Origin of the sequence: Salmonella sp. NW1250, from assembly GCF_051812965.1 — a bacterium.
Lineage (GTDB): Bacteria > Pseudomonadota > Gammaproteobacteria > Enterobacterales > Enterobacteriaceae > Salmonella > Salmonella enterica.
Window position 1 is genome coordinate 229,069 of the sequence record NZ_JAMNDD010000006.1, and the last position, 57,035, is coordinate 286,103.

Genomic DNA, 57,035 nt, shown 5'->3' on the forward strand with positions numbered 1-57,035 from the left:
TACTGTGGGGTCTGACGTCGCTAGGAGACGGTGAAACACGTTTCATCGCCTCATCACAGGTTACCGAACAGCTCCAGCAGGTATTGCGCCATTTCGATCTGATCGTTGGGACCGAAGAAGAATTCCATATCGCCGGCGGCAGTACCGACACGCTGACCGCCCTGCGGCGCGTCCGTCAGTTGACCCAGGCCGTACTGGTGTGCAAACGCGGCGCGCTGGGCTGCTCAGTCTTTGAAGGCAACATCGCCGATGACTGGTCGCAGGTGAAGATACATAGCGGCGTTCGCGTAGACGTTCTGAACGTGCTGGGCGCGGGCGATGCCTTTATGTCAGGACTGCTGCGGGGATACCTGAACGATGAAAGCTGGGAGCAAGCCTGCCGTTATGCAAACGCCTGCGGCGCGTTAGTGGTATCGCGCCACGGTTGTGCCCCCGCCATGCCAACCAAAAAAGAGCTGGACGACTACCTCGCGCGTGAACAATCCATCACCCGGCCAGACAAAGACCCGCGGCTGAATCACCTTCATCGGGTCACAACCCGTAAACAGCACTGGCCGGAGCTGTGCGTATTCGCCTTCGACCATCGCAAGCAACTGGTGGATATCGCAAATGAAGTCGGCGCGAGTGAATCCGCGATCCCTCCCCTGAAGATGCTACTGCTGGAAGGGGCGCGTCAGGCGGCGCTTGAGGCCGGTTTACAGAATAATAGCGGCATCCTTGCCGATACCACCTTTGGTCAGCAGGCGCTTAACGACGTGACCGGCCAGGGATGGTGGATTGGCCGACCGGTTGAGATGCCCGGTTCGTATCCGCTGAAGCTGGAACATGGCGATATTGGCTCTCAGCTTGTCAGCTGGCCGCAAGAGCACGTCGTGAAATGTCTGGTCTTCTATCATCCACTCGATGCAGAGTCGGTACGTCTTGAACAAGAGGCGCTCATTGACGAAGTTTACCGCGCCTGCTGCCAGTCTGGTCACGATCTGCTGCTGGAAGTCATCTTGCCGCGCGATGCGGCAGACCAAAATGAGCAATACTATCCCCAGATTGTGGAACGTTTTTATCAACTGGGGATCCTGCCGGACTGGTGGAAACTGCCGCCGTTGAGCCCTGATCGTTGGCGAGAAATCAGCCAGCATATTGAGCATTATGACCCTGAATGTCGCGGTATATTGATACTTGGCCTGGACGCACCGGAAAGCGAGTTGAAGTCAGGATTCGCCGCAGCAGCGGATATGCCCTGGGTGAAAGGTTTCGCCGTCGGCCGGACCATCTTTGGCGAACCGTCACGCCAGTGGTTAGGCGGCCAGCTTAACGATGAACAGCTCATCGCAACGGTGAAACAAAAATACCGCATGCTTATCGACTACTGGCGCGAATACCGCCCGGCACGTTAATGCCTGCCTCATCACGCCCCGTGTCTGCATCGGACAAGGGGCGTGTTCAAGGACGATTCCATGCCAGCTCTCACACAACATTCCACATCGATCACGCTGTTTCGCATCAGCGCCGCGATGTTTCTCAACTATCTGACTATTGGCATCCCGTTAGTCATGCTGCCGCTGTACGTTCAGCAGCAGTTGCATCTGAGCGATCTGTTGATCGGTATCGCGGTAGGCAGCCAGTTTATCGCCACCTTGCTTACCCGGGGCGCCGCGGGTCGAAAAGCCGACACGTCAGGCGGACGTCGGACGGTTATCACCGGTCAGTTCTACTGCGCCGCATCAGGTCTGCTGATGCTGGTCAGTCTAATCGCTCACCCGGTTCCGCTGCTCGCATGGGCCATACTGATTGTTGGTCGTGTGCTGCTGGGCATCGGTGAAAGTTTCATTTTGACCGGTAATTTAACCTGGGGGATGTGGCTGGCGGGCTCGACCCACGCGGGTCAGGTTATTTCCTGGAACGGCATGGCGACCTACGGTGCGCTGGCTATCGGCGCGCCGCTGGGGCTGTCGCTTTACGCCAGGGCCGGCCTGGCGCTTCCGGCGCTCCTCGTCGTGCTGTTGCCGATCATCGCCAGCGGAGTCATCTATGGCATTCCGGGGAATATCCCAACAGCCCGTCCCCGCGTGCCAGTGCTACGGGTAGTCGGCCTGGTGTGGCGGCCCGGAACAGGGCTTGTGCTCCAGGGTATTGGTTTTGCCACCCTTAGCGCATTTACCGCCCTCTGGTTCAACGAGCGTCACTGGGATAACACCGGTTTTGCGATGACGCTATTTGGCATTGCGTTTATCGCTGTCCGCTTTTTCTGCGCCAAATTTCCCGACCGTTACGGCGGCGCCACGGTCGCAACCTTTTCACTACTGGTAGAGGGGACCGGACTGGCGGTAATGTGGGCCGCTCCGTCAGCAGGCGCTGCGCTGATTGGCGCGGCGATTACCGGCTGCGGCTGTTCGCTGATGTTCCCATCGCTGGGCGTAGAGGTTGTGCGCAGAGTGCCGCCGGAGATTCGTGGTACGGCCCTCGGCGTCTGGTCAGCGTTTCAGGATCTGGCCTACGGATTTACCGGACCAATAGCGGGCCTGCTGACGCCGTTTATCGGCTATCAGCAGGTCTTTCTTCTGGCCGCGGCCTGCGCGCTGCTGGGCGCGGCGGTTGTCCATCTCCTGCTGCGGCAACATTAAGCTGTTAAGAAGGGGCGAGTCTTTTCCGCCCCTATCGCAAAGACTTCGCTGGCCGCCATCTGCCAGTAGCCAGGGTTAAACAGTTCCAGCGAACAGATCCCCTCATAGCCCTTCTGCACTAGCTCATGCGTGATCTCATGCAGTGGGATCACGCCGTTGCCAGGAAACAGACGATGGCAATGCTCCAGCGTTGCCAGCGGCAGATTATCGGCGTCATCAATATGGTAAACGAAGATCTTTTCCACAGGGATCTGGCGAAGCGTGGTCAGATCCCGCCATTGATCGTGCAGGTAAAGATTAAAGGCATCGACAACCAGCCCGACGTTACTGCGATCGACCGCATCTACGATCTCCATCGCCATGGCAAGACTGCGCACACAGCATCCTGCGGAACCGATCGGCTCAAAGGCCAGCCGCATCTGGCTTTCTTCCGCCACTGCCGCCATCTCGCGCAGACGCTTCACTGAATCTTTCACCGTTTCCCCTGGCGGAAAATTTCCCCCCTGACGAATGGTGGGCACCACAACCAGACAATCACCCCCCACCACTGAGCCAGCATGGCAGGCGAAAGCCAACTGCCGCCGTTTCTCCGCCCAGCTTTCGCTATCACAAAACGTAATGTCTTCCAGCGAATTGTAGCCCCAGGGCTTAAGGTGGCCGACGGCGAAAATGTCTGCCAGCTCGCTTAACGTATGTTTCTGCAACCACTCCTGCAACATATCCAGACGGATTTCGATGTAGTCATAGCCAAAACGTTCCGCCAACACAACATCCTGTGCCAGCGTGGAGTTTCGCATACAGGTCGCTTCATTAAATCCCAGCTTCATCATTCAGATCGACTCCTGCCGCCATAGCAACGTACTGGCGCCTGACGGCGGCAGCGTTAACGCGATCTCTTTATCGCCATCCAGCACCCGACAACGCCTTTCCTGGACATCGCGGTTATACACCACCAGCACACGCTCGCCGTCGGGATTCACAAATCCCACCTCTTCCAGAAGATTATCGTAACTTGAAGAAAGCATGACCCTCGCCCCCGGACGCACATAGCGGCAGAAGTGGCCAATACCATACCAGGAGTGGTTACGCCGCAGCACGTCGTTTTGCGCATCGTATTGAATGGGCGCTTCACACAGATTACCCTGATGATTCGGCCCGCCCTCACTGTTCAGCAGCAGATTCCAGTCGATAAACCCGCTACAACCCGATTTGAAATTACCAATCATGTCATGGAGATAGGTATGCCAGTGGCGAATCTGGCTACCGGCATCGCTCTCCATTGGCACACAGCCTTCGGAAAACAGGAGTTTTTTATCCGGCAGGCACTGGGTCAGATACTGTATTTGCGAAAAATGGTCGCCGGTATACCAGTGGAATGCCAGCCCGTTAATTCCCTTATAATTAGCGTCGTCAGCAAAGGCGAGTTCAGCCCAGTCTACCAGGCCATCTTTATCGTGATCCCAGATATAGATCTCCATCTCATCCATACCCTGCCGGGCGAGGCGCGGACGCAGATACTGCACGGCAAAGGCTGTCTCCTCTTCCACGCTATACAGACAGGAGTCCCAGGTTTTTACCGCCACCGGCTCATTCTGCACGGAAAGCGCCTGCACATTAATGCCGTGGCGGCGGTATTCCAGCAGGTAGTTGATAATGATATCGGCCCAGTCGGCATAGCATTCGCGCCGCAGCTTGCCGCCACCGTTCATATCGTTATTAGTTTTCATAAACGCCGGCGGACTCCACGGCGAAGCCATCAGCTTCATGTGTGGATTTAACCGCAACGCCCCGGAAATCAGCGGTATTAAATGCGCTTCATCGCGGGAAAAGGAGAGTCGTCCCTGTCGCAGGTCAGCGCTGGAATCGACATACGCGTAATTGCCCAGGGAAAAATCACAGCTCTGAATTGGCATCCGCGCCAGAGTGTAATTATGTTCCTGAGCAGAAAAATAAAGGGAAAGAAATTGCGCCTTCGTCTTTTCGCTCATGCTGTTGAATACCACACCCGCACCTTCGGTAAAGCTGCCGCCGAATCCGTCAATCTGCTGTAACGTGTGGCGCGGTAAGACGCTGATTAATTCACTGCAATCACGCTGACGATGCGAAAAAGAGACCGCACGCTCAACAAGGAATTGCTGACGATACGGATCGGAAGAGATGAGTCTGCCTTTCATAGGGAAGTTCCGGATAAAAGAAGATAATAAATTGTGATATGCCGGATAGGACGCTTAAGCATCGCTATCCGGCAGAAGGTTTTAATACGCGGAAGGTTTATTTGTAGAAATCAGGTTTTGAGGGTAATTCAACAATCTCGGTATTCCCTGTTTCCTGAGACTTCACGCAGGCATCAGCGGTAACCGCAGCCAGATAACCATCCCATGACGTTGGGCCTGCCGGCGGCAATCCTGCGTTCAGGCGATCGAAGAAATCCTGGAACTCAATGTCGTAGGCATCAATAAAGCGCTGTTTCCAGTCAACCAGGATATCGGTGCTATACTTCGCCGCTTTCCGTACCGCGGCGCTGGCGACGGTTGGCAGCTCCGCCATTCCTTTCTCGCCGGTAACATCGCAGTGAATGTCATAGCCATACTGGCAGTTCACAAACACTTCAACCACAATATTGATGCCGGAGGTGGTTTCCATTACAACCAGCTGCGGATCACGCAGAGTGGTCACCAGGCTGGACTGACGCGGGAAGTAAACCTTAACGGTTTTATAATCTTCGTTAAGCAGCCAGTGCATAACGTCAATTTCATGAATCAATGTTTCATAGATAGCCTGTGGCGTTTTGTATTCTGGCACCGTGCTGGCATTGTAATGACGTCCATGAACCATTAATGGCTGACCGATTTCGCCGCTGTCGATAATATTTTTCAGCTGAACGTAACCTTTGTCGTAGCGGCGCATAAAACCAATCTGCACCATGCGCTTACCATTTTTCTGCTCTGCTTCAATCACACGCTGACAATCCGCAGCCGTCACCGCTAACGGTTTTTCGCAGAAAACATATTTGTTAGCATTTAGCGCGGCAACGGCCACATCGGCATGCGCCTCATTTGATGCGGTAATGATGACCACTTCAACGTCTTTATCATTAATCAGATCGTGATAGTCATTATAATCTTTGGCTTCGATCGCATACTTATCCAGCGCCGCCTGCGCCCTACCCGCGACGATATCACATACGGCAACAACCTCTACACCCGACACGGTGTTGGCCAGACGTCTTAAGTGATCGGAGCCGATCATGCCGATACCTACAATACCTGCTTTTAAAGTCATTTTCTGTTTCCTTTTCAATTAAAGATAATTTTTCAGTAACTCATCAATATGCTTTTTACCTTTTTGCGCATATTCCAATGGGTTATATTTCTTAGGATCCTGCTCGGCCTCAACAACAATCCAGCCAGAATATTGATGCCCGACCAGATAAGCTAATACGGATTTAAAATCAATATTTCCATCGCCGGGGACGGTAAACACACCATCAAGGAAAGAATTGAGGAATGATTTCTTCGCGAGGCGACATGCTTTGAGTTTTTCATTACGCACATCTTTAAAATGAACGTGTTTAATACGATCAAAATGTTTACTCAGTAGCGGCATGACATCGCCGTCAGAAACATATATATGCCCGGTATCAAACAGCAGATGTACAAATTGCGGATCGGTATTCTCCATGAGTCGATCCACTTCTGGCAGAGTCTGCACACCGGTGCCCATATGATGATGGAAAGCGAGCTTCAGCCCGTGCGCATTGGCAATCTTCCCAAGCGCATTAAGTCCTTCGCATAAAAGCTGCCATTCGCTGTCGCTGAAGTTAGGCTTCTCTGTATAAACGCACTTATCGATAATACCTTGAATACTATAAGTTTGTTCAGAAACAACGGCGACATATGCATGTATTGCCTGCAAATAAGCACAATGCTGTTCAAAAGCATTCATCGCAGATGCAATACCATCGCGAATAATAAAGGAAGAAAACCACTGGCCTGGTATTTCCAGTCCGCGAAGCATTAACTCTTTATTTAACTCAGCAGGATCCTGCGGATAACAACCGCCAACTTCCGTCCCGGAAAAACCGGTGAGCGCGGCATCACTAAGTATTTGTTTATATGTATTTTCTTTACCAATCTCAGGAATATCATCATTGCGCCAACCGATAGGCGCAATCCCCAACTTAATGCTCTTTTTTACATTGTACATGTTGCTGGCTCCCACTTAATGAAACGCTTTTACTGCATACCGCGATGCAAATTAACCTTTGATGGACAACATATTACTTTTTGTAGCCTGAAAAACTTTATCTATCCTGGTTGAAGAAGTGGGATAAATGCGTCAGGTATCACAAAAAAATCATCACTCTTTAATGATATTGCCAGACTTTTCGCGCTATAGATAAACGCATAAAATATACCGACAAATAAAAATGGCCGCAGTATTGCGACCATTCTCATGACGATTAAATTTTAGCAAGCATTAATATTCAAATAATAAATAATTAGCTTTACGATAGTCCTTTCGATATTGACCGGGCGTTTTCCCCACTTTATTTTTGAAGTAATTCTGAAAATGACTAAGGTTGCTAAAGCCAACACGATAGGCAATAGAGGTGATCTTTTCGCGCCCGCCTTCATCCGTGGTTAGTAACGATTGAGCCTCCCCCAGCCTACGTTTTATCAGGTAATCCATCGGTGAATAACCATAGCGGCGTTTAAATTCATGGGAAACATAATAAGGACTGACATTAAATTTCGTCGCCAGCGTATCCAGCCGAATTGGCTCATAGAAATTGCGATCAATATAGGATTTTATTGAATCAAGTAAATTTTCATGGCGCTGTATGGCATCGTTACCTGTGCGTAATAAGACATTTCCCTCAATGTATTTGAGTACTACCTGGGTCAATAGCTGCGCCATTGCTGGCCCTTCTACCGCATGCTGATTAATAACGGTAAACACGGAGCTCATCAGTTTTTCCACCGTCGCATAATGGTGATACAGTGGAATAACCGGCACAATATCATCCGGTATTAGCGCATTCTCACGTAGACCCGGACACGAAATATTGTTAATCCCACAACAAATAGTGCCAATTGGTCGCCCGCTTTCCAGATACTCATCATGCACCACCTGGCTGTTATAAATGACCAGGTCGCCTTTACGAACCGGGTAGATGCGATCGCCAATGAAATACTCCCCGTCTCCTTCGGTGATAAGAATCAGTTCAACGGTCTGTGGGTGCATATGCATGAACCGGACAAACGGACCATTGCTCTCACTGACCTGACTCACATACGCCAACTGGGGCTGAGCCTTATTCTCTCGTTCTGAAGGACAGAAGCACAAGCGCATGATTTACCCTCCAATATCCGAAACTGTGGTGCCGAAACACCCCTGAAATTTGAATTTTTATACCACACCAAATGAAACAAAAATGCTATATAGATCATAATTTTTTCCAAATCTTTCCTCGTCACAACAGACAACCATTGATACCACACCAAATAAAAACAATAAAAATCAATAAGTTAATTAGATTTTTGATTTCTTACTGCACATACTCCCGTATAAAAATCAGCCGTCAAATTTTCAAAATAAAATTTCATAAAAATAAATTTGAAATTTTTAATCCTAAAATTTACATTGAATACGGTATGCGTTTTAGGCTGAAGATAACCAGGTTTTCCTGTGACCGCTCAGTCAGAACGTCGTCAACATCGGTTTAAGAGGATAAAAAAGAGATGGAAACAGTCGGCAATTTTATTCATGGTAAAACGACACTGAGCAGCAGCGGCGAGACGCTACCGGTGACTAATCCGGCCACCGGTAAAGTAATTCGTCAGGTCACCCAGAGCACCCGAGAGGAGATGCTGGCGGCAATTCAAAGCGCACATGAGGCTTTTCCGGCATGGAGTAAAATGACTCCGCTACGCCGGGCACGTATCCTTTTTGAATTCAAAGTATTACTGGAAAATCATCGGGACGAACTGGCGGCGCTGATCGTCAGCGAGCATGGCAAGGTCTGGTCAGATGCGCTTGGCGAACTGACGCGCGGCATAGAGGTTGTCGAATTTGCCTGCGGGATCCCGCACCTCAGCAAAGGAGAGTACTCCTTTAACGTCGGCTCAGGCGTTGACAGCTTTTCATTAATGCAGCCGCTTGGGGTTGTGGCAGGCATCACACCGTTTAACTTCCCGGCAATGGTGCCTATGTGGATGTTCCCGGTTGCTCTGGCTTGCGGCAATACCTTCGTCCTGAAGCCGCCCGCACTGGTGCCGTCCGCATCGTTACGTATGGCGCAGCTTCTGCAGGAGGCTGGCCTGCCGGACGGCGTGTTTAACGTTGTTCACTGTGGCAATGAGGCGGCTAGCCTGTTGACCAGCGACCCTCGCGTACAGGCCGTCAGCTTTGTCGGTTCCTCCGCCGTCGCGGAACATATCTATACCACCGCCAGCGCCCATGGCAAACGCGTACAGGCCTTCGGGGCCGCCAAAAATCACGCAATCGTCATGCCGGATGCAGACCTGGACGCCACCGTCAACGCCATTATGGGCGGAGCATTTGGTTCCGCGGGCGAACGCTGTATGGCGCTGCCGGTAGTGGTCGCGGTGGGCGATGAAACGGCGGACCGTCTGATCGAACGCCTGAAACCGCTGATTGCGGCGCTACGTATCGGCCCGGGAGAGCTGCGCGGCAAAGATGAAAATGAAATGGGCCCGGTTGTTTCACGTGCTCATCAACAGAAAGTGTTGGGTTACATCGACAAAGGAGTTAGCGAGGGAGCAACTCTGGTCATGGATGGCCGCAACTATAGCGTGGCGGGATATCCTGAAGGCTTTTATGTCGGCGGCACTCTGTTTGATAACGTCACGCCTGAGATGACCATCTGGCGTGAAGAAATTTTTGGCCCGGTTCTCGGAATTGTGCGCGTCCCGGATTATGCCACCGCCATTAGCACGGTAAACTCCCATGAATTCGGCAACGGCAGCGTGATTTTCACCACCAACGGTCACTATGCGCGCGAATTCGCCCAGTCGGTTGAAGCCGGGATGGTCGGTATTAATATTCCAGTTCCGGTTCCGATGGCATTTCACTCTTTTGGCGGCTGGAAGCGCTCGGTGTTTGGCGCCCTGAACGTCCATGGGCCGGATGGCGTGCGCTTCTATACCCGGATGAAAACCGTTACCTCGCGTTGGCCGAACGGACAGCAGATCGTATCGGAGTTCAGTATGCCGACTCTCGGTTAATACGCTTTCAGGAAGGAGAAGATTATGGCCAACTTGCTGAGTACCTGTACCTCTGAGTCGGGAAATATCCAACACATTTCCCCTCAAAATGCAGGCTGGGAGTATGTCGGTTTTGATGTCTGGCAGTTGAAGGCTGGAGAGTCGATAACCCTGCCGTCCGATGAGCGTGAACGCTGTCTGGTGCTGGTTGCCGGGCTGGCCAGCGTTAAGGCCGCCGACAGTTTTTTCTATCGGATTGGTCAGCGCATGAGTCCGTTTGAACGCATTCCGGCTTATTCGGTTTACCTCCCCCATCATACGGAGGCGAAAGTGACAGCCGAAACCGACCTTGAGCTAGCCGTATGCAGCGCGCCGGGATTCGGAGAGCTTCCGGTACGTCTGATCTCGCCACAAGAGGTCGGGGTAGAGCATCGGGGAAAAGGGCGCAATCAGCGCCTGGTGCATAACATCCTTCCTGATAGCCAGCTCGCCGACAGCCTGCTAGTCGTTGAAGTGTACACTAATGAAGGCGATACCAGCTCCTGGCCCGCGCACAAGCACGATACGGCAGTTGAAGGCCAGGAGACCTATCTGGAAGAGACGTACTATCACCGTTTCAATCCACCTCAGGGATTCTGCTTACAGCGCGTCTACACCGACGATCGCAGCCTGGATGAATGTATGGCGGTCTATAACCGGGATGTAGTGAAAGTACCTAAAGGCTACCACCCGGTTGCCACCATCGCGGGTTACGATAACTACTATCTGAACGTGATGGCCGGCCCGCTACGAAAATGGCGTTTCACCTGGGAAGAGAACCACGCGTGGATTAACTCACCAGACTACCCGCGATAACACTTCGTTGAGTGGTACTTTGCCAGCCGTCCTCTGCGGCTGGCTTTTTTATTCAACTCTGCGCCACACACGCTCATAAGATCGCTATCCGCCTGCTCTTAAATTATTTCCCTGTTTTGTATATAGCGTATTTACGGCACGGCCCCCACCAGGCATACGCAATAAAATAATGATGCAGAAGAAGACTTACCCTATTTGCCGATATTATTATGGATCAAGTAGTTACGTAGAGGTGGTAAACACTGGGGAGGTTTCAACAGGGTATATCCTGTGCGCACTCGCTGGAGGGAGTAAAGGTTGTGTAACCAGCGGAGAATATCTCTGGATATTCTCCGCTAATATTGGAGAGGTATCAGGCTATTACATCGCGACGTTTCCCCTGAATTTCACGCAGCTTGTTCTCGGCCAGCCGTTCAATTTCTGTTAGCGGCACCCCTTTTGTTTCCGGCACATAACGAGAAATAAAGACATAGCAGACCAAATTAAAGACGACAAAAATCCACATCGAGAAAGCGCCGCCGAAGGTCTCCTGCAGCCAGGCGTTATCATTTATGACCGGGAACAACAGTGAGATGAGGAAGTTGGCTATCCACATCAGGCTCACCGCCAGCCCCATCCCAAAACCTTTTATTTTTTCAGGGAAAACCTCAGAAATCAGTACCCATGCGCCAACGCTCCAGCTGACGGCAAACAGCAGCATAAAAAACAGGATGCCAAAGATGGTAATGTAGCCTGTATCGTGGGTGTACAAACCGTATGACGCGATCAACAGGCCGACAATTGAGCCGATGGTACCAATTTTCATAATCGGTATACGGCCATAGCGGTCGAACAGGATCATGCCGATAAAACTGCCCACCACATTACATACCGCGATAAAAATGGTCTGGAACATAACCACTTCGGTACTGCTGTTCTGCAACACCAGCGGCGCATAATAGTTCATTACGTTAACGCCTGTGAACTGTTGCAAAACGGCGATACAGCATCCAACCAACAGAATATAGCGGAGCACCGGCGAGCTTTTCAGGTTGGTGCGTTCTCCCCCGGCGACGTTGTCCTGTGGACGTACGGTTTCTTTCATGCTGTCAAAAATAGCGGCCACATCTGTGGCCGTTAATCCACTGTAGATCCGGGTAAGCACCTTTATCGAACGAGCTTCGCTGCGGTTGTTACGGGCGCACCATGCCGGTGATTCGGGTAGGAAAAGCGTAATCGCTAACATCGCAATGGAGGGTACCACTTGGGCAAAAAGCATAGTCTTCCAGCCCTGGGAAACCAGCACATCAGCAGGCATTCCTTTTGCTATCAGATAGTTGACTATAAACACGATAACCTGGCCAGATACCACAGAGATATTGTAAATGCCCAGCGCTTTGCCGCGAATTTCAGCAGGCGCCAGTTCAGACATATACATGGTGGATGCCGTTCCGGCCATCCCAACCGCAAAACCACACACAATGCGGGAAAGGGAGAAGATCATGAACGATTCACTCATCGCCGCCCCTAAGGAAGAAGCGATAAAAATGATCGCAATGATCAGAAGCGCAGGTTTACGCCCCAGTTTATCGGCAATTTTTCCACCGACCAGCGCGCCGATGATACAACCAATCACGATACTGGAAACGGCCCATCCGGTCTCGGTTGGCGTCAGTTGGTAATACTGCTGTAAAGGCAATACCACCCCGGTAATCACCGCCGTTGAATAACCAAACATCAATCCAGCCAGCGCCGCAATACAACACAGGACGTACACATAGGCCGAATTGTACTTACTTCTCTGAGACATAATCCCTCCCTTGCCTGTTGAGGAAACAACACACCAATGAAATTTTTCATTTTATTTTTGCATTCATTAGAAGAAAAATTCCATGCAAAAGATCACGAAATGGAGATGTTCCAGGAAAGAACAAAAAGTACGGCCCCTGACAAATTGAGTTCAGGCATTGTCACGAAAGCAATAAAATCAAGTAAATTCATCAATATATATGAGAGCACTGCGCAAAACGCAGCATCTTAACGATAAAAAACGCCAGGATTATGAAATTCGAAATGTGATACCCATAACAAAACATAAGTTTCATTATTGATCGTTTTGAAATTAAAACATAGGTTGTGAAACGAGAGTTCTCAATAGCTATAAGATCGTCGGCAGAGCTACGGCAATGACCGACATAAGATGAATTTGTCTATTTGTTCACTAAATTCAAACAGATAGATGAAGTTTATTCTGGAGATAATCTACCTATGTCCACATCAGATAGTTGTTATAATACGGGTTACATATTACGCATCTGCGCGATTGCCGCACTGGGCGGAATATTATTTGGCTACGATACTGCTGTTATTTCAGGTGCGATTGGTTCACTGACCAGCTACTTTCATCTATCTCCTGCTGAGACCGGCTGGGCGGTTTCCTGCGTTGTGGTGGGGTGCGTTATTGGTTCGTTTAGCGCCGGATATTTATCCAAACGTTTTGGACGCAAGAAATCATTGATGGTTTCAGCGCTGTTATTCACTATTTCCGCAGTGGGCACCTCCCTCTCCTACACGTTCACCCATTTTGTGATTTATCGCATTATCGGTGGACTGGCAGTCGGCCTGGCGGCAACAGTATCACCGATGTATATGTCTGAAGTCTCACCGAAAAACATGCGCGGCAGAGCATTAAGTATGCAGCAGTTCGCTATCGTTTTCGGTCAGATTCTGATCTTCTACGTTAACTACAAAATAGCATCAATTGCAGCGGATACCTGGCTCATTGAACTTGGCTGGCGCTATATGTTTGCTGCGGGTATTATTCCCTGCATTTTGTTCTGTATTTTAGTCTTTTTAATCCCGGAATCTCCCCGCTGGATGATGATGATTGGTCGCGAGGAGGAGACGCTAAAAATACTGACCAAAATATCCAACGAAGAACATGCCAGACATCTTCTTGCCGATATAAAAACCTCACTGCAAAACGACCAACTAAACGCCCATCAAAAACTCAATTACCGCGACGGGAACGTGCGTTTCATCCTGATTCTGGGCTGCATGATCGCTATGCTGCAACAGGTAACAGGGGTTAACGTCATGATGTATTACGCGCCAATCGTCCTTAAGGATGTGACCGGTAGCGCCCAGGAGGCCCTGTTCCAGACAATCTGGATCGGCGTGATTCAGCTTATCGGTTCCATTATTGGCGCAATGATTATGGATAAGATGGGGCGTTTGTCGCTGATGCGTAAAGGCACTATTGGCAGCATCATCGGCTTGTTGCTCACCTCATGGGCGCTGTACAGCCAGGCAACCGGTTATTTCGCGCTATTCGGTATGCTGTTCTTTATGATTTTCTACGCGCTTTCCTGGGGCGTGGGCGCATGGGTGCTTATTTCTGAAATATTCCCTAACCGGATGAGGTCGCAGGGAATGAGTATTTCGGTCGGATTTATGTGGATGGCAAACTTTTTAGTTTCGCAATTCTTCCCGATGATTAATGAAAACCCGTATTTACTTTCGCATTTCCACGGCGCATTTCCAATGTGGATATTCGCCATCTGCTGCATCTTCAGTTACTTCTTTATCTGCCGTTACCTGCCGGAAACAAAAGGCATTTCGCTGGAGAAAATGGAGAGCGTAGTGTTAGCAAAACGCAGAAAAAAACTGCAGCCAATTCAAACCGAACGTTATTCTGATTAAGTTTCACCACAATGCCGATGATCGCTAAATACGATCATCGGCTTGTTTTTTTACTCCGTCGCCAGCGCCAGTGAAACCGCTAACGTTTGCGCCAGACACATGGACGCGACCTGAGAACGGAAACCATCGACCTGCGCTTCACGTACCACAAAACAGACTTCACTGAACGCTGCCAGCGGGCTGACCTGGCTATCGGTTATCGCAATATGGTGCGCACCGCGTTTCGCACCAAGCTCGACTAATTCCACCACTTCCTGCGCGTAAGGCGAGTAGCTGATGGCAATAACAACATCGTCAGGGCTGACCATACTTAGCTGTTCAGAGAACATTCCGCCAATACCGTCAATTAAAAATGCCCGTCTCTCCAGATGACGCAATGCGTAGGTTAAATAACTGGCCACGCTAAACGAACGACGTAATCCAATCACATAAATATTGTCGGCTTTCGCTAACAGATTTACCGCCGCATCCAACTGCTCATTTTTAATCTGCACCGGTAATTGTTGTAATACCTGTGCATTCACCATTGAAAATAGCTTCAGAATTTCACCCGGCTTTTCCGGGGTAGGTTCCCCTTCATCCGCATTTTTCTGTCTGAACAGACGCGCCCGCTCGGTATAGCTTACTGTTTCCTCCATCAGGTGCTGGCGAAATACCTGTTTCATTTCATTAAATCCGCTAAAACCAAACGCATTAGCAAAACGAATCAGTGTCGAAGGGGGAACATCGGCATGTTGCGCGATGGAAGCGACCGTGTCAAAAGCAACGCTATTACTGTTATCCAGAATATACTGAGCAACTTGTTTAAGACGTTTGCTAAGGCTGTCATAGCGACTGCGGATATCATCCTGCAGTAAGGAAAGTTGAGTTTGATGTTTAGACATGCATGATACTCTAATAGAACGAAAATTTCGTAAATAACCATATTAGCACAAATGAACTGAACATACAGTTAACAACATTCAAATTGCGCTGTGGTTACCTTCAGTACAGAATTTGCTGGCGGGCTGGGTTCTGAGCAATCTGAATCTGACCGCATAAATGCGACAGGATCAGCATTGTTATGACTGGACGATGCCCGCAGCCAGGCGGCATCGCAAACGTTGAAAGGCAGAAGATGACGTTTATAAATCACGAAACCTTCATCTGTTATTGCGAACTGGCTCTTTTCGTCCCGCATACGGCAACCGGCGGAACACTCTTAGTGTATTACACTGATTACTTTAAGGATATGCGTCTACTCTTTTTCAATACTGAGCGGCAAATGATTTTTCAGTATTGCTTTAACGTCTCCCGGCGAGCGGAATGCGCTTTCGATGGCAAGATGCCCCATATAAAACAGCCAGCCACAAGGCTGGCTGACCGCATAGTCATTTAATACGCTGTTACGTTCTGAGCTTTTTTCGCCAGCCCATCCAGCAATTTCTGATGGATGCCGCCGAAACCGCCGTTGCTCATCACCAGGATGTGATCGCCAGGCTGTGCGGTTTTCACCACCATTTCCGCCAGCGTATCGACATCGCCACTCCAGTGAGCAGGCTGTACGCAGGCTTCGGCGACTTCCGCCACTTGCCACGGAATATGCGGCGGCTGCAGCAGGAACACTTCATCCGCACGCCCTAACGACGGCGCCAGGTCATCCTTGCATAACCCCATCTTCATCGTGTTAGAGCGCGGCTCCAGCACTGCGATAATGCGCGCGGTGCCGCCCACTTTACCGCGCAGCGCCGCCAGCGTGGCCAGAATTGCCGTCGGATGGTGAGCAAAATCGTCATACACCGTCACGCCGTTCGCTTCACCGCGTAGCTCCAGACGGCGGCGGGCGTTAATAAATGACCCCAGCGCACTGGCAGCTTCTGCGGGCGCGACGCCCACGTGGCGCGCGGCGGCAATCGCCATCAGACCGTTGTGCATGTTATGTTCGCCGACCAGGCCCCATTTCACATCGCCGACTTTTTCGCCGTCCAGCCACACTTCCCACTCGGAAGCATCCGTAGTCAGCTTCTTCGCCTGCCAGTGTCCCTGCTCGCCCACCAGCTCCTGCTCGCTCCAGCAGCCCAGCGCCATGGTCTGTTTCAGGTTGATGTCGTTTTCCGGCCAGATGATGCGCCCCTGCCCCGGCACGATGCGCACCAGATGGTGGAACTGCTTCTGGATCGCTTTCAGATCGTCGAAGATGTCGGCATGATCAAACTCAAGGTTGTTGAGGATCAGCGTCCGCGGGCAGTAATGCACAAATTTAGAACGTTTATCAAAGAACGCGCAGTCGTACTCATCCGCTTCGATAACAAAGAACGGGCTCTCGCCCAGGCGCGCGGAAACCTCAAAGTTGCCCGGTACGCCGCCAATCACAAAGCCCGGTTTGTACCCGCACGCTTCCAGTATCCAGGTCGCCATGCCTGCGGTCGTGGTTTTGCCGTGGGTACCGGCGACCGCCAGTACCCAGCGATCGCGCAACACAAAGTCGTGCAGCCACTGTGGACCAGACATAAAGGGAATGTTTTTTTCCAGCACCGCTTCCACGCACGGATTCCCGCGCGTCATCGCATTGCCGATAATCACCAGATCCGGCTGCGGATCGAGCTGGCTGGCGTCATAACCCTGGATCAGATCAATGCCTTGCTTCTCAAGTAAGGTACTCATCGGCGGATACACATTGGCGTCCGAACCCGTTACTTCATGACCAAGCGAGCGAGCCAGCATCGCCAGCCCCCCCATGAAAGTGCCACAAATTCCCAAAATATGAATGCGCATACGTCACTATCCTTTTTTTATCTGCGAGCCATTTTACGCACATGTCTGGCAAGTGAGAAACGCATTTCAGGTAAATCTGTACTTTGCTGGCGCGATTCACCTGAGCGCATCATCTGAAATGTTTGTTAAGATTGTTACGGTCGCTTTACTCCAATCAATTGCAGGGAAAGTGTTATGAAAACGTTAGGTGAATTTATTGTCGAAAAGCAGCACGAGTTCTCTCAGGCTACCGGTGAGCTCACTGCTTTGCTGTCGGCAATAAAATTGGGCGCCAAGATCATCCACCGCGATATCAACAAGGCCGGTCTGGTCGATATCCTGGGTGCCAGCGGTGCTGAGAACGTACAGGGCGAGGTTCAGCAGAAACTCGATCTGTTCGCGAACGAGAAACTGAAAGCTGCACTAAAAGCGCGCGATATTGTAGCGGGCATCGCATCGGAAGAAGAGGACGAAATTGTCGTCTTTGAAGGCTGCGAACACGCGAAATATGTGGTGCTGATGGACCCTCTGGATGGCTCTTCTAACATCGACGTTAACGTCTCTGTCGGTACGATTTTCTCGATTTATCGCCGCGTGACGCCTGTCGGCACGCCGGTCACCGAAGAAGATTTCCTGCAACCCGGCAACAAACAGGTCGCTGCGGGATATGTCGTGTATGGCTCGTCCACCATGCTGGTTTACACCACCGGCTGCGGCGTACACGCTTTCACCTACGATCCGTCGTTGGGCGTGTTCTGTCTGTGCCAGGAACGTATGCGTTTCCCGGAAAAGGGTAAAACCTACTCCATTAACGAAGGCAACTACATTAAGTTCCCGAATGGCGTGAAGAAGTACATCAAATTCTGCCAGGAAGAGGATAGTTCAACAAGTCGCCCTTATACCTCACGTTACATTGGCTCTCTGGTGGCCGATTTCCACCGCAACCTGCTGAAAGGCGGCATCTATCTCTACCCCAGCACCGCCAGCCATCCGCAGGGAAAACTGCGTCTGCTGTATGAATGCAACCCGATGGCGTTCCTCGCGGAACAGGCCGGCGGCAAAGCAAGCGATGGTAAAGAACGTATTCTGGATATCATTCCGGAAAGCCTGCACCAGCGCCGCTCGTTCTTCGTCGGCAACCGCCATATGGTTGACGATGTGGAACGCTTTATCCGCGAATACCCGGACGCGTAATCTTTACCACCATGCGGAATAACGCATGAAGCCGCCATTGGGCAATAACATGTCCGATGGCGGCGTTGCCTTATCAGACCCGTGATTTTTCCGGTTCTTAACCTTTGGTGTTCATGCTCCGCAACGACGCGCCAGATGAGGCGGAAACGAAAACAAGCGAAGACTTTCGGCGTGAGTTGGCTATAATACTCGCCACTTGTTTGTCATAAATTCAAAGGAAACAGACATGAGCTTACTCAACGTCCCGGCGGGTAAAGAACTGCCGGAAGATATCTACGTCGTTATCGAGATCCCGGCTAACGCAGATCCGATCAAATACGAAGTTGACAAAGAGAGCGGCGCGCTGTTCGTTGACCGCTTCATGTCCACCGCGATGTTCTATCCGTGCAACTACGGTTACATCAACCATACCCTGTCTCTGGACGGCGACCCGGTAGACGTTCTGGTCCCGACGCCGTACCCGCTGCAGCCAGGCGCCGTCATCCGTTGCCGTCCGGTTGGCGTACTGAAAATGACCGACGAATCCGGTGAAGATGCGAAACTGGTTGCCGTACCGCACACCAAACTGAGCAAAGAGTACGATCACATTAAAGATGTGAACGATCTGCCGGAACTGCTGAAAGCGCAGATCACTCATTTCTTCGAGCATTATAAAGATCTCGAAAAAGGCAAATGGGTGAAAGTTGACGGTTGGGACAACGCCGAAGCGGCTAAAGCGGAAATCGTTGCCTCCTTCGAGCGCGCAGCGAAGAAATAAGTTCGCTTTTACATAAGCGTCAAGATAAAGGCTCTCATAGTAATGAGGGCCTTTTTATTGGCTAATGAATAGAACACAATTTTTATCATTATTAGTTTAACATTCACGGAATGAATAAGACTTTACCTTATTTTTTATTAAAAAGGGTTGAATACGCTCACATTTTCTCTAAAAAGCTTAAGATAATAATTGTTTTGTGAATGCCCGCAGACTCCTCTGGACTTACGCCCTAAATATTAGCAAGCGCCAAATTCTTATTTAGTGCATAGGCCCGATTACCTTTTTAATAAGGTATCCTAAGCTCTCCCTACCAATAACCGTATTTTTAATCCAACATAACATCCGCTCAAAACACACTTTTTAATATATTTTTAAGGGCTGCCATAGTTATTTACTATTTTAAGAGATTATGATGAAAAATGATATATTAATTACCGGTGGACATATCATCGATCCCGCTCGTAATATTAATGAGATTAACAATTTACGCATCATTAACGATATTATCGTTGATGCCGATAAATATCCTGTAACTTCGGAGACCCGGATTATCCATGCCGACGGCATGATCGTCACTCCCGGTCTTATCGATTATCACGCGCATGTTTTTTATGACGCGACGGAAGGCGGCGTCAGGCCTGATATGTACATGCCGCCGAATGGCGTCACCACCGTCGTGGATGCAGGTTCTGCCGGTACGGCAAACTTTGATGCCTTCTACCGAACGGTGATTTGCGCCAGCAAAGTTCGAATCAAAGCGTTTCTGACCGTGTCGCCGCCGGGCCAAACCTGGTCACAAGAAAATTATGATCCTGACAATATTGATGAAAATAAGATCCACGCGCTGTTTCGCCAGTATCGCAACGTTCTTCAGGGATTAAAACTCAAGGTTCAGACTGAGGACATTGCTGAATATGGCTTAAAACCGCTGACTGAATCCCTTCGTATTGCCAACGATTTAAAGTGTCCCGTGGCAATACACTCGACTCATCCCATCGTTCCCATGAAAGAACTTGTCTCCTTGCTACGCCGCGGCGATATTATCGCTCATGCGTTTCACGGCAAAGGTAGCACCATTCTTACTGATGAAGGCGCTGTCTTAGCCGAAGTCCGTCAGGCAAGGGAAAGAGGCGTTATATTTGATGCCGCCAATGGTCGCAGCCATTTTTCAATGAACACGGCACGCCGGGCCATCGCCAATGGCTTTCTTCCGGATATCATCAGTAGCGATCTCTCAACCATCACTAAACTCGCCTGGCCTGTTTACGCCTTACCATGGATTTTATCGAAATACTTAGCACTCGGCGTCGCGCTTACCGATGTCATTAACGCCTGTACCCATACCCCAGCAGTTTTATTGGGCATGGCAGCAGAAATTGGTACGCTGGCCCCTGGGGCATTTGCCGATATCGCCATCTTTAAATTAAAAAACAGGCATGTTGAATTTGCCGATATTCATGGTGAAACGCTCACGGGGACGCATGTGCTGGTACCACAAATGACCATAAAATCCGGTGAGATATTATTTCGTCAAATTGATTTTGGCGCGCGGCCAAACGGAGTTGAAAAATGACCTCAATGCAAAAATGGCTACGGATCGGCGCGACATTAATGTTCGGCCTTTTTGTTGCTTATCTTGACCGTTCTAATCTTTCCGTTACGTTACCTACGATTACACACGACCTGAATATTGATGGCGCAACGGCCAGCATTGTATTAACCATATTTCTTATTGGCTATGCCTTTTCAAATATTTTTGGCGGCGTATTTACCCAGCGATACGATCCGAAAAAAATAGTCATTCTGATGGTGCTAATCTGGTCGATTGCGACCGTTTTTGTCGGATTTACCTCGTCAGTGTATGTTATTTTGATTTGTCGGCTAGTGCTTGGCATTACCGAAGGCATTTATTGGCCGCAGCAGTCCCGCTTCGCCAGCGACTGGTTTTCAGACAAAGAACGGACGCAGGCGAACAGCATTATCCAGTATTATGGACAGTTCCTGGCATTAGGCCTGGGATTTATGATTTTGTCTCCGCTGGATGCTGCCTTCGGTTGGCGAAATGTTTTTATTATCACTGGTGTGATCGGCATTGTTGTTGTGGTTCCACTTTATATAACAATGCTGAAAAAACAGGAAGAAGCGCCTTATTATCGTGCGCCGGCGCCAACAGAGAAAACTAAACTTACCCTGGAATCGCTGGGCGGAACCCCCTTCCTACTCCTTATTTTTACCTACATCACTCAAGGGATGTTGTTCTGGGGAATTACGTTATGGATACCCATGGTTGTCAATTCTCTCGGCTATACCGGATTCAGTAAAGCATTGGTCAGTTCTCTGCCTTATCTGACTGCGGTTATACTGGCAATCCCTATCTCATGGATCAGTGATAAGACACAAAAGCGTGTACTTATTGCTTCACTGGGCCTACTAATCCCCGGCGTGATGTTATTTCTCCTGCCATTTGTCGATGCGCCGGGCTTTAAAATCACGCTCATTACCCTGGCGATGGGTTATTATGCCGCCAGCTTTACCCCCAACATCTGGTCGATTATCCAGTCGAACGTTAAACCCCATGCGATTGGCCCAGCCTCCGGTATTATTAATGGCATCGGAGCCGGCGGCGGCGGTACGCTGGCAGGCCTAATGGTCGGCTATTTTTACCGGACAACCGGCAGCTATATGCAGGGATTTATGGTTCTCGGATGCATTGTTATCCTGGGCGGCGCGTCATTATTGATCTACGGCAGAATAAGAGCTCACCATGCCCGGCGCTAGCGCCATCAGCCAGAATGTAAAAAACAACGCCACCCGAGGGTGGCGTGTTCAGTTCAGGGCTGGTTTCTGTCTAACCAGTCACCGCTTTCAATCAGAGTTAACCCATCAACAGGACGTTGATATACATACATCCATGCGCTGCCGTAAGGCGTCTGGATTAACTGGCGTGCGTATTCACCGCCCCTGGTGCGCAAAGCATCAAGTTCGGCCAGCGTGGCGTTATCAATTCGATAAACTTCACCGTATACCGCTCCGTTTCCCGGAACTGCGCCTGGATAGTGGCCCAGACTATACAACTGGTAGTTATCGATACGGTAATCGCCAAGCAATTGGGCATTGGTCATCCAGTGACTGTTGCCTTGTTTCTGTCGTAAACTGCCATAGACAAATATTCGCATTGCTAAAACTCAAACTGATAGAGCAAATCAAGTGCCTGATCTACGCCAGACACTGCTTCCAGATATAGCTTAGGCATCAGGCGATAACGTAACGTGAGCGTCGCCAGAGAGTCAAATATCCCTACACCATACTTCACCTGTAGACCCGGCAGTACATAGCCGCTGACCACAACCTGGGACGAATCGCCCACCCCTTGCGTGTCCAGCGCCAGATTACTTACACCGAATGTCTCTCCGATTTTACCCACAACCTGACCACTTTGCGCAACCCCCAGGCCAATAAGCATGGAGGTCATTGCTGCGCTATCACTCTGATTGCTGTCCAACCCCTGCCCACGCAGCAGATAAGAAAGCGCTTCAGCCTGCGGCATCGCCGGATCGGAGAAGATTTCCGCTTTGGGTTCATCAGCAGTGCCTGTGACACGCACGCCCGCAATGACATCGTCTTCGGTGGCGTCAGGGTTACGGATCGCTTCGATATTGAGCAGCGGCTGATCCGGCGGGCCGGAGAACAGCAGCTCGCCTTTACGGACAAGCAGGTCCTGGCCGTAGGCGCGGAATCGGCCGTCAGGAATATTGATTTGACCATTCAGCCCCAGCCCCTGCTTATCCTGCGCGACTTTCAAATCGCCGGTCAAACGCGCTTTAAGCCCGAAGGCGTCGATGCGCACGTTGTTGCCGACGTGGACCGTCAGATTACTGTTGATGGGAATAGACGCTGTCTGCGGCGTTTCTGGTTGCAAGTCATTGTTGAGCATAACCACATCGCTGGAGACGCCGACCGCGCTCTCCGGCAGGTCGTGCACCACAATTCGCGCCCACGGAACGTCCACACGCCCATCCAACGTGAACAGCGAAGGCGTCGCGTCAAAGACCACATCCGGCGAGACATCCAGGCGCACCATCGGCGGAACGGTAATCCGCACCCGGCTGCCTTTCGCCGTCACCCGCGCGCGCCAGTTGTCAATCTGACTCCAGTCGGCGTTGCCGTTCAGGTTAATTTGCCCTTGTTGTGTTCGCACGATACCGGCGAGCGTCGAACGCGTCCCGCTAAAGTTCATGGTGAGCTGGCTCGGCTGCATCTCAAACGGCATAAAATTACCGTCAATATCCAGCGCGCTAAGCTGCAACTGACCAAACAACTGCGGGCTTTGCACATCGCCACCCAGACGTAGCCTGGCGTTTAACATTCCCGCCGCTTTTTCGCCGCGCGAAAAGACAGGGTTGACCATCGCCAGATTGAGATTGCGCATGTTGACGTTACCGCCGAGATTGCGCCGCCCCTGAGGATCGGTTACCTGCACCTGGCCATCGAATTGACCATTGTTCGTCAGGCGAATCAGCCATCCCAGCTCGGCGCGATTATTGTGCAGATCGGCGCTGAGGTTCAGCGTCTCAAACGCGACCGGTAACGGCGCGTCATTGACGGTCTGCGTGACCTTCACATTACGACCGGAAAGCGTGACCTTCCCCTGCGGCAATCCCTCCTGGGTGGTGTCCCACGACACGTCCGCTTTCCCGCTAAAGATCCCGCTGGCCTGAGTGGTATCAGGCATAAATGGCTTCAGCATCGCCAGATCAAAGCGGTTGAGATTGACCACCGCCCGTCCTGCGGCGCCCGCATCAATGGTTTGCGGTACGCACAGCTCGGCGTTCGGGTTCAGCCAACAATGCGGCCCGATACTGATTTTCTGTTCTTTATTACGGTAGTCCAGCGCAATCGCGCGGGTCAACGACCATGGCCCCACTGGCGTCTGGAAACGGGTGTCGCTTAACGTCCCTTTCCAGCGCGCCGCCTCGCGATCAAAACTGCCTGTCAGGGAGAGTTGACCGGATACCGGTTCTCCCTGAACACGGAGCTGTAGCTGATGCTGCTTCTCGCTGCCTTTGGCGTCAAGCGTCACCAGATTGATGTTAACGTCGGGCTGCGAAATCCGCTCTACGCGAACGTTGAGATGGCCCGCTATCTGATCGGTGGATTTAATATCGCCCTCAATGCGCGCCTGGGCGACAGACAGCTCCTGCCAGCGCAGACCGCGGGCGGTGATATCCGCCAACAGCTGCGGCGCTTCTACCGTACCGCGGACTTTAACGATTCCTTTTGCCATGCCGCCCAGTCCTGGCAGCGCATTATCCAGCCCTGGCGCATCGATGGCGGCGTCAAGATTCAGCTCCTTAACGCCAAGCTCGCCTTTTATATCGGCGCTGTTTGGGCCCAGCGCAAGGTGCAGCCCCGGGATCGTCCACTGCATGTAGCTGTTGCCCTTTAGCGTCCCGTTGACGTTAACGCTGTTCTGCTTCACATTGCCGGTCAGCTTGAGTTCCGGGACATCCATCTGCCAGGTGCCGCCGTAGAGGCTGCCTTTGGTTTTCATGACGCCGTTAAGCTTCGCGGGCCAGTCCGGGATCTCTTTAGCGGTATTGATGCCATTCAGCGTCAGTTCGCCGCGCCAGCTAATCGCCTGCTGCCAGTCCACCAGCGCTTTCAGTTCGGTTTTTCCCTCCAGAGCGGCGATGGTAAGTTTATCGAGATTAATCTGCCGCTCATTCCCTTTGGCATCCAGCGTAATGGTCGCCGGCGGAATATCTTGTCCTTTCACGGCGGTTCGCATCGACAACGTATAGTCGGTCATCTTACCGCTCAGTTTGAGCTTCAGCTCGTCAGCCTGAAACTGGGTATCACCCGTCAATGGCCAGGCAATGCGTTGGCTGACGACTTCAAGATTGAGCGGTAAACCGGCCTCCGCCAGCCGCGTCTGGGCGCGAAGCGCGACATCCATCGGCCCGGAAAGGTTCACCCCGACCTCCAGTTGTTCGCGTAGCGCGCCGCCGACCTTGAGTTTTATCTTTTCACCCTTTAGCGGATCGATATTCAGCGTACTGTTGAGCGTAATATCAACCGGCCAGTTATTGGCGAGCTGCGCCGTACCGGAGGCTTTCACCGTGCCCTGGTTGGCGTCGATATCCAGCGTATCCAGCTTCATATTACCGTCGATACTGCTGACTTTAAGCAGCATCGTGCGCACCGTCAGATCGGTATCGCCGGTGATGCGTAGCTGCTCGCCGCGAAATGACTCGATATTCAGATTGAGCGGCAGGTGAACATCGGTCATCTCCGGCATTACCGGTTTTGCAAACAGATCTTTTAGCGTTTCGCCAAGCGGCTTTTCATCCGGTTGAGGTTTCTCGATTTTGGGTTCAACCACCTCTTCCTGCGCCACGTCAGCGACCTTCGGCAGCGCGATCAGCAATCCCTGAAGCCGCGTCGGTTTCAGGGTCAGGTTTTTCTCCTGCCATGCCAGCCCGGAGGTAAAATCCAGCACCGAAACGGTAGTGTCATCAATCTTGATATTGATGTTATTCAACGCCACGCGCGACAGCGTGATGGGCCAGGGGGTGGAGAGGTTCAGCGGTCCGCTTTCTTCCTCTTCTTGCGCCGGTTCGGAGTGTGGCATTTTTTTGCTGTCGATAGCGACATTAATGTCTTTTAGCGCCAGATCATTGACGCACAGGCTACTGCGCCACAGGCAATCAAGCCCGACGGCCAGATGAATTTCGCCCGCATTCACCGCAACGCCCGGCTGCTCATAGCGGATATTTTTTAACGATAAGTCCCGCCAGCCGCCGGTGACCTGCCCAATCTCCAGCCCCGGCACCCAGCGGTTCGCCGCACTGAATACCAGATGCAGCCCCGTCGTCGTCCCGACCAGAAACGCAACGCTCGCCAGTAACACCACAATGAAAATCAACACGCCGAGGCTTATTTTCTTCCATAAACTCATAATTCAGGCCCCAGACCGATATAAAACTGTAAACCGTGTTCGTCTTTGTCGCCGACCGGTACGGCAAAATCGAGTTTGATAGGCCCAACCGGCGACGCCCAGCGCACGCCGACCCCGGTCCCGGTTTTGAAATCGCTACGGCGAATATCACTCACCGCCTCGCCGCTATCGACAAACACTGCCCCCCACCATTTGCCGGTGACGTTATACTGGTACTCCAGCGATCCGGTTGCCAGTTTTGAGGCGCCTTTAAGATTGCCGTCGCTATCTTTAGGCGAAATAGATTTGTATTTATAGCCGCGAATACTGCGGTCGCCCCCGGCGAAGAAACGTAAATCCGGCGGAACTTTGTCGAAATCACCGGTTTCTATCCAGCCCAAATTGGCGCGCATCACAAAACGGTGGCGATCGTACAAAGTCCGAATCCAGACGTTTTGCGCCTGCAGCACGGAGAAATCCACGTCGGAGCCCCAGGCCGTATTCGAATAGTCTACTGAATAGCGCTGCGAATCGCCCCAGGTTGGCATCAGTCCCCCTCGCGAGCGGGTTCGACTGATCATCACGCCCGGGTAGAACAGCATGGTGGTGTTGGTGACGTTCCCCTGGGTAAAGTGGTCGAAACTCCAGCGCAGGTTAATCGCCCGCTGCCAACCGCTGGAAAGGTCCCAGTAACGCGACACGGCAAGCGTGGTCGAGTCCTGCTCCGTATCATTCAAATCGGTACGTTTAAAACCGCCCTGTACCAGATAGTATTGCTCCAGCGGGTTTTTCAGCAGCGGCATTTTATAACTAAAATCCAGCACCTGTTCCGGCGCAGAAATACTGGTGCTGGTGGTCAGACTATGACCGTAAGAGTTCATCCACGGTTTTTTCCACGACGCTTTCACGCGCGGCCCGACGTCGGTGGAGTACCCCACCCCGGTTTCAATCGTATTTTCGGTTCGCGGCGATACCACGCCTTTTAACGGCAGAATTTTTGTTTTACGCGATTTCTCAAATTCCGGCGCCACCACGACAGAATTAAACCATCCGGTAGCGGAAAGTCGGCGGTTTAGTTCCGCCAAATCTTTCGATTCGTACTCATCACCCTCTTTAAACGGCAACAGATTTTGTAAATATTCATCACGAATCTGCGAACCTTCGAAGGTGACAGGTCCGAAGCGATAGCGCTCACCGCTATCATAATCAATATCCCAAAACGCCTGATGACGGCCCAGAGCAATTCCCAACTGACTTTTAACGAATTCGCTGTCGAAATAGCCTTTACGTAGCGACACGCTGGTTAACGACTTTTTAAAATTGTCATAGTCTCCCTGGTTCAGCACCGTGCCGATTGCCGGACGCGTTTTCAGTAAGGCCAGATAATCTTTGTCCGTGCGCGCGCCGCCGCGTAAAATGACTTCTGTACCGCCAATCAACACCGGCTGGCCGGGCGTAACCCTGGCGATTAATACCTGCCGTCCTTTCGCAGGCGGTGGAAGCAGGTCGAATTTGATAGTGGGTTCGTAATAGCCTAACGCTTTAAGCCCTTCGCGAATCGCATCATCAACTCGGGCGCGAAAGCGCCGATCCGGCGTCACCTCATCGCTCTGAATCGTAGAGAGCTGTGCGCGAACGTTTTTTTCCAGCTCTCCGGATAGCCCTTCGACTTTCAGACGAACATTTGCGGCTACCGCAGAACTGCTCAGGCACAGTAAGCTAACCCAACATAACTGACGGATATGTGGCACATTTTCTCCTGAATATCCCCTATTCCCACCCCTGGAAAAAATCACACTACCGCTCCGCGGCTTAACATAAAATCAACAATTGCGATTGAAAAGCAGACGACTGCCCAAATATTTCTTATGGTTAAATCCAGATACATTAATGTTGTTATTGTGTGCAAAGATGCGTCTCGTTACAACCTTAACGCCAATTAACGCTTTCGGGAGAATAGCTCATGAGTTTATTTGATAAAAAACATCTGGTTACTCAAGCAGATGCGTTACCAGGACGCAACACCCCGATGCCGATCGCCACTCTGCATGCGGTAAATGAACACTCTATGACCAATGTCCCTGCCGGGATGGAGATCGCCTACTTCGCTATGGGCTGTTTCTGGGGCGTAGAACGTTTATTCTGGCAATTGCCCGGCGTATATAGCACCGCGGCAGGGTATGCGGGCGGTTACACGCCTAATCCAACCTACCGGGAAGTCTGCTCCGGGCAGACCGGTCATGCCGAAGCGGTACGGATAGTGTACGATCCTGCCGTTATCCGTTATGAGCAGCTTTTACAGATTTTCTGGGAAAATCACGATCCAACGCAGGGGATGCAACAGGGTAACGATCACGGTACGCAATACCGTTCTGCGATTTATCCCTTAACGCCGGAACAGAGTGCCGCTGCTCACGCCAGTCGCGAGCGCTTTCAGTCGGCAATGGCCGCCGCCGGAAACCATCGCCCTATTACCACGGAAATCGCCCATGCGACGCCGTTTTACTACGCCGAAGATGAACACCAACAGTATCTGCACAAAAATCCATACGGTTACTGCGGGATTGGCGGGATCGGCGTTTGCCTGCCGCCTGACGCGTGACGACGCTGGCGTAGGGGGAACTTGTCGGAGTTGAAAATGAACCCTCTGGCGACTTTACAGTAGCTTACGCTATACTAGCCCTGAACTTATCGGCTCACTGCTACGAGCCGGTTTTCATTAAACGTTACCACACGGATTTATAAACTTCCCTTCCGAGGATCTGGCGTTTCGCCGGATAAGATATGTTAAACAGTATATTCATTATATTCTGCCTGATCGCTGTAAGTGCGTTCTTCTCCATCTCCGAGATCTCGCTTGCCGCATCACGTAAGATTAAACTTAAGTTATTAGCTGATGAAGGCAGTATCAACGCACAACGCGTATTGAAAATGCAGGAAAATCCCGGCATGTTTTTCACCGTTGTGCAAATTGGCCTGAACGCCGTCGCTATTCTTGGCGGTATCGTCGGCGATGCGGCATTTTCGCCCGCCTTTTCCGCCCTTTTCTCGCACTATATGTCGCCAGAACTCTCCGAGCAGCTGAGCTTTATTCTCTCTTTCTCGCTGGTGACGGGGCTGTTTATCCTGTTCGCGGATTTAACCCCGAAACGCATCGGTATGATTGCGCCAGAAGCTGTGGCTTTGCGTATCATCAACCCGATGCGCTTCTGCCTGTTCGTTTTTCGCCCGCTGGTGTGGCTGTTTAACGGCATGGCAAACAACATCTTCCGCCTGTTCAAAATTCCAATGGTGCGGAAAGACGACATTACTTCTGATGATATTTACGCAGTGGTGGAAGCCGGCGCGCTGGCGGGCGTCTTGCGCAAGCAAGAGCACGAACTGATTGAAAATGTGTTTGAACTTGAATCCCGCACCGTACCGTCTTCCATGACGCCGCGCGAAAGTATCATCTGGTTTGATCTGCACGAAGACGAACAAAGCCTGAAGAAAAAGGTCGCCGAACATCCGCACTCAAAATTTTTGGTGTGTAATGAAGATATCGACCACATCATCGGCTATGTAGACTCCAAAGATCTGCTGAACCGCGTGCTGGCGAACCAAAGTATGGCGCTGAATGGCGGCGTGCAAATTCGCAATACCTTGATTGTGCCGGATACGCTGACCCTTTCTGAGGCGCTGGAAAGTTTCAAAACGGCGGGCGAGGATTTCGCGGTCATTATGAATGAATACGCGCTGGTCGTCGGTATCATTACGCTGAACGATGTGATGACCACGCTAATGGGTGACCTGGTCGGCCAGGGGCTGGAAGAGCAAATTGTGGCACGCGATGAAAATTCCTGGCTGGTTGACGGCGGCACGCCGATTGACGACGTCATGCGCGTGCTGGATATCGATGAGTTTCCGCAATCCGGCAACTATGAAACCATTGGCGGCTTTATGATGTTTATGCTGCGCAAGATCCCAAAACGTACCGATTCGGTGAAGTTTTCCGGCTACAAATTTGAAGTGGTGGATATCGACAACTACCGTATCGATCAGTTGCTGGTGACGCGTCTCGACAATAAAAGCAACGTACCGGCGCCAAAACTGCCCGATGCGCAAGGTAAAGAAGACAGCGCGGCCTGAAATCCGTTTGCCAGAAACATCAACGGCTCCTGATTCAGGAGCCGTTTTTTTTTACTTTTTTAACCTACTGCATAGCACTTTTGGTTACGCCATCTCAGTTTGCAGACGCATAACCTGACGGTTAACTTCAGACATCACAGACAAGTGCTGCTTGTCTCTCACTTTTGGGATAAGCATCTTACCCTTATCGAACTCAAAAGCGCCAACATCCTTGATATATAACCGTCCACGGAACAGGATCTTCACGTACTTCGCCACCTGTAGCGGGTTGTAGCGTTGGAAAATTTTCATTGTTGTCTCCTGCAGAGTATTACGCCCTTGCGGTGCCACAATCGGCCCAACAGTTTTAAGGCGCAAATTTTAATGCCATATGACTATAGACCATATCTACGTCGTTTCCAGTGTGCATAAGTATATTTACCTTTTGATTACAGTTATTCAGAATTATCTAAACATCAGCTCATTTTTCTCAGTATATGCCTTCATTTTTCACAGGAAGTGTGCGCCCGCCCGCAAACTGGCATCCCCTTTGCGGGAAAAAGCATCAATCGCACATATGATTAACTATCGGCCCAAAGTGGTCGGATCACCTGCAAAAAAATAAAGAAGGAATGACCATGACCCTACGTAAAATTCTGGCGATGTCGTGTCTGCTACTCCCCATAATGGCTTGTGCGCATAACCTTGAAGTTAACCAACGGGTGCCGCCGGTAGGCATTGCCGATCGTGGCGAACTGACGTTGAATAAAGATGAGTTTAGTTATAAAAACTGGAATAGCGCGCAACTGGCGGGAAAAGTGCGCGTCCTGCTGCACATTGCGGGTCGAACGTCAGCGAAGGAAAAAAACGCCACGCTGATTGAAGCGATTAAATCCGCCGGGTTTCCGCATGACAGATACCAGACGACCACAATTGTGAACACCGATGATGCGATCCCCGGCTCCGGTATGTTCGTGCGTAGCAGTATAGAAAGTAATAAAAAGCTCTACCCGTGGTCGCAATTTATTGTCGACAGCAATGGCGTGGCGCGTAACGCCTGGCAATTAAAAGAAGAGGGGTCCGCCGTCATCGTGCTTGACAAAGACGGTCGGGTTCAATGGGTGAAAGATGGCGCGTTAACCCAGCAAGAGGTACAGCAGGTGGTCGACCTGCTGCATAAGCTCCTCAGTAAATAGTCACCCGGAAGCCGGGGTTAAGGAACGACTCACGAGGGGTATAGTCCAGCGTTTTTCCCTGCCAGTCGTGAACGTGCGCCCCGGCTGCAACAGCAATGGCATGACCTGCGGCAGTGTCCCAGACGCTGGTCGGCCCAAATCTGGGGTAAAGCTGCGCCTGGCCTTCCGCCACAAGACAGAATTTCAGCGAGGAACCAATAGAAGTTGTCTGATGTTCGCCAAGCTGTTGGAGATATTCGGTGAGTTCATCATCCGTATGCGAACGGCTAATCACCACCAGCGGCGGGCGGGCATCCCGGACCTGAATCTGCTTACGCACTCCGCACTCCTCTTTCCAGGCCTTACCTTCCGCCGCGTAGTACATCACTTTCAGCACCGGCGCATAGACCACGCCCAACACCGGTTTGCCCTGCTCAATCAGCGCGATATTGACCGTGAATTCGCCATTGCGCTTGATGAACTCTTTGGTGCCGTCGAGCGGATCGACCAGCCAGTAGCGCTGCCAGTGCTGGCGCACTTCCCAGGCAGGCGGATCTTCTTCTGAAAGCACCGGAATATCCGGCGTGAGCGTGCGTAACCCTTCGAGAATCACGGTATGTGCGGCGATATCCGCCGCAGTGACTGGAGAATCGTCCTGCTTGCGGGCGTACTCCATCGGTTTGGCTCCATCATAAACCTGCATAATGGCATCGCCCGCGTTCCGTGCAAGCTGGCATACTTGTTCTAACATTCTCCACCTCTTTATGACGGGGGCGTTAACTCGTTGTTTTACTTATACCCGATCGTTAAGGGTTCCGCCAACTGTGATACCGTCTGCGGTTTTGATAATACCTTTCATGGCATGATTCACCCTTCTGTGAACACTCGCAAAAAATCGGCCGGATGGGGCGGTTTCGCCTTCTTCTGGCGACGGTCGGAACGATATCGGGTTTCACTGTTTATCATCGCTATTTTTCACTATCCGGCTTTTCTATTGCGTTCTTAAAAGGTGCCTCTGATGATTAAGTTTAGTGCAACGCTTCTGGCTACGCTGATCGCCGCCAGCGTGAATGCGGCCACCGTCGATCTCCGTATCATGGAAACTACTGATTTACATAGCAACATGATGGATTTCGATTATTACAAGGATACCGCAACCGAAAAATTCGGATTGGTACGTACCGCAAGTTTGATTCATGCCGCCCGAAATGAAGTCAAAAACAGCGTGCTGGTGGATAACGGCGACCTGATTCAGGGGAGCCCTCTGGGCGATTATATGGCGGCAAAAGGGCTCAAAGACGGTGATATTCACCCGGTCTATAAAGCGCTCAACACTCTGGATTACGCGGTTGGGAACCTCGGCAACCATGAGTTTAATTATGGTCTGGACTATCTGCATAACGCGCTGGCCGGCGCGAAATTCCCTTATGTTAACGCCAATATTATCGACGTTAAAACCCAAAAGCCGCTCTTTACGCCTTATCTGATTAAAGAGACGAACGTTATTGATAAAGACGGCAACCCGCAAACTCTGAAAATCGGCTATATCGGCTTTGTTCCGCCGCAAATCATGATTTGGGATAAAGCGAACCTGAGCGGCAAAGTTACCGTCAATGACATTACGGAAACCGCCCGGAAATATGTGCCCGAAATGCGCGAGAAAGGCGCTGATATCGTGGTAGTCATTGCTCACTCAGGCCTTTCTGCCGATCCGTACCACAGCATGGCGGAAAACTCGGTTTATTACCTCAGCGAAGTTCCCGGCGTCGACGCGATTATGTTTGGCCACGCCCACGCCGTCTTCCCCGGTAAAGATTTTGCCGACATCAAAGGCGCGGATATCGCCAAAGGTACGCTTAACGGCATTCCTGCGGTAATGCCAGGCATGTGGGGCGACCATCTGGGAGTGGTCGATCTGGTGCTCAATAACGACAGCGGCAAATGGCAGGTTACGCAGGCGAAAGCGGAAGCGCGGCCTATCTATGACGCCGCCGCTAAAAAGTCGCTGGCAGCGGAAGACAGTAAGCTGGTCAATATTCTGAAAGCCGATCACGATGCCACCCGCGAGTTTGTCAGCAAGCCCATCGGTAAATCCGCCGATAATATGTACAGTTATCTTGCTCTGGTGCAGGACGATCCTACCGTACAGGTGGTGAATAACGCGCAAAAAGCGTATGTGGAACACTTTATTCAGGGCGATCCGGATCTGGCGAAACTGCCGGTGCTGTCCGCCGCCGCGCCGTTTAAAGTTGGCGGGCGTAAGAACGATCCTGCCAGCTTTGTCGAGGTGGAAAAAGGCCAGTTGACCTTCCGTAACGCCGCCGATCTTTATCTCTATCCGAATACGCTGGTGGTGGTGAAAGCCAGCGGCAAGGAGGTAAAAGAGTGGCTGGAATGTTCTGCCGGACAATTTAATCAGATTGATATTCACAGCAACAAACCGCAATCGTTGATCAATTGGGATGGCTTTCGCACCTATAATTTCGATGTCATTGACGGCGTGAATTATCAAATCGATGTGTCACAGCCCGCCCGCTATGATGGCGAATGCCAGATGGTGAATCCGCAGGCGGAACGTATTAAAAACCTGACCTTTAACGGTAAGCCTGTCGACCCGAACGCTACGTTCCTGGTCGCCACGAATAACTATCGCGCTTACGGCGGCAAGTTTGCCGGCACGGGCGACAGCCATATCGCCTTTGCGTCTCCGGATGAAAATCGCGCCGTGCTGGCGGCATGGATTGGCGCAGAGTCAAAACGCGCGGGCGAAATCCATCCGGCGGCGGATAATAACTGGCGTCTGGCGCCAATCCACAGCGATACGGCGCTGGATATCCGCTTTGAAACATCGCCAGGCGATAAAGCCGCTGCCTTCATTAAAGCGAAAGGGCAGTATCCGATGAAGAAGGTTGCCGTCGATGATATCGGTTTTGCCATTTATCAGGTGGATTTAAGCAAGTAACGTGTGTCCCGTATGGCGCTGCGTTTATTCGGCCTGACTGGCAGGCCGAATAAAGCGCTAGCCGTCATCTGATAAACGGTCCCGCTGCGCCAATACCTGGGGCAAATTCAGTTCTATCCAGTCCGCCAGCGCGGCGACTTTATCACTCACCTGCTCGCCAAGCGGCGTCAGGCTGTACTCCACATGCGGCGGAACAACTGGATATGACACCCGGTTGAGAAATCCGTCCTGTTCAAGCGCCTGTAACGACTGCGCCAGCATCTTTTCACTCACGCCTCCCATCTTGCGGCGCAGGTCGCTAAAACGGTGTGTACCATCGCGTAACGCGACCAGAATCAGTACGCCCCAGCGACTGGTGACATGTTTTAACACCTCACGGGACGGGCACTGTTCAGCAAAGAGATTGCCTTCACGCAACTGCCGGGAAAGAGTATGAGCGCGCATTGATACTTACCTTTTTGTACGTACTTACTAAAAGTAAGTTTAGGTGGTAGCGTAATAAAACACAAGACCAACACTGAGGAGTTCACCATGATTGCTATCACTGGCGCAACAGGCCAACTGGGCCAACACGTTATTGAAAACCTGCTAAAAACGACGCCCGCCAGTCACCTCATCGCGATCGTCCGTAACCCGAAAAAAGCCGCCCCGCTCAGTCAGCGCGGGATTGCCGTTCGCCAGGCGGATTACGCTAACGAAGCCGCGCTGACCACCGCCTTACAGGGCGTTGATAAACTGCTGCTTATATCATCCAGCGAAGTGGGACAACGCACCGCGCAGCACCGCAACGTTATTCAGGCCGCCATTGCCGCGAAGGTGAAATTCATCGCCTATACCAGCCTGCTACATGCGGATAAATCGCCGCTGGCGCTCGCCGATGAACATATTGAAACGGAAAAGATGCTGGCTGAGTCAGGTATTCCTCACACGCTATTACGTAACGGCTGGTATACGGAAAACTACCTGGCGAGCGTCCCTGCCGCGCTGAAACATGGCGTCTTTATTGGCGCGGCGGGAGAAGGGAAAATCGCCTCCGCAATGCGCGCTGACTATGCCGCCGCCGCCGCGCGCGTCATCCGTGAAGAGGGTCACGCCGGGAATGTCTACGAGCTGTCGGGTGATGGCGCCTGGACATTAAGCCAGTTGGCGGATGAACTTACTCATCAGAGCGGAAAAAAAATCGTCTACCAGAACCTGAGCGAAGTCGATTTTGCCGCCGCGCTGAAAGGCGCAGGCCTGCCTGACGGACTGGCGGATATGTTGGCCAATTCTGACGCTGGCGCGGCGAAAGGCGGCCTGTTTGATGACAGCCATACGCTGCGTAAACTCATCGGTCGCCCGACGACGACGCTCACAGAAAGCCTTCGCTCCGTACTGTAAGTGTTAAAATTTAGTTAATTTATGTGGCATCCTCATAGACCTTCTCTGATAATGACGGAACGGTTTATGAGGAGAATCTGATGATTAGCGGCGTGCTATACGCCCTGCTGGCAGGGCTAATGTGGGGATTGATTTTCGTCGGCCCGTTAATCGTGCCGGATTACCCGGCCCTCTTACAGTCAATGGGACGCTATCTGGCGCTGGGGCTGATTGCCCTGCCGATTGCCTGGCTAGGCCGCACGCGGTTACGCCAGTTGACGCGCAAAGACTGGTCCACCGCCCTGTCGCTGACCCTGATGGGCAATGTAATCTATTACGCCTGCCTCGCCAGCGCCATTCAGCGAACCGGCGCGCCGGTGTCGACGATGATCATCGGGACATTGCCGGTCGTCATTCCGCTTTTCGCTAACGTTCTCTATAGCCAACGAGACGGCAGATTATCCTGGCGGCGTTTAGCGCCCGCGCTGGCGCTTATCGGTTTTGGCCTGCTGTGCGTCAATATTGCTGAACTTAGTCAGGGATTATCCGATGTTAGCGGCTGGCGCTATGGTTCAGGCATTGTGCTGGCGCTGATTTCCGTAGCGTGCTGGGCATGGTATGCGCTGCGCAACGCCCGCTGGCTGCGGGAAAATCCCGACAAACATCCCATGATGTGGGCAACGGCGCAGGCGCTGGTTACGCTGCCGGTCTCGTTAATCGGCTATGCGGCGGTCTGTCTGTGGCTGAGTATCCAGAAACCGTTGTTTACCCTGCCCTTTGGCCCGCATCCCGCGCTGTTTATCGGTCTGATGATCGCCATCGCGGTGCTGTGTTCCTGGGTGGGCGCGCTGTGCTGGAATATCGCCAGCCAAAAATTGCCAACCGTTATTTTAGGGCCGCTGATTGTTTTTGAGACGTTGGCGGGACTGCTCTATACCTTCATTCTGCGCCAGGAAATCCCGCCATTCCTGACGTTAAGCGGCATTGCGCTCCTGGTAGCGGGCGTGGTCATTGCCGTGAGAGCGAAACCGGAAAAAGCGACCGTCGTTCCGGTCACGGAACGCTAATTTCATACTCGCTTAAATTATACGCACCCCGAAAGAGTTATAGCCTCGCCTTAAAGATGCATTTAAAATACAACTTATATTATTGCAAATGAGGTAACGGCTATGGCTTATCGCGATCAACCTTTAGGCGAACTGGCGCTCTCTATTCCCCGCGCATCGGCGCTGTTTCGCCAGTACGATATGGATTACTGCTGCGGCGGAAAACAGACGCTGGCGCGCGCCGCCGCGCGTCACGACGTCGATATTGACATCATTGAAGCGCAACTGGCGCAGTTGGCTGAACAGCCCATCGAAAAAGACTGGCGCGCCGTTCCGCTGGCAGACATTATTGACCATATCGTTGTGCGCTATCATGACCGACACCGCGAGCAACTGCCGGAGCTTATCCTGCAGGCAACCAAAGTGGAACGCGTCCACGCGGATAAGCCAAACGTCCCACGCGGCCTGACAAAATATCTCACCGCGCTGCATGAAGAGCTTTCCAGCCATATGATGAAAGAAGAACAGATCCTGTTCCCAATGATCAAACAGGGTATGGGTCGCCAGGCAACGGGCCCGATAAGCGTAATGGAAAGCGAGCATGACGAGGCGGGAGAGCTGGTAGACGTCATCAAACACGTCACCCAAAATGTAACGCCGCCGCCAGAAGCCTGCACCACCTGGAAAGCGATGTATAACGGCATTAATGAGATGATTGATGATCTGATGGAGCACATCAGCCTGGAGAATAACGTGCTGTTCCCACGCGCGCTGGCCGGGGAATAATCGCCAGCCGGGCATTTTGCCGGATGGCGGCTGTAAACGGCGCCTTATCCGGCCTCCAAATCAACGCTACGCTGTAAGCCCGGTAAGCGCCAGCGCCACCGGGCAAAACAATTAACGCATTCCCGCCATCCGTTTCTTACCTATCAACAGCCAGCCCAGACCCAACGCGATAAACCACAGCGGCGTCACGATCAGCGCCTGGCGCGTATCGTCTTCCAGCGTCAGTAATACCAGCACGAATGCAAAGAACGCCATGCAGACCCAGCACATCAGCTTACCGAGCGGCATCTTATAGATGGATTTTTCATGCAGGTGGGGACGCTTTTTGCGGTACACCAGGTATGAACACAGAATGATGGTCCAGACAAACATAAACAGGATAGCCGAAACCGTAGTGATCATGGTGAATGCGCCAATCACGCTCGGGTTGACCATCAGCATAACCACGCCGCCCAGCAGGCAGATACAGGAGAAGGTCAGGCCTTTCGCCGGTACCGCGCGTTTTGATAGCTTAGCGAACGCTTTTGGCGCCACGCCTTCTTGCGCCAGGCCAAACAGCATACGGCTGGTCGAGAAGACGCCGCTGTTGGCGGAAGACGCCGCCGAGGTCAGCACAACAAAGTTGATCACGCTCGCGGCGGCAGGCAGACCCACCAGTACAAACAGCTCGACAAACGGGCTCTTATCCGGCACCACGGAACTCCACGGCGTCACCGACATAATGACAATCAGCGCAAAGACGTAGAACATGATGATACGGATCGGTATTGAGTTAATCGCGCGCGGCAGCGATTTTTCCGGATCTTTAGTTTCTGCGGCGGTAGTACCGACCAGCTCAATGCCCACGAAGGCGAACACCGCGATCTGGAAACCGGCAAAGAACCCGCTAATACCTTTCGGGAACCAGCCGCCGTCATTCCACAGATGCGCGAAAGACGCTTCAACGCCGGTCGGCGATTTAAAGTGCATCGCAATCATCACCAGCCCGACCACAATCAACGCCACGATGGCGACGATTTTGACCATAGCAAACCAAAATTCCATTTCACCAAACATTTTAACGGTGGCGAGGTTGAGGCTTAGCAGCAGGATCACTACCGCCAGCGAGGCGACCCAATCGGAAAGGCCGGGAAACCAGAACTGCGCGTAGGCGGTAATCGCCACCACGTCAGCCATACCGGTCACTACCCAGCAAAACCAGTACGTCCAGCCGGTGAAATATCCCGCCCAGGGGCCAAGCAGGTCAGAAGCAAAATCGCTAAACGATTTATATTCCAGATTCGAGAGCAGCAATTCCCCCATGGCGCGCATCACGAAAAAAAGCATAAAACCGATGATCATATACACAAAAATGATCGACGGTCCGGCGAGACTGATCGTTTTACCCGATCCCATAAACAGACCGGTACCAATAGCGCCGCCAATAGCGATAAGCTGTATATGACGGTTTGTAAGATTGCGCCGTAGCGACTGTTCAGCCGGAGCCTGTTCGTCGGCTGCGACTTTTACCTGATCTACCATGTTTTTCTTCCTGTACCTGTCTGTGTTGTGCGGGCTCTACGGCCTTTGGTCTATGATACGACGATCCTGTTATCAGGACTCATCGATATTAGGTAAGAATCGGCGGGATGAATACTCAGATTCAAATACAATGTTAATTTTATGTTTAAAATGAGTGTTATATCACTTTGATAATGCGAATTAGCTCACAAAAATACACGTAACGACGCCATTTGCAAAATAAAATATTGGCATCTGCTGAAGTCAGGATTGCCGGATAAGGCGTTTACGCCGTCATCCGGCAAACCCGGGGCGCTTACAGAATTTCCAGCAGTTCCACCTCAAACACCAGGGTGCTGAATGGCGGAATAGATGCCCCGGCCCCACGCTCGCCATAGGCCAGCTCCTGTGGGATAGTCAGTTCCCATTTGGAACCTACCGGCATCAGAGTCAGCGCTTCAATCCAGCCGGCGATCACGCCATTTACCGGGAATTCAGCCGGCTCGCCGCGCGCGACGGAGCTGTCAAATACGGTGCCATCAATAAGCTTACCGGTGTAATGCACGCGTACGCGGTCGGTACGCGCCGGAATCGCGCCTTCGCCCTGCGTCAGAACGCGGAACTGTAAACCAGACTCAGTACTGTTCACACCGTCTTTTTCGCGGTTTTCTTCCAGGTATTTCACGCCTTCGGCCGCCATCGCTTTGAAACGCTCACGACGCACCGCGTCCGCACGCTCATGAATTTCACGCAGCGCACGATGCACCACATCAACAGGAACCGCCGGGTGTTTACCTTCCAGCGCATCAGCAATGCCTGCAACCAGCGCTTCAGGCAACAGCCCTTCAAGACCGGATTCGCTGAGCTGCTGCCCTACCTGCAAACCAATGCCGTAGCTCGCTTGCGCTTCAATAGTGTCAAAAGTCGGGGTGGCCATTATTTTTCCTTCATTGGATATCAAAAAAGTAGCGGGCAGCATAACAGCCACGCTTCTTCTGGTAAAACTTTGTCTCAGGGAGGATGACAAATCGCAGGGAAAAAGAAACAATAGATTATCCGTATTGATGTCACGAAAGCGGATAGCACTACCAGTATCATAGCGTTAGCCATCTATACTCTATGATTAAGGAACGAGATGCGGAGCAGGAGGTAAACCATGCCCGGGCGCTTTGAATTAAAACCAACCCTGGCGAAAATCTGGCACGCGCCGGATAATTTTCGCATCATGGAGCCGCTGCCGCCTATGCATCGTCGTGGCATTATCATTGCCGCTATCGTGCTGGTGATCGGCTTCCTGCTGCCCGCCAGCGAGACCAGCGACTCGCCTGTCGTCACGCGGGAAGCGCAATTGGATCTGCAATCGCAATCACAGCCGCCGACGGAGGCCCAGCTTCAGGCGCAACTGGTGGCGCCGCAAAACGATCCGGATCAGGTGGCGCCCGTTGCGCCGGAACCTATCCAGGAAGGCCAGCCGGAAGAACAAAACCAGCCGCAAACGCAGCCTTTCCAGCAGGATAGCGGCATCGGTCAACAGTGGCGCTCGTACCGGGTAGAGTCTGGTAAAACTCTGGCGCAACTGTTCCGTGACCACGGACTGCCCCCGACAGACGTTTATGCAATGGCGCAGGTAGAAGGCGCTGGCAAACCGCTGAGTAACCTCAAAAATGGTCAAATGATTAAAATTCGCCAGAATGCCAGCGGGGTGGTGACAGGTTTAACGATAGATGGCGATAACGGTCAACAGGTGCTGTTTACGCGTCAGCCTGACGGCAGTTTTATTCGCGCACAGTAACGCCGGCTGCGCCTTACCCCGCCTATACCCTATTCGTTCAGGTGAAGCATTACCGCTTCACCTTATTCACCCACCAAATCCCCGAACACACCAGCACCAGCGCAATCATGTATTTCCACTCCAATATATTCTCGCCGAGAAAAATAGCCGAAAGAGCCGCGCCGGAAACCGGGATCAGAAAGTTAAACGGCGCAATCATCCCCACGCGATTATATTTGAGTAAAATGCTCCATAGCGCAAAAGCGACCGACGAGAGCAGCGTCAGGTAGACTAAAATCGCCACCGACGAGAAGCCATGTATCGTCAGCGTACCGCCAAAAACGTAACCGCCAAAGACCAGTACCAGACCGCCAATCCCCAATTGATAGCCAGTCATGACCATCGGATCGACCGTCTGCGAGAGACGTTTGCCATACAACGTGGCCGCAGAAAGAATAAACGCCGCCAGCACCACGGAGCCTTCTCCCGGCAGATTAAAGCTGAAATCCAGGCCGTTGCTGACGTTCACCACCATGACGCCCGCAAAGCCCAGAATACAACCGAGCGTTTTGTTGTAGCTCAATCGGTCGTTCTGATAAATAAAGTGCGCCAGCAATACGCTGAAGAATGTGCCTGTCGCGTTCATGATTGAGCCTTTCACGCCGGAGGTGAACGCAAGGCCGATATAGAAAAAGAGATATTGTAGCGACGTCTGAGTCAGCCCCAGTAACGTTAACTGAGCAAACTGGCGCGGACGAAACCGACCAATCGGTTTACGCTGAAGCAGCACGAACAGTAGCAGCAACCCACCCGCAAATAAAAAACGATAACCAGCAAAAACAATTTTAGAAGGGATATCATCGGTGGCTATCTGAAAGAGGTCATAACCGCTTTTGATGGCTGGATAAGCGCTGCCCCATAGCAGGCAACAAAATGCGGCACACACATAAACGACGTTTTTGCGGGCAAACGGGGAGGCCTGGCGTTGGGTATCCATTCTTTCACCAAGAAATTAAAATAATGTTTTATTTTTGATTATCGCGAAAAGAGGGGGAGATAGCCAGTCGAAAAGCGATGGGGTTAAAAAAGCAAAACGCCGGCGCTGGGCCGACGTTTCGTTGCTAGCAAAAACGAGAATGACTGATTACTCAGCAACCACGTTGATGATAACTTTTGCGAATACTTCGCTGTGAACCTGGAAGTTCACTTCGTGTTCGCCAGTGGTACGCAGAACGCCGTTCGGCAGACGAACTTCGCTCTTAGCCACGTCAACGCCAGCTGCAGTCACAGCGTCAGCGATGTCGCGAGTACCGATGGAACCGAACAGTTTACCTTCGTCGCCTGCTTTAGACGCGATAGTAACGGTTTCCAGGGCGTTGATTTTCTCTGCGCGTGCATTTGCAGCAGCCAGAACGTCAGCCAGTTTAGCTTCCAGTTCAGCGCGACGTGCTTCGAAGTATTCAACGTTTTTCTTGGTAGCCGGAACAGCTTTACCCTGTGGTACCAGGAAGTTACGAGCATAGCCCGCTTTAACGTTAACCTGATCACCCAGGCTACCCAGGTTTGCTACTTTATCAAGCAGAATAACTTGCATTACCTTATCCTCTCAAAGTCGTATTAATGGACCGTGACCGATTACTGATGGCGATCAGTGTACGGCAGCAGAGACAGGTAGCGAGCGCGTTTGATAGCGCGAGCCAGCTGACGCTGGTATTTTGCACGGGTACCGGTGATACGGCTTGGGACAATCTTACCGCTTTCGGTGATGTAGTTTTTCAGCGTAGCGATATCTTTATAGTCGATCTCTTGAACGCCTTCCGCGGTGAAACGGCAGAACTTGCGACGACGGAAATAACGTGCCATATGGCTAGTCTCCAGAATCTATCAATTCAATCTGCTCGGCATGCAGAACCATTTTGCTCAGACCGTTCTTTGCCTTGTGGCAAGAAATAAACCCCTGAACGGTTATGCGGCTGCCGACCGTTATACTGTGAGTAATGGCCTGGTTTTCGTGTCCGCTAACAATAACGGGCATTTGGCACCACGCCTGCCGGTGAAAGCCGGCTTCCTCTTGCACAGAACGATGCTCAAGCACGAACTGGCAATGCGGAATTCCTGATGGACTGACCTTTCGAAGGGGGGCCCTGCACACGGTGCCGGACAACGCCAGACGGTTGGTCATCAGAAATTACTCTTCAGAATCCCCAGCTTCAGCATCATCTGCGGTTTCGTTAGCGAAATCATCGCGACGCTCACGGCGCTCGTCTTTCGCTTTAACCATCGGAGAAGCTTCGGTAACAGCGTGCTTAGTACGCATAACCATGCTGCGGATAACGGCATCGTTGAAGCGGAAAGTAGTTTCCAGCTCATCGATCACTTCCTGCGGCGCTTCAACGTTCATCAGAACGTAGTGCGCTTTGTGCAGTTTGTTGATCGGGTAAGCCAGCTGACGGCGGCCCCAGTCTTCCAGACGGTGGATCTTGCCTTCTGCGCCAGTGATGGCGGCAGAGTAACGCTCGATCATACCCGGAACCTGTTCGCTCTGGTCAGGATGGACCATAAAAACGATTTCGTAATGACGCATCGAATTGCTCCTTACGGATTATTCAGCCTCCTGTCTGGGTCAGCCGCGGCCCATGGAGGCAAGGAACGTGTTAAAGGTCGGCTGAAAAATGACGCGTTATAATACTGGCGCCTGCGGGCAAACTCAAGGTGATTGTACAATTATTTATCGTGCCGAACGTAACGCCTGTCCCGTCGCATTTTGCTGCTGAGATATTAACTTCATATCGCATGCCACTATAAACGGCCTGTTGCGGCAGAGAAATTGACACTGTGGGCAGCGCACTTTTTTGCCACACAGGGTTTCTTAAACATAGCGGCATACATCAACGGGTTGTTAATCAGGTAAAAAACGACAATGCGATAATTTTTTGAACAACAGCATCAGAAAAGGTCGCCATCTCTGCGGCGGGTTATGGTTAAAATTAAACCAGAAGCGATTCACTAAAGGGGGATATCGCCAACCAGACCGCGCTGCTGAGGAGGTACTCTATGCGAGCCCGGATAATGTTATTTCTGGCTGCGCTTTTGCCTGGCATAACGGCAACGGCAGCCATCGAGTTAAATAATCATCAGGCCAGAAATATGGATGATGTGCGCAGCTTAGGCGTGATCTACATCAACCACAACTTCGCCACGGAAAGTGAAGCCAATCTGGCGCTGAATGAAGAGGCCGACGTGCGAAACGCAATGTATTATCACGTCATACTTATCCGGGAACCGGGTAGCAATGGCAATATACACGCCAGCGCGAATATTTATCGCTAGCATCAGGAAAACCAACGAAAAAGCCATAGTTGATTTGCCCCCTGAACAGGGGGCTTTTTTCGCGGAAAGATGGCTCCGGAATTAGACCTGTGACATCCCGATAATATTCACATTCCGGAGCTCATACTTCACTTCTGCCCGTAATACGCATTCGGGCCATGCTTACGCATGAAGTGCTTGTTCATCAGATAATCGTCGATGGGATTCAGCGCCGGGTTAATGCCGCGCGCAATCCACGCCATTTTTGCCACTTCCTCCATGACGACCGCGTTATGTACCGCATCGTGCGCATCTTTCCCCCAGGCGAACGGCCCGTGTTGATACACGACAATGCCTGGCGTATGCAGCGGTTCCACCTCGCCCAGCGTTTCGATGATCACCTTACCGGTGTTCAGCTCGTACTCGCCCTGCACTTCTTCTTCGCTTAACGCTCTGGTACAAGGAATATCGCCAAAGAAATAGTCCGCGTGCGTGGTACCGAGCGCCGGAATAGCCATCCCCGCCTGCGCCCATGCCGTGGCGTGGGTGGAGTGGGTATGAACGACGCCGCCAAGCGACGGATAGCGTTGATACAGCGCCAGATGGGTAGCGGTATCGGAAGAAGGACGATAACGACCCTCCACTACTTTGCCATCCATATCCACCACCACCATGTCATCTACCTTCATGGTTTCATAGGCGACACCGCTTGGCTTAATTACCACCAGCCCGCGTTCGCGATCGATAGCGCTGACGTTGCCCCAGGTAAACGTCACCAGTCCATAACGGGGCAAATCCATGTTAGCGTCAAATACCTGCTGCTTGAGCTTTTGCATTAGGCTGCCTCCACCAGACCGGCGCTGGCCATGCGCGCTTTCACCCAGTCACGCGCTTTCGCTACCTCTGCCGCCGGGTTCTCTGCTGTTTCGCTCCACATCTCAATCAGATAGGGCCCGCAATAGCCACTCTGTTTGAGCGTTTCGAAGCAGCGTTCGAAATCGACAACGCCTTCGCCAAACGGCACATTTTTGAACACGCCGGGTTTAGTATCTTTGACGTGTACCGCGACGATATGCCCGATTCCCGCCTGTAGCTCCATCTGTACGTCGTTATCCCAGGCAGACAGATTGCCGATATCCGGATAGAGCTGGAACCACGGGTTATTGAGGTAGTGAGCATAGCCCAGCGCTTTACTGATGGAATTCATCAATGGATAATCCATGATCTCCATCGCCAGCGTCACCTGGGCGCGGCTGGCCATATCAACGCTCTCTTTTAACCCATCGCGGAAGCGGCAACGCGTTTCGTCATTGGCCTGCTGATAGTAAACGTCGTACCCCGCCAGTTGAATGACGCGAATCCCGACGTCCTGCGCAAACTGAATCGCTTTACGCATAATCTCCAGCCCCTGCGCCCGTACCGCGTCATCTTCGCTACCGAGCGGAAAACGACGATGCGCGCTCAGACACATGGACGGCACGCGCACGCCGGTTTCAGCAACCGCGCTCACCAGCGCCAGGCGCTGCTCGCGACTCCAGTCGAGCCGCGCCAGTCGGGCGTCGGTCTCGTCCACCGACATTTCAACGAAGTCAAAACCCAGCGTTTTCGCCAGCCGCAGGCGCTCCAGCCAGCACTCCCCGGCAGGGAGCGCTTTTTCATAGATGCCGAGCGGAATTTGTTTCGACAGCATAGCCGCTCCTTAGCCCCACAGTTGGGCAATGGAGCGTTTGAACTGCCGTGCGGCTTCTACCGGCGATTCGGCATCGCGAATGCTACGCCCCGCGATAAAGACATGGATCGGAATGCCTTTGAACAGCGGCAGGTCTTCCAGCGCCAGCCCGCCGGTCACGGTCACTTTAAAGCCCATATCGGAGAGCCGTTTAATCGCGGTAATATCCGCCTCGCCCCACGCCACGCCTGCCGCCTGCGCGTCACGGCTGCGGTGATAAACCACTTGCTGAATACCCGCATCACGCCACTGCTGCGCCTGTTCCCAGGTCCAGTAACCGGTCAGTTCGATCTGCACGTCGCCGTTGAACTCTTTCGCCACATCCAGCGCGCCTTTTGTGGTGTTGATATCCGCACAGCAAATCACGGTCACCCAGTCCGCGTTGGCTTCGAAACACATACGGGAGAGGATTTTACCGGCATCGGCAATTTTGGCGTCCGCCAGCACAATTTTGTGCGGATAGAGCGCTTTCAGATCGCGAACCGCACGCACGCCTTCGCCCACGCACAGAATGGTGCCCACTTCGATAATGTCGACTTCTTCGGCAATCAGGCGAGTGGTTTCATAAGCGCTATCCATAGTCTGGTTGTCCAGCGCGACCTGCAACATTGGTAATGACATGTTCAATTCCTTCTTAAGCTGCCGCGTTGGTGCGGTCAATGAGATCCAGGACTTCCTGCGCGGTACGGCAGGCGCGTAAACGGTCAAAATTAGCTTCGTCTTCAAACAGATTAACGATCTGCATGATGCCTACTTCCTGATGGGTATTGGCGTCTACTGCCGCCATGGTGATCAGAATATCGACCGGGTCGTTATCTTCGTGATTAAACTCCAGCGGCTTTTTCAGCGTCACCAGAGAAAAACCGGTTTTCTTGACCCCTTCTTCCGGGCGGCCATGCGGCATCGCCAGGCCGGGGGCAATCACAAAATAGGGGCCAAACTGCTCAACGCCATCCAGAATCGCCTGGTAATAGCGCGGCTCTACCACGTCGGCAGCCACCAGTAAATCGACGCCGATCTTGACGGCTTCCTGCCAGGTATTCGCTTCAGCCTGCAGGCGGATAGAATTATTCTCCGCCAGTGAATCACGTAATTTCATGTTGCATCCTTACTTCACGTCTTGCGGGAAATGTTCTTTGATCACTTCCAGCAGTTTCGGGCCAAAATCCGCAGGCGACAGCATGTTGCGCACGCCAACCACATATTTGTTGCCGGTCACGCTGATTTCGCCTGCAATATGGGTAGAAGCGATGATGATATCCGCGCCGCTCAACTCGCTTTTGTACTCGCCAACCGCGCAGCTGTTTACCGTGTGGTCAATGTTTGATTGGGTTAAAAACTGGTCCACTTTCATTTTCATGATCATGGAACTGCCCTGTCCGTTGCCACACACAGCCAGAATACGTACGGTCATAATCAAAACTCCTTATTAAGCAGACTGTTCTGCCAGTTGTTTTTCTGCATCTTCTTCTGCGCGCAGTGCGCGGCCAGCGAAGAACATATAAGCCAGTGCAATTACAATGATGACGGCCATAAAGGCGATACCGAGGGAGAAGAAGCCCTGCATCATCGGCGGTGCCAGAATCGACCAGTCCGCCATACCCATCCAGGCGCTCATCCCCGTGAGTTTCACCGCCCAGACGCAACCAAAGATTTCGATCATCCCCATCACCAGACAAATCTTCAGCGCCGCACGCCAGCCGCCGAAGTGGTTAGCGAACACGCCGATAGTGGCGTTAGAGAAGAACATCGGGATAAAGCCAGGAATAATCAGGATCGAGGAGCCGCAGGCAACCAGGATGCCAACCGCAATCAGCTGGCCGATGGTGCCCCACATAAAGCCCCAGACCACCGCGTTCGGCGCGAAGCTATAAATAGCCGCACAGTCAATCGCCAGTACTGCGCCCGGAATCAGACGCTGGGAGATACCGTTAAAGGCCTCAGAGAGTTCGGCGACAAACATACGCACGCCCTGGGTGATGATGAAGATCGCCACCGCAAAGGAGAAACCGGTTTGCAGGATATAGATTGTCCAGTGGGTTTTACCCGCCATCGCCTGTACGGTATCGATACCAAAGGAGAGCAGAATGGCACCAAAGAAGATGGTCATTACAATCGCCGTGGAGACGATGTTGTCATGGAAAATGTTCAGCCAGCCCGGCAGTTTGAGGTCTTCAACGCTTTCCTCTTTTTTGCCCAGGAACGGCGCGACTTTATAGGCAATCCAGGAAGCAAACTGCTGCTGGTGACCGATGGAGAAACCGCAGCCGTCCGTCACTTCCTGAGTCGGCTTGTACATCATGTTGGAGGTAATACCCCAGTACAGGGAAACCAGTATCGCCGTGCAGATAATGGTGGTCCACATGGAATAGCCGAAGATATAGAAAGAGACCGCAATCAGCCCCGCCTGCTGGAACATGATGTGCCCGGTCAACATGATGGTGCGAATACCGGTAATGCGTCGCAACAAGACGTAACAAATATTCAGCGCCAGCGCGAGCAACACCGCGTAGCCTACCCAACTATACGCATCACCCATCCGTTCGATCGTTGCCATCATCGAAGCATAGGTATCGGAAATCGCGCCGTTGATGCCGTAGACCTCAGACATTTTCGCCACCACCGGTTTAAAGGTGCTGGTCAGAATGCCGGACCCGGCCTGTAGCAGCATGAAGCCAATGATGGTTTTGATCGTCCCTTTGATGATCACGCTGACGCTTTTACGCAGCAGGATATAGCCCAGGCAGGTCACAATACCCAGTAATAGCGGGGCATTGGTCATTACCTGATTAAAGAAAATGGTAAAGATGTTGTAGAGGATCTCCATAACGATCTCCGGTAAACGAGGTTGCTGAGTCACAGGCGCTCAGGATAATGTCCCCTCACTGTAATTTTCAAAAGTAATCACAACAAGATTGAATTTGATTAAATGTGACGTAGCGCGCAAATAATTAGCGCACTTAATACATGGTTTACTTATAGGTAACTCATTTTTTCATTAAATAAGTAAAATCATAAAGATGGATACATCCCCATGACGCCAGGCAAGATTAAATTTTCTCCTGACTGCGTTATCCCCTACCCAAAAGTCAAAAAATAGCCCATTGCCTTCTTGAGAAAATAGTGTCAGGATTAATCAAAACAAATCACGTTTTGAACCATTTTGAACAAACATGAAGGTAAATGCGATGAGTAAAGTACAAAGCATCACGCGTGAATCATGGATTCTGAGCACGTTTCCGGAGTGGGGAAGCTGGCTGAACGAAGAGATTGAGCAAGAGCAGGTCGCGCCGGGTACGTTCGCTATGTGGTGGCTGGGCTGTACCGGTATCTGGCTAAAATCTGAAGGCGGCACTAACGTATGCGTCGATTTCTGGTGCGGTACCGGTAAACAGAGCCACGGTAATCCGTTGATGAAAACCGGCCATCAGATGCAGCGTATGGCTGGCGTCAAAAAATTACAGCCTAACCTGCGCACCACGCCGTTTGTTCTCGATCCTTTCGCTATCCGTCAGATTGACGCCGTACTGGCGACCCACGACCATAACGATCACATTGACGTCAATGTCGCGGCTGCCGTAATGCAGAATTGCGCCGATGATGTTCCGTTTATCGGCCCGCAGACCTGCGTAGATTTATGGGTTGGCTGGGGCGTGCCGAAAGAACGCTGCATCGTGGTAAAACCGGGCGATGTCGTGAAAGTGAAAGATATTGAAATTCACGCGCTTGATGCCTTTGACCGCACCGCATTAATCACCCTGCCCGCCGATCAGAAAGCCGCTGGCGTACTGCCGGACGGCATGGATGTACGCGCGGTTAACTATCTGTTTAAAACGCCGGGCGGCAATCTCTATCACAGCGGCGATTCTCACTATTCCAACTACTACGCGAAACACGGCAACGAACATCAAATTGATGTCGCGCTTGGTTCTTACGGTGAAAACCCGCGCGGTATTACGGACAAAATGACCAGCGCGGATATTCTACGCATGGCGGAATCGCTGAATACCAAAGTGGTGATCCCGTTCCATCACGATATCTGGTCGAACTTCCAGGCCGATCCGCAAGAGATCCGCGTGCTATGGGAAATGAAGAAAGATCGCCTGAAGTATGGTTTTAAACCGTTTATCTGGCAGGTTGGCGGCAAGTTTACCTGGCCGCTGGATAAAGACAATTTCGAATACCACTATCCGCGTGGGTTTGACGATTGCTTTACCATTGAACCCGATCTACCGTTCAAATCCTTCCTGTGAGTCGATATCATGCCGGGATTACCCGGCATTTTTTCCATTTACTTTAGTATTTCCAGGCTATTTCAAATATCATCTTTTCAAATCAATTTGTATCGGAATAGCTCATGACTGAAGCACAAAGACATCAAATACTGCTGGATATGCTGGCACAGTTGGGCTTTGTTACCGTCGAAAACGTGATTGAGCGTCTGGGGATCTCCCCGGCGACAGCGCGCCGCGACATCAACAAGCTCGACGAAAGCGGGAAACTTAAAAAAGTGCGCAACGGTGCAGAGGCCATTACCCAACAACGGCCCCGCTGGACGCCGATGAATCTGCACCAGGCGCAAAACCACGATGAAAAAGTACGCATCGCGAAAGCGGCGTCGCAGCTGGTAAACCCGGGTGAGAGCGTAGTGATTAACTGCGGCTCCACCGCTTTCCTGCTGGGGCGCGAAATGTGCGGGAAGCCGGTACAGATCATTACCAACTATCTGCCGCTGGCGAATTATCTGATCGATCAAGAGCATGACAGCGTGATTATCATGGGGGGTCAGTACAACAAAAGCCAGTCGATTACCCTGAGCCCGCAGGGAAGTGAAAACAGTCTCTATGCTGGCCACTGGATGTTTACCAGCGGAAAGGGCTTAACTGCGGATGGCCTGTACAAGACCGATATGCTAACCGCCATGGCGGAACAAAAAATGCTCAGCGTCGTCGGGAAACTGGTCGCGCTGGTCGATAGCAGTAAAATTGGCGAGCGCGCGGGGATGCTGTTCAGCCGCGCCGATCAGATCGCTATGCTGATTACCGGCAAAAATGCCAATCCGCAGGTTTTGCAACAGCTTGAAGCCCAGGGTGTAAGCATACTCCGCGTTTAAAGATGCTGTCGGAAAAACGCTACCGTCGCCGACAACGCTTCTGGCGTAATGCGATGCCGCACGCCTGCGGCCCATAAACAGGTCACATGCTTATCCAGCTTCGCCCCGGCGAGTGCCTGCTGGAGCCGGAAGGTTTCGATAGCAGGCACCACGTCATCCTCCTGACCATGCCACAACAGAAGCGGCCTGTCGGCCAGTCGCTCTAACTGGTGTGTGACTTCCCATTCACGTAGTGGCGCGATGATATTGTCGAATTCCGCCTGCTGTGCCGGGTTCTGCGGGGATAACGGCGGGAAAAGCGTCCGGGCGAGCCCGGTAAAATAGCCCGACCCCATTAAACTGGCCCCGCATTTTACCTCTCGGTGACGCGTCATAATGCCCAACGCCGTCATACCGCCCATGGATGCGCCGCCCACCGCCAACCGCCCGTCAAGTAGCCAGTTTTCCGCCTGAATCGCCGCACGTAACGTCGTAAATTCCTGCATGTTTTGGTGCAGAATCTGCCAGAATCGGTGTATTCGTCCCTGTGAGTCGCCGCCGAAGCGAGCGCCATGCTCCGGCGCATCCGGCATGACTACCCGGAATCCTGCCTGTGCCAGGGCAACGGCAAAATAACTATAAACCAGGCTGGAGGAGGTGAAGCCATGATAGAACACCACACAGGGAAGCGGCACGGCGCGTTTCCCTTCCGGGAAGGCATGTAGTACGACGCCTCCGGCTAATTGTCGTGTTTCAATCGCTATCATTATTCTCTCCTTTTTATCCGGTATGCCACGGAGAAATACTTAACGCAAGTTTATGGATAGCGCAATAATTCATAATGTTTGAGAACTGGGTTACGCTTTCGCAACGTTTTCATTCGAAAATCGCGTGACAGGTAACACTTCGGGAACATTCCCCCTAAAGGGAAATCAATAAGGCATTACACTATGATTATCAGGAAACGAGATAGAGTTATGCGTCGGTTTGCTTCATTGATAGCAGCGCTGTTATTAAGCGCGTGTAGCGTGCTGCAGGGTACGCCGCAACCTGCGCCGCCTGTCGCCGATCACCCGCAGGAAATCCGTCGCGATCAAACGCAAGGACTACAGCGGATGGGGACCGTAAGCGCGCTGGTTCGGGGCTCCCCGGATGATGCAATAGATGAAATCAGAGCGAAAGCCGTCGCTGCGAAAGTCGATTATTACGTTATCTTAATGGTTGATGAAACGGTTGTAACCGGCCAGTGGTATTCACAAGCCATTTTGTATCGTCAATAACAGTAGATTGATTTTTAGTCAGTTTTACATTGCTTTGCGTCCCTATGCGTTTACCTGTGCACAATAAACAAACAGGTTTACCGTGATGGAGCGTCCTGTTAAATGCGGGGTATGTAATAAGGAGCTGACGATGAAACAAGAACTTGCCTTATCCTCACTGCTGCTTTCTGCCGGACTGGTGAGTACGACGGCACAGTCTGCCGAATTCGCCAGTGCTGACTGCGTAACGGGTCTGAATGAAATCGGCCTGATCTCGGTCAGTAATGTTGCAGGAAACCCACAGGATGTAGAGCGGATTATCGCCCTGAAAGCCGATGAACAGGGTGCGTCCTGGTACAGAATTATTCAAATGTATGAAGAACAACAGTCGGATAACTGGCGCGTACAGGCGATACTCTATGCCTGATGCCGCGTGGCTCGCGCCGGATGGCATGTACTACAGGTCAAACGTTACCGCAGTCCCCCGGTCGCCCTTAACAGTAAATCATTTTGCACCTGGGCAGGCAGCGGCATTTCGCCGCGTGTATCCAGCATCATCTGACACCACGCTTGCGCCAGCGGCGGCGAGGCATGACGCAGCATTTCCGCTCCGCATCCCAGCAAGAAAAGCTGCTGCGTAATCTCTCTGCCCATTGCTTCGTCCGGTTTGCGTAAACGTTGCTGTAGCTGACGTACCGCGCGGTCGTAATGGCGATCCTGGCCTTTGACTTCCGCAAAAGCCTCACTCAATACGTCATAGACGCCGTGTTGTTTTGTCAGCACCCGAAGTACATCCAGACACATGATATTGCCGGAACCTTCCCAGATACTGTTCACCGGCATTTCACGGTACAGGCGCGGGAGTTCGCTCTCTTCGCAATACCCCATCCCGCCGAGAACCTCCATCGCCTCAGCCACAAAAGGGATTCCCTGCTTACAGATGGCGAATTTCGCCGCTGGCGTGAATAATCGCGCCCATAATGCCTCTTTCGCCTCGCGACGTTGCTCCCAGGCGCGCGCCAGCCGAAACAAAAGCGCCGTCTGCCCCTCCAGGCATAGCGCCATACGACTTAAGGTTTGTCGCATCAACGGTTGTTCGATCAGCGGCTTACCAAAAGCCTGACGCTGATGAGCATGGTAAATGGCGACTGAAAATGCGCGCCGCATTAAGCCATGACTCCCGAGCGCGCAATCAAGACGCGTCATACCGCCTATCTTTAAGATATGCCGAATCCCTTCGCCCTCTTCTCCCAGCCGCCAGCCGACGGCATCCTGAAACTCGACTTCGGCGCTGGCATTAGATCGATTACCGAGTTTATCTTTCAGGCGCTCAAGACGAACAGAGTTCCGTTGCCCGTCTGGCAGGAAACGCGGCACAAAGAAACAGGATAGTCCTCCTTTTGCCTGCGCCAGCACGAGGTGCGCATCACTTTGCGGCACAGAGAAAAACCATTTATGTCCCACCAGCCGATATGAATCATCCGCCAGCCGCTCCGCGTGGGTCGTATTACTGAGTACGTCAGATCCGCCCTGCTTTTCCGTCATTCCCATGCCGATAAGCAGGCCCCGTTTTTGCCCGCCCGGCAGCAAATGCGAATCGTAGCGATCGCTGCGCAGCGGCGCCAGCCAGTCATGGAAAGTGGCGGGAAGCATCTGTAATAGCAACGGTGTCGCGGCAAAGGTCATCGTGACAGGACAGAGTGTTCCCGCTTCTACCTGAGCATGTAATACAAAACGCGCCGCCCGGGCGACAAAACTTCCCGCCCTTGCCTCTTCCTCCCAGGCAAGGTTATGTACCCGATTAGCGCAAAGCCCCTGCATCAACAGGTGCCAGGCGGGATGAAAGCGAACGTCATCCAGGCGCTGTCCCTGGGGATCGTAACGCAGCAACTCAGGAGGATGCGCGTTCGCCAGACGACCCAGTTCCAGTGATTCCGCCGTTCCCAGTTGTTGGCCAATACTGGCGAGAAGATCGCTATCCCATCCCGCGCCTTCCCGGGAAACCGCTTCACACAGCGCGCCATCAGACAGGAATAAGTTACTGTTATTGAGCGGAGCTGGTTGATTAAAAACGGTATGTGTTTGCCAGGACATGGTGTCTCCCTCCTTCAATGGCGCTGAAGTCAAGTATGGTCATGACTGCGCCATTGACGCCGGAGCAAGATCACAAAAGTATGATTAACCGGCAATATAATGTGGGACGAAACGGGAAGTGTCTTTGGTAATTAGCGTATTGTCCTCGCGAATCCCCATTCCGGAGGCTTCATCGTCAATGATCCAACTGCCAATCAGCGTATAGCTATCGCCAAAGCGCGGCAAAGGCTGAAACGCCTGGTAAATCATCGGCTCGTCAGCGTAGTCGCCGTCGGCATGATCGATAACATTTTGCCGCTCGTCGAAAATCGTGACGTTGCCGCCTTCACGTGAATAAATCGGCTTCCGCACGCTGCTTTCGCCTGGCGCTGCGAGCGATTTTTCGCCCTCAAACCAGGCCGGCAGCAGATTCGGATGGCCAGGGAAAAAGCGCCACAATAACGGCAACAGCCCTTTGTTACTCAGAATACTTTTCCACAATGGCTCAATCCATTGCTCACGCCGTTTTCGCAACAGCGGGCCGTTGTCATCGCGCATCATCCATTCCAGCGGGTAGAGCTTAAAGGCGCGGCGAATCACGTTATCGTCCAGATCGGTCAGCACGCCGCCTACGCCAAGCCCCAGTTCTTCAATATAGATAAATCGCGTTTCCTGGCCCGCCTGCTGCGCGCAATCCTGAAGGTACAGCACCGTCGTGCGATCTTCGTCGGTATCTTCACAACAGCAAAAGTAGAGCGGTTCCCGACTGTACAGCTCGCTGAAGCGGGCGATCAGCCGCTCCTGTATCGCGTTGTATTGATCGGCATCACGCGGGATGGCGCCGCTACGACGGGCATCCTCCAGCCATAGCCATTGAAAGTAGGAGGACTCATAGAGCGACGTCGGCGTATCCGCATTGTATTCCAGCAATTTAACCGGATCTTTGCCGCACCAGACGAAATCCATCCGCCCGTAAAGCGAAGGATCGCGGCTGCGCCAACTTTCGGCGATGACATCCCAGTACAATGGCGGGATCGCCAGCTGCTGCATGATCTGCTCATCCCGGACGGCCCGCTCGACAACCTCCAGACACATCTGATGAAGCTCTGCGGTCGGTTTTTCGATCTGTTCTTCAATTTGCCGTAATGTAAAACGGTAGGCCCGGCTTTCATCCCAGTAAATTTCGTTATCGATAACATGAAAGTCAAAACCGTGATCGCAGGCGATCTTATCCAGATCCCGGCGTATCGGTACGTTGTGTCGTAGCATGGTTAGCCTCCCCAGTGCCCGCGGGCGCTGGAAGAACGGCCATAGCCGCCGCGGGAGACGGTGGACGCTTTCCGTGTGATATAACCAGGGCTGGTCACGGTATCGCTTTTCCCTGTGCCGCTTCGCCACGCATAATCGCCGGATGTGGTGCGCCAGACGGGACGGGAGACGTAAGATGAACCGCCGCTGCTATAGATGTATTGTTCATCACGGTTCTGGCGAATCGCGCGGCTGAGTAAAAAGCCGCTTAATACCGGAACCCAGCTCCGCTCGGTGATATCAAAGTAGCAATCGCCAAACTGCGACTGACAGCGCTCCTGCGTCAATTGCTTAGGCACATTAGCGTAAAATTCTGTTTTCGCATTATTCCAGCCGTCAGCGCAAACGCTGGCGCTATTGCCATCGTCAATACAGTCGTTCACCGTGGCGTAAAACGTCCCATCGCCGTCGTTGTCACTATTGCCGCCATCACCGCACCCTTTCAGGAGAAAAAAGGCCGCTCCGCCCATAATCGCCAGCGTCAGGCATTTTGGCGTGTAGCGATTTCGTTGCCGCTCAAAGGGATTTACCGGTTCGGCTATCCGTCTTATTGCCGAATGGCCTACGCCGGATGTGCTTCTGGATTTTCGTTTTTTTGCCATGATCTTCCGTTACCATGTCATACAGGCAGCGTTAAAAATACCGCCAGCCAGCGCTGCGGTTCCCATAAATAGCCCCGCCGCCACGTTGTGATTAATAATTTTTTCGCTCAGCGTAGGCATGTATAACCTTACGCAACCATAAATCAGCAGTTGAATCACCAGCGCAATGCCGCCCCAGGCAAAATAGTCCGGGATACTGACCGAGTTTATCGCCGCGCTGGATAAGGGGATGACATAGCCCAGCAACGTACCGCTAAAGGCCAGCGATGCCGCAGTATTGTTATTTTTTATCAGCTGCCATTCATTATGCGGCGTTATCTTTGAGTAAATAAAAAGAAATACAATGACCATTGCCGCGCCAATAAAAAAATAGGCGCAGAAAGCCAGTAATGCGTCCAGTATATGCATAATTTCCCTGTATGTGCTTAACCAATAACCGTCAGTGAAGTGAGCGGGATATCCACGCCGAGGGCGCGTGAAAACACCCATTCAGGCTCACCGCGCTCATTAAATGATTCTTCCCCGTTCAATAGAAGATACTCCCAGGCGTCATCCGTCACCTGGCGCTGGAAGCCCATCGTAAAATTGTGAACGTCCCATTTCTCTGCCTGCTGATTTTCAACCTTTTCCAGCATGTAGACAGGTTCAATATTGCCCGGCTCTTCATGGTTAAAAAAACGCTGCCAGCGCCGTTCTTGCCAGTTGAGCGTCATCGGCCCTATTGCCGCTGGCGCAATGGCTGAACGCCAGTGACGTTCCTCGTTAATACCGAAACTTTCCTCATATACAAAAAGTTTGATGTCATCAATGTCGTCAACATCCGTGCCGCCAGTGGTGTTAATTTGTAGGAACTCATCGCCCGAGGTGTAGTAGCGAAAAATTTGACTGCCGCCGCCTAAATCTATACGACTCGCTGCCGCGACAGTGTATTTTTCACCCGGTAGCTCCAC

At 52.0% G+C, this 57,035-nt stretch carries 57 protein-coding genes (2 of these 57 only partly in view); 23 read left to right on the top strand and 34 right to left on the bottom strand.

Going from position 1 to position 57,035, the window contains the following annotated elements:
- Both NBA72_RS12985 and NBA72_RS12990 read left to right on the top strand, forming a co-directional pair.
- Positions 1–1,394 carry the 3' portion of a bifunctional 5-dehydro-2-deoxygluconokinase/5-dehydro-2-deoxyphosphogluconate aldolase gene (locus tag NBA72_RS12985; protein ID WP_014343940.1) on the top strand. It extends 544 nt beyond the left edge of the window, so the window shows 1,394 of its 1,938 coding nt (coding positions 545–1,938); its start codon lies beyond the left edge, outside the window; it ends in the stop codon at positions 1,392–1,394.
- Positions 1,395–1,454: 60 nt separating this feature from the next.
- Positions 1,455–2,621 (top strand): MFS transporter, encoded by a 1,167-nt coding sequence (locus NBA72_RS12990; protein ID WP_001111174.1) that lies wholly within the window; start codon positions 1,455–1,457, stop codon positions 2,619–2,621.
- Here the strand turns inward: NBA72_RS12990 and iolI1 are convergent.
- The 5 genes from iolI1 to reiD all read right to left on the bottom strand — a co-directional run bounded on the left by iolI1 (position 2,618) and on the right by reiD (position 7,925).
- Positions 2,618–3,451, bottom strand: coding sequence for a 2-keto-myo-inositol isomerase IolI1 (gene iolI1 / locus NBA72_RS12995; protein ID WP_000976927.1), 834 nt, complete (start codon positions 3,449–3,451; stop codon positions 2,618–2,620). The genes NBA72_RS12990 and iolI1 overlap by 4 nt on opposite strands.
- The gene (srfJ, locus tag NBA72_RS13000; protein ID WP_042947858.1) at positions 3,452–4,795 is read right to left on the bottom strand and encodes a lysosomal glucosyl ceramidase-like type III secretion effector SrfJ; all 1,344 of its coding nucleotides are present in this window, start codon (positions 4,793–4,795) and stop codon (positions 3,452–3,454) included.
- 97 nt (positions 4,796–4,892) lie between these two features.
- Complete coding sequence (gene iolG1, locus NBA72_RS13005; RefSeq protein WP_000172704.1) at positions 4,893–5,903, bottom strand: inositol 2-dehydrogenase IolG1; 1,011 nt, start codon at positions 5,901–5,903, stop codon at positions 4,893–4,895.
- An 18-nt stretch (positions 5,904–5,921) separates the two neighbouring features.
- Positions 5,922–6,842: a myo-inosose-2 dehydratase gene (gene iolE, locus NBA72_RS13010; RefSeq protein ID WP_012601329.1), complete on the bottom strand. Its 921-nt coding sequence runs from the start codon at positions 6,840–6,842 to the stop codon at positions 5,922–5,924.
- 258 nt (positions 6,843–7,100) lie between these two features.
- The gene (gene reiD, locus NBA72_RS13015) at positions 7,101–7,925 is read right to left on the bottom strand and encodes a myo-inositol utilization transcriptional regulator ReiD (protein ID WP_000332219.1); all 825 of its coding nucleotides are present in this window, start codon (positions 7,923–7,925) and stop codon (positions 7,101–7,103) included.
- A 122-nt stretch (positions 7,926–8,047) separates the two neighbouring features.
- Here reiD and NBA72_RS13020 point away from each other — a divergent pair, with 122 nt between their 5' ends.
- Genes NBA72_RS13020 through iolB form a run of 3 tightly spaced genes read left to right on the top strand, consistent with a single transcriptional unit; the run spans position 8,048 to position 10,705 of the window.
- The gene (locus NBA72_RS13020; RefSeq protein ID WP_071591110.1) at positions 8,048–8,350 is read left to right on the top strand and encodes a hypothetical protein; all 303 of its coding nucleotides are present in this window, start codon (positions 8,048–8,050) and stop codon (positions 8,348–8,350) included.
- Positions 8,351–8,365: 15 nt separating this feature from the next.
- Entirely contained in the window at positions 8,366–9,871 is a 1,506-nt protein-coding gene (gene iolA / locus NBA72_RS13025) for a malonate-semialdehyde dehydrogenase IolA (RefSeq protein ID WP_042947861.1), read from the top strand.
- Between the two features lie 24 nt (positions 9,872–9,895).
- Positions 9,896–10,705 (top strand): 5-deoxy-glucuronate isomerase, encoded by an 810-nt coding sequence (iolB, locus tag NBA72_RS13030; protein ID WP_000002010.1) that lies wholly within the window; start codon positions 9,896–9,898, stop codon positions 10,703–10,705.
- Between the two features lie 352 nt (positions 10,706–11,057).
- On the opposite strand, the gene iolT2 is transcribed toward iolB, so the two are convergent.
- Complete coding sequence (iolT2, locus tag NBA72_RS13035; protein ID WP_000083108.1) at positions 11,058–12,494, bottom strand: myo-inositol import MFS transporter IolT2; 1,437 nt, start codon at positions 12,492–12,494, stop codon at positions 11,058–11,060.
- 458 nt (positions 12,495–12,952) lie between these two features.
- Here iolT2 and iolT1 point away from each other — a divergent pair, with 458 nt between their 5' ends.
- Positions 12,953–14,386 (top strand): myo-inositol import MFS transporter IolT1, encoded by a 1,434-nt coding sequence (gene iolT1, locus NBA72_RS13040; protein ID WP_000107709.1) that lies wholly within the window; start codon positions 12,953–12,955, stop codon positions 14,384–14,386.
- Between the two features lie 50 nt (positions 14,387–14,436).
- On the opposite strand, the gene iolR is transcribed toward iolT1, so the two are convergent.
- Together iolR and mpl are read right to left on the bottom strand one after the other, a co-directional pair.
- Positions 14,437–15,270, bottom strand: coding sequence for a myo-inositol utilization transcriptional regulator IolR (iolR, locus tag NBA72_RS13045; protein WP_000033840.1), 834 nt, complete (start codon positions 15,268–15,270; stop codon positions 14,437–14,439).
- Positions 15,271–15,760: 490 nt separating this feature from the next.
- Positions 15,761–17,140, bottom strand: a complete 1,380-nt coding sequence (gene mpl, locus NBA72_RS13050; RefSeq protein WP_001219833.1) for a UDP-N-acetylmuramate:L-alanyl-gamma-D-glutamyl-meso-diaminopimelate ligase — start codon at positions 17,138–17,140, stop codon at positions 15,761–15,763.
- Between the two features lie 174 nt (positions 17,141–17,314).
- Between mpl and fbp the strand changes: the two genes are divergently transcribed.
- The 4 genes from fbp (at position 17,315) to NBA72_RS13070 (ending at position 21,848) form a co-directional block, all read left to right on the top strand.
- Entirely contained in the window at positions 17,315–18,313 is a 999-nt protein-coding gene (gene fbp, locus NBA72_RS13055) for a class 1 fructose-bisphosphatase (RefSeq protein WP_000853764.1), read from the top strand.
- Positions 18,314–18,539: 226 nt separating this feature from the next.
- Positions 18,540–19,070, top strand: coding sequence for an inorganic diphosphatase (gene ppa / locus NBA72_RS13060; RefSeq protein WP_000055079.1), 531 nt, complete (start codon positions 18,540–18,542; stop codon positions 19,068–19,070).
- Between the two features lie 409 nt (positions 19,071–19,479).
- Complete coding sequence (locus tag NBA72_RS13065; RefSeq protein ID WP_023138836.1) at positions 19,480–20,643, top strand: metallo-dependent hydrolase; 1,164 nt, start codon at positions 19,480–19,482, stop codon at positions 20,641–20,643.
- Entirely contained in the window at positions 20,640–21,848 is a 1,209-nt protein-coding gene (locus NBA72_RS13070) for an MFS transporter (protein WP_000203131.1), read from the top strand. The genes NBA72_RS13065 and NBA72_RS13070 overlap by 4 nt, the downstream gene beginning before the upstream one ends.
- A gap of 53 nt (positions 21,849–21,901) precedes the next feature.
- Here the strand turns inward: NBA72_RS13070 and NBA72_RS13075 are convergent, their stop codons facing one another.
- From NBA72_RS13075 to tamA, 3 genes are read right to left on the bottom strand one after another with little or no spacing between them, the layout of a single operon-like run.
- Positions 21,902–22,246, bottom strand: coding sequence for a gamma-glutamylcyclotransferase family protein (locus tag NBA72_RS13075; RefSeq protein WP_001219167.1), 345 nt, complete (start codon positions 22,244–22,246; stop codon positions 21,902–21,904).
- A gap of 2 nt (positions 22,247–22,248) precedes the next feature.
- Complete coding sequence (tamB, locus tag NBA72_RS13080; RefSeq protein ID WP_042947867.1) at positions 22,249–26,028, bottom strand: autotransporter assembly complex protein TamB; 3,780 nt, start codon at positions 26,026–26,028, stop codon at positions 22,249–22,251.
- Positions 26,025–27,758, bottom strand: a complete 1,734-nt coding sequence (gene tamA / locus NBA72_RS13085; RefSeq protein WP_001120235.1) for an autotransporter assembly complex protein TamA — start codon at positions 27,756–27,758, stop codon at positions 26,025–26,027. The genes tamB and tamA overlap by 4 nt, the downstream gene beginning before the upstream one ends.
- Before the next feature lie 212 nt (positions 27,759–27,970).
- On the opposite strand from tamA, the gene msrA reads away from it, so the two are divergent.
- Positions 27,971–28,609, top strand: coding sequence for a peptide-methionine (S)-S-oxide reductase MsrA (gene msrA / locus NBA72_RS13090; protein ID WP_000051464.1), 639 nt, complete (start codon positions 27,971–27,973; stop codon positions 28,607–28,609).
- A 182-nt stretch (positions 28,610–28,791) separates the two neighbouring features.
- Entirely contained in the window at positions 28,792–30,135 is a 1,344-nt protein-coding gene (locus NBA72_RS13095; RefSeq protein WP_000934970.1) for a hemolysin family protein, read from the top strand.
- An 84-nt stretch (positions 30,136–30,219) separates the two neighbouring features.
- On the opposite strand, the gene NBA72_RS13100 is transcribed toward NBA72_RS13095, so the two are convergent.
- Positions 30,220–30,426 carry a DUF1107 domain-containing protein gene (locus NBA72_RS13100; protein ID WP_439004996.1) on the bottom strand — a complete coding sequence of 69 codons (207 nt, stop codon included), beginning with the start codon at positions 30,424–30,426 and terminating at the stop codon, positions 30,220–30,222.
- Positions 30,427–30,752: 326 nt separating this feature from the next.
- Here NBA72_RS13100 and NBA72_RS13105 point away from each other — a divergent pair, with 326 nt between their 5' ends.
- Complete coding sequence (locus NBA72_RS13105) at positions 30,753–31,310, top strand: YtfJ family protein (RefSeq protein WP_042947870.1); 558 nt, start codon at positions 30,753–30,755, stop codon at positions 31,308–31,310.
- Here the strand turns inward: NBA72_RS13105 and cysQ are convergent.
- Positions 31,300–32,040, bottom strand: coding sequence for a 3'(2'),5'-bisphosphate nucleotidase CysQ (gene cysQ, locus NBA72_RS13110; RefSeq protein WP_000893398.1), 741 nt, complete (start codon positions 32,038–32,040; stop codon positions 31,300–31,302). The genes NBA72_RS13105 and cysQ overlap by 11 nt on opposite strands.
- A 267-nt stretch (positions 32,041–32,307) precedes the next feature.
- Between cysQ and NBA72_RS13115 the strand changes: the two genes are divergently transcribed.
- Positions 32,308–34,251, top strand: a complete 1,944-nt coding sequence (locus tag NBA72_RS13115; protein ID WP_000589375.1) for a bifunctional 2',3'-cyclic-nucleotide 2'-phosphodiesterase/3'-nucleotidase — start codon at positions 32,308–32,310, stop codon at positions 34,249–34,251.
- A gap of 57 nt (positions 34,252–34,308) precedes the next feature.
- On the opposite strand, the gene NBA72_RS13120 is transcribed toward NBA72_RS13115, so the two are convergent.
- Positions 34,309–34,695 (bottom strand): winged helix-turn-helix transcriptional regulator, encoded by a 387-nt coding sequence (locus NBA72_RS13120; RefSeq protein ID WP_001201294.1) that lies wholly within the window; start codon positions 34,693–34,695, stop codon positions 34,309–34,311.
- 87 nt (positions 34,696–34,782) lie between these two features.
- Between NBA72_RS13120 and NBA72_RS13125 the strand changes: the two genes are divergently transcribed.
- From NBA72_RS13125 to ytfE, 3 genes are all read left to right on the top strand, one after another.
- Positions 34,783–35,631 (top strand): SDR family oxidoreductase, encoded by an 849-nt coding sequence (locus tag NBA72_RS13125; RefSeq protein WP_042947873.1) that lies wholly within the window; start codon positions 34,783–34,785, stop codon positions 35,629–35,631.
- Between the two features lie 80 nt (positions 35,632–35,711).
- Positions 35,712–36,677: a DMT family transporter gene (locus NBA72_RS13130; protein ID WP_000623290.1), complete on the top strand. Its 966-nt coding sequence runs from the start codon at positions 35,712–35,714 to the stop codon at positions 36,675–36,677.
- A gap of 102 nt (positions 36,678–36,779) precedes the next feature.
- On the top strand, positions 36,780–37,442 hold the full coding sequence (ytfE, locus tag NBA72_RS13135; protein WP_000331471.1) for an iron-sulfur cluster repair protein YtfE: 663 nt from the start codon (positions 36,780–36,782) through the stop codon (positions 37,440–37,442).
- A gap of 111 nt (positions 37,443–37,553) precedes the next feature.
- On the opposite strand, the gene cycA is transcribed toward ytfE, so the two are convergent.
- Together cycA and fklB are read right to left on the bottom strand one after the other, a co-directional pair.
- Positions 37,554–38,963 (bottom strand): D-serine/D-alanine/glycine transporter, encoded by a 1,410-nt coding sequence (gene cycA, locus NBA72_RS13140; RefSeq protein WP_000228322.1) that lies wholly within the window; start codon positions 38,961–38,963, stop codon positions 37,554–37,556.
- Positions 38,964–39,258: 295 nt separating this feature from the next.
- Positions 39,259–39,879 carry an FKBP-type peptidyl-prolyl cis-trans isomerase gene (gene fklB / locus NBA72_RS13145; protein ID WP_000235161.1) on the bottom strand — a complete coding sequence of 207 codons (621 nt, stop codon included), beginning with the start codon at positions 39,877–39,879 and terminating at the stop codon, positions 39,259–39,261.
- A gap of 219 nt (positions 39,880–40,098) precedes the next feature.
- On the opposite strand from fklB, the gene NBA72_RS13150 reads away from it, so the two are divergent.
- On the top strand, positions 40,099–40,734 hold the full coding sequence (locus NBA72_RS13150; protein ID WP_001119448.1) for an OapA family protein: 636 nt from the start codon (positions 40,099–40,101) through the stop codon (positions 40,732–40,734).
- A gap of 49 nt (positions 40,735–40,783) precedes the next feature.
- Here NBA72_RS13150 and NBA72_RS13155 read toward each other — a convergent pair whose 3' ends face one another.
- The 6 genes from NBA72_RS13155 to NBA72_RS13180 form a co-directional block, all read right to left on the bottom strand.
- A complete protein-coding gene (locus tag NBA72_RS13155; RefSeq protein WP_042947875.1) occupies positions 40,784–41,710 on the bottom strand; it encodes a DMT family transporter in 927 nt (308 codons plus the stop codon).
- Positions 41,711–41,857: 147 nt separating this feature from the next.
- Positions 41,858–42,307, bottom strand: coding sequence for a 50S ribosomal protein L9 (gene rplI / locus NBA72_RS13160; protein WP_001196065.1), 450 nt, complete (start codon positions 42,305–42,307; stop codon positions 41,858–41,860).
- Between the two features lie 41 nt (positions 42,308–42,348).
- Positions 42,349–42,576, bottom strand: coding sequence for a 30S ribosomal protein S18 (rpsR, locus tag NBA72_RS13165; protein ID WP_000135199.1), 228 nt, complete (start codon positions 42,574–42,576; stop codon positions 42,349–42,351).
- A gap of 4 nt (positions 42,577–42,580) precedes the next feature.
- Positions 42,581–42,895, bottom strand: coding sequence for a primosomal replication protein N (gene priB / locus NBA72_RS13170; RefSeq protein WP_001519453.1), 315 nt, complete (start codon positions 42,893–42,895; stop codon positions 42,581–42,583).
- 6 nt (positions 42,896–42,901) lie between these two features.
- Entirely contained in the window at positions 42,902–43,297 is a 396-nt protein-coding gene (gene rpsF, locus NBA72_RS13175) for a 30S ribosomal protein S6 (RefSeq protein ID WP_001216673.1), read from the bottom strand.
- Between the two features lie 70 nt (positions 43,298–43,367).
- The gene (locus NBA72_RS13180) at positions 43,368–43,574 is read right to left on the bottom strand and encodes a hypothetical protein (protein ID WP_024132254.1); all 207 of its coding nucleotides are present in this window, start codon (positions 43,572–43,574) and stop codon (positions 43,368–43,370) included.
- Positions 43,575–43,767: 193 nt separating this feature from the next.
- Here NBA72_RS13180 and yjfY point away from each other — a divergent pair, with 193 nt between their 5' ends.
- Positions 43,768–44,043, top strand: a complete 276-nt coding sequence (gene yjfY / locus NBA72_RS13185; protein ID WP_001529484.1) for a DUF1471 family protein YjfY — start codon at positions 43,768–43,770, stop codon at positions 44,041–44,043.
- A gap of 128 nt (positions 44,044–44,171) precedes the next feature.
- On the opposite strand, the gene NBA72_RS13190 is transcribed toward yjfY, so the two are convergent.
- From NBA72_RS13190 to ulaA, 6 genes are read right to left on the bottom strand one after another with little or no spacing between them, the layout of a single operon-like run.
- Positions 44,172–44,858, bottom strand: coding sequence for an L-ribulose-5-phosphate 4-epimerase (locus NBA72_RS13190; protein ID WP_001170770.1), 687 nt, complete (start codon positions 44,856–44,858; stop codon positions 44,172–44,174).
- A complete protein-coding gene (gene ulaE, locus NBA72_RS13195; protein ID WP_000949530.1) occupies positions 44,858–45,712 on the bottom strand; it encodes an L-ribulose-5-phosphate 3-epimerase UlaE in 855 nt (284 codons plus the stop codon). The genes NBA72_RS13190 and ulaE overlap by 1 nt, the downstream gene beginning before the upstream one ends.
- A gap of 9 nt (positions 45,713–45,721) precedes the next feature.
- Positions 45,722–46,372: a 3-keto-L-gulonate-6-phosphate decarboxylase UlaD gene (ulaD, locus tag NBA72_RS13200; RefSeq protein ID WP_042947877.1), complete on the bottom strand. Its 651-nt coding sequence runs from the start codon at positions 46,370–46,372 to the stop codon at positions 45,722–45,724.
- 13 nt (positions 46,373–46,385) lie between these two features.
- Positions 46,386–46,850 carry a PTS ascorbate transporter subunit IIA gene (gene ulaC / locus NBA72_RS13205; RefSeq protein ID WP_000776531.1) on the bottom strand — a complete coding sequence of 155 codons (465 nt, stop codon included), beginning with the start codon at positions 46,848–46,850 and terminating at the stop codon, positions 46,386–46,388.
- Positions 46,851–46,859: 9 nt separating this feature from the next.
- Complete coding sequence (gene ulaB / locus NBA72_RS13210; protein ID WP_000218358.1) at positions 46,860–47,165, bottom strand: PTS ascorbate transporter subunit IIB; 306 nt, start codon at positions 47,163–47,165, stop codon at positions 46,860–46,862.
- A 15-nt stretch (positions 47,166–47,180) separates the two neighbouring features.
- Entirely contained in the window at positions 47,181–48,578 is a 1,398-nt protein-coding gene (gene ulaA / locus NBA72_RS13215) for a PTS ascorbate transporter subunit IIC (protein ID WP_000404873.1), read from the bottom strand.
- Positions 48,579–48,939: 361 nt separating this feature from the next.
- Here ulaA and ulaG point away from each other — a divergent pair, with 361 nt between their 5' ends.
- Positions 48,940–50,004, top strand: a complete 1,065-nt coding sequence (gene ulaG, locus NBA72_RS13220; RefSeq protein ID WP_000049161.1) for an L-ascorbate 6-phosphate lactonase — start codon at positions 48,940–48,942, stop codon at positions 50,002–50,004.
- Positions 50,005–50,108: 104 nt separating this feature from the next.
- Complete coding sequence (gene ulaR, locus NBA72_RS13225) at positions 50,109–50,864, top strand: HTH-type transcriptional regulator UlaR (protein ID WP_000133618.1); 756 nt, start codon at positions 50,109–50,111, stop codon at positions 50,862–50,864.
- On the opposite strand, the gene yjfP is transcribed toward ulaR, so the two are convergent.
- Entirely contained in the window at positions 50,861–51,610 is a 750-nt protein-coding gene (gene yjfP, locus NBA72_RS13230) for an esterase (RefSeq protein WP_000560304.1), read from the bottom strand. The two genes, ulaR and yjfP, sit on opposite strands and share 4 nt — an antisense overlap.
- 183 nt (positions 51,611–51,793) lie before the next feature.
- Here yjfP and bsmA point away from each other — a divergent pair, with 183 nt between their 5' ends.
- Together bsmA and yjfN are read left to right on the top strand one after the other, a co-directional pair.
- A complete protein-coding gene (gene bsmA / locus NBA72_RS13235) occupies positions 51,794–52,123 on the top strand; it encodes a biofilm peroxide resistance protein BsmA (RefSeq protein WP_042947881.1) in 330 nt (109 codons plus the stop codon).
- A gap of 130 nt (positions 52,124–52,253) precedes the next feature.
- Positions 52,254–52,529: a DUF1471 family protease activator YjfN gene (gene yjfN, locus NBA72_RS13240; RefSeq protein WP_001518964.1), complete on the top strand. Its 276-nt coding sequence runs from the start codon at positions 52,254–52,256 to the stop codon at positions 52,527–52,529.
- Positions 52,530–52,573: 44 nt separating this feature from the next.
- On the opposite strand, the gene NBA72_RS13245 is transcribed toward yjfN, so the two are convergent.
- The 5 genes from NBA72_RS13245 to NBA72_RS13265 all read right to left on the bottom strand — a co-directional run.
- Positions 52,574–54,196: an isovaleryl-CoA dehydrogenase gene (locus NBA72_RS13245; protein WP_000118961.1), complete on the bottom strand. Its 1,623-nt coding sequence runs from the start codon at positions 54,194–54,196 to the stop codon at positions 52,574–52,576.
- An 84-nt stretch (positions 54,197–54,280) separates the two neighbouring features.
- On the bottom strand, positions 54,281–55,444 hold the full coding sequence (locus NBA72_RS13250; protein WP_000943934.1) for a glutathionylspermidine synthase family protein: 1,164 nt from the start codon (positions 55,442–55,444) through the stop codon (positions 54,281–54,283).
- Between the two features lie 2 nt (positions 55,445–55,446).
- The gene (locus NBA72_RS13255; protein WP_001085591.1) at positions 55,447–56,085 is read right to left on the bottom strand and encodes a DUF1190 domain-containing protein; all 639 of its coding nucleotides are present in this window, start codon (positions 56,083–56,085) and stop codon (positions 55,447–55,449) included.
- Positions 56,086–56,094: 9 nt separating this feature from the next.
- Positions 56,095–56,493 carry a DUF350 domain-containing protein gene (locus tag NBA72_RS13260; RefSeq protein WP_000547738.1) on the bottom strand — a complete coding sequence of 133 codons (399 nt, stop codon included), beginning with the start codon at positions 56,491–56,493 and terminating at the stop codon, positions 56,095–56,097.
- Positions 56,494–56,510: 17 nt separating this feature from the next.
- On the bottom strand, positions 56,511–57,035 hold the 3' portion of the coding sequence (locus NBA72_RS13265; protein ID WP_000090294.1) for a YjfK family protein. The gene runs 159 nt beyond the window's last position; only the last 525 of its 684 coding nucleotides appear in the window; the start codon falls outside the window, past its right edge; the stop codon is at positions 56,511–56,513.

Bases quoted from the DNA above. Each gene is read 5' to 3' on its own strand.
- NBA72_RS12990 (WP_001111174.1), top strand. From the start codon at position 1,455: ATGCCAGCTCTCACACAACATTCCACATCGATCACGCTGTTTCGCATC.
- iolI1 (WP_000976927.1), bottom strand. From the start codon at position 3,451: ATGATGAAGCTGGGATTTAATGAAGCGACCTGTATGCGAAACTCCACG.
- srfJ (WP_042947858.1), bottom strand. From the start codon at position 4,795: ATGAAAGGCAGACTCATCTCTTCCGATCCGTATCGTCAGCAATTCCTT.
- iolG1 (WP_000172704.1), bottom strand. From the start codon at position 5,903: ATGACTTTAAAAGCAGGTATTGTAGGTATCGGCATGATCGGCTCCGAT.
- NBA72_RS13020 (WP_071591110.1), top strand. From the start codon at position 8,048: ATGAAACAAAAATGCTATATAGATCATAATTTTTTCCAAATCTTTCCT.
- iolA (WP_042947861.1), top strand. From the start codon at position 8,366: ATGGAAACAGTCGGCAATTTTATTCATGGTAAAACGACACTGAGCAGC.
- iolB (WP_000002010.1), top strand. From the start codon at position 9,896: ATGGCCAACTTGCTGAGTACCTGTACCTCTGAGTCGGGAAATATCCAA.
- iolT2 (WP_000083108.1), bottom strand. From the start codon at position 12,494: ATGTCTCAGAGAAGTAAGTACAATTCGGCCTATGTGTACGTCCTGTGT.
- iolT1 (WP_000107709.1), top strand. From the start codon at position 12,953: ATGTCCACATCAGATAGTTGTTATAATACGGGTTACATATTACGCATC.
- iolR (WP_000033840.1), bottom strand. From the start codon at position 15,270: ATGTCTAAACATCAAACTCAACTTTCCTTACTGCAGGATGATATCCGC.
- mpl (WP_001219833.1), bottom strand. From the start codon at position 17,140: ATGCGCATTCATATTTTGGGAATTTGTGGCACTTTCATGGGGGGGCTG.
- fbp (WP_000853764.1), top strand. From the start codon at position 17,315: ATGAAAACGTTAGGTGAATTTATTGTCGAAAAGCAGCACGAGTTCTCT.
- ppa (WP_000055079.1), top strand. From the start codon at position 18,540: ATGAGCTTACTCAACGTCCCGGCGGGTAAAGAACTGCCGGAAGATATC.
- NBA72_RS13065 (WP_023138836.1), top strand. From the start codon at position 19,480: ATGATGAAAAATGATATATTAATTACCGGTGGACATATCATCGATCCC.
- NBA72_RS13070 (WP_000203131.1), top strand. From the start codon at position 20,640: ATGACCTCAATGCAAAAATGGCTACGGATCGGCGCGACATTAATGTTC.
- NBA72_RS13075 (WP_001219167.1), bottom strand. From the start codon at position 22,246: ATGCGAATATTTGTCTATGGCAGTTTACGACAGAAACAAGGCAACAGT.
- tamB (WP_042947867.1), bottom strand. From the start codon at position 26,028: ATGAGTTTATGGAAGAAAATAAGCCTCGGCGTGTTGATTTTCATTGTG.
- msrA (WP_000051464.1), top strand. From the start codon at position 27,971: ATGAGTTTATTTGATAAAAAACATCTGGTTACTCAAGCAGATGCGTTA.
- NBA72_RS13095 (WP_000934970.1), top strand. From the start codon at position 28,792: ATGTTAAACAGTATATTCATTATATTCTGCCTGATCGCTGTAAGTGCG.
- NBA72_RS13100 (WP_439004996.1), bottom strand. From the start codon at position 30,426: ATGAAAATTTTCCAACGCTACAACCCGCTACAGGTGGCGAAGTACGTG.
- NBA72_RS13105 (WP_042947870.1), top strand. From the start codon at position 30,753: ATGACCCTACGTAAAATTCTGGCGATGTCGTGTCTGCTACTCCCCATA.
- cysQ (WP_000893398.1), bottom strand. From the start codon at position 32,040: ATGTTAGAACAAGTATGCCAGCTTGCACGGAACGCGGGCGATGCCATT.
- NBA72_RS13115 (WP_000589375.1), top strand. From the start codon at position 32,308: ATGATTAAGTTTAGTGCAACGCTTCTGGCTACGCTGATCGCCGCCAGC.
- NBA72_RS13120 (WP_001201294.1), bottom strand. From the start codon at position 34,695: ATGCGCGCTCATACTCTTTCCCGGCAGTTGCGTGAAGGCAATCTCTTT.
- NBA72_RS13125 (WP_042947873.1), top strand. From the start codon at position 34,783: ATGATTGCTATCACTGGCGCAACAGGCCAACTGGGCCAACACGTTATT.
- NBA72_RS13130 (WP_000623290.1), top strand. From the start codon at position 35,712: ATGATTAGCGGCGTGCTATACGCCCTGCTGGCAGGGCTAATGTGGGGA.
- ytfE (WP_000331471.1), top strand. From the start codon at position 36,780: ATGGCTTATCGCGATCAACCTTTAGGCGAACTGGCGCTCTCTATTCCC.
- cycA (WP_000228322.1), bottom strand. From the start codon at position 38,963: ATGGTAGATCAGGTAAAAGTCGCAGCCGACGAACAGGCTCCGGCTGAA.
- fklB (WP_000235161.1), bottom strand. From the start codon at position 39,879: ATGGCCACCCCGACTTTTGACACTATTGAAGCGCAAGCGAGCTACGGC.
- NBA72_RS13150 (WP_001119448.1), top strand. From the start codon at position 40,099: ATGCCCGGGCGCTTTGAATTAAAACCAACCCTGGCGAAAATCTGGCAC.
- NBA72_RS13155 (WP_042947875.1), bottom strand. From the start codon at position 41,710: ATGGATACCCAACGCCAGGCCTCCCCGTTTGCCCGCAAAAACGTCGTT.
- rplI (WP_001196065.1), bottom strand. From the start codon at position 42,307: ATGCAAGTTATTCTGCTTGATAAAGTAGCAAACCTGGGTAGCCTGGGT.
- rpsR (WP_000135199.1), bottom strand. From the start codon at position 42,576: ATGGCACGTTATTTCCGTCGTCGCAAGTTCTGCCGTTTCACCGCGGAA.
- priB (WP_001519453.1), bottom strand. From the start codon at position 42,895: ATGACCAACCGTCTGGCGTTGTCCGGCACCGTGTGCAGGGCCCCCCTT.
- rpsF (WP_001216673.1), bottom strand. From the start codon at position 43,297: ATGCGTCATTACGAAATCGTTTTTATGGTCCATCCTGACCAGAGCGAA.
- yjfY (WP_001529484.1), top strand. From the start codon at position 43,768: ATGCGAGCCCGGATAATGTTATTTCTGGCTGCGCTTTTGCCTGGCATA.
- NBA72_RS13190 (WP_001170770.1), bottom strand. From the start codon at position 44,858: ATGCAAAAGCTCAAGCAGCAGGTATTTGACGCTAACATGGATTTGCCC.
- ulaE (WP_000949530.1), bottom strand. From the start codon at position 45,712: ATGCTGTCGAAACAAATTCCGCTCGGCATCTATGAAAAAGCGCTCCCT.
- ulaD (WP_042947877.1), bottom strand. From the start codon at position 46,372: ATGTCATTACCAATGTTGCAGGTCGCGCTGGACAACCAGACTATGGAT.
- ulaC (WP_000776531.1), bottom strand. From the start codon at position 46,850: ATGAAATTACGTGATTCACTGGCGGAGAATAATTCTATCCGCCTGCAG.
- ulaB (WP_000218358.1), bottom strand. From the start codon at position 47,165: ATGACCGTACGTATTCTGGCTGTGTGTGGCAACGGACAGGGCAGTTCC.
- ulaA (WP_000404873.1), bottom strand. From the start codon at position 48,578: ATGGAGATCCTCTACAACATCTTTACCATTTTCTTTAATCAGGTAATG.
- ulaG (WP_000049161.1), top strand. From the start codon at position 48,940: ATGAGTAAAGTACAAAGCATCACGCGTGAATCATGGATTCTGAGCACG.
- ulaR (WP_000133618.1), top strand. From the start codon at position 50,109: ATGACTGAAGCACAAAGACATCAAATACTGCTGGATATGCTGGCACAG.
- yjfP (WP_000560304.1), bottom strand. From the start codon at position 51,610: ATGATAGCGATTGAAACACGACAATTAGCCGGAGGCGTCGTACTACAT.
- bsmA (WP_042947881.1), top strand. From the start codon at position 51,794: ATGATTATCAGGAAACGAGATAGAGTTATGCGTCGGTTTGCTTCATTG.
- yjfN (WP_001518964.1), top strand. From the start codon at position 52,254: ATGAAACAAGAACTTGCCTTATCCTCACTGCTGCTTTCTGCCGGACTG.
- NBA72_RS13245 (WP_000118961.1), bottom strand. From the start codon at position 54,196: ATGTCCTGGCAAACACATACCGTTTTTAATCAACCAGCTCCGCTCAAT.
- NBA72_RS13250 (WP_000943934.1), bottom strand. From the start codon at position 55,444: ATGCTACGACACAACGTACCGATACGCCGGGATCTGGATAAGATCGCC.
- NBA72_RS13255 (WP_001085591.1), bottom strand. From the start codon at position 56,085: ATGGCAAAAAAACGAAAATCCAGAAGCACATCCGGCGTAGGCCATTCG.
- NBA72_RS13260 (WP_000547738.1), bottom strand. From the start codon at position 56,493: ATGCATATACTGGACGCATTACTGGCTTTCTGCGCCTATTTTTTTATT.